Here is a 57,671-nt window from a genome sequence, read left to right as displayed (position 1 = left end):
GCGCTCGTTATCGTTCCGGATAACGGAACGCATGTTCCGTGTTTCGATTAAGCTTGGCAGCTGAGGTTGTCAGCGTCAAGGGGTGTGCCCGGTCCTGTTCTTCAGGAGACCCATTCGCTCTGGACGATCAAGGTAATTTACTTGGTTTAAGAACTCAGTTCTCGGCAGAGTCCGATGTGTGTAGTGGTGCAGAGCCGTAATCTCGGTCGGCCGTAGAAGGTTGAAGTTTCGTGGATTCGGCGGCAATCGACCCAGTCGATCTTCCCGCCGGTTTACGAGTTCGGGCTGTTCACAGGCCAAAACGGCCTCTATGTCTGACGGGTTCGGGCGTGCTGCACTCACCGCATATCTTCACGAAGGCGTTGTCCTATCTGGCGATATCGCGCCGGTGCGGACACGATCAGGCCTCGGTAATTCGCGTCGCCCCTGGAGCTGCGGTGCTCAGTGGCGGCCTTGTGAAAGCTACAGATGTGAGCTGGGATCCGCAGTCGTTTCGGCGAATAGGTGCCGACAGATTGGCAATGCCTCCGGGTTTCAACGCTCAGATGACTAGATCGAATTAAGCGCCACTCGGTTTTGTCATCGCTCACAGCATGCGCCGTCGGCTACCCGGGGAGTGAATATTTCGACCATCGGTAGCCGTGCACATGCCCTTCGGTCATTGGAGTTACCACCAACACGACCGTACGGTCCTATTTGACTAAAATCGGCTGTCTGCAATGGATTTGGTACCCAGGCGCATCTGCCTGTCTCGAGCAGCCAGAGCCTTCGGGGCTACAAGACCGCGCCGTCAAGTGTCGACCCGCTAAAGCCGATTCCTGCAGCGATTCTTGTGGCGGGGGGAACGAATACGGAAGTCAGCCGAGATCAGCATGTTTCGGCGGAATCTGACATTCGGTCAACTCGTAGGTACAGTCCCGCCCATACTGACAGTGAGGATCTCGGCCGAGTGGACGACGAGTCCGGCAAGGACAGGTTCGTCTGTTTCGTTGAACCGACTCTCGGGGATCGTGACGCCGACATCGCCGAAAACCTCACCGGAGGGCCCGAACACGGGTGCGGCCACCGCCACGGCACCAACGATCCGTTCGGCTCGGGAACTGGCGTAGCCCTGGCGCTTAATCTCTGTAAGGCGTTCGGTGAGGCGCAACGTATCGTCGCTGATATCAGGCGATGTGCCGAGTTGTTTTTCCACGATCTCGCGGCGATCCTCATCGGGTAGGAACGCGAGGATCGCGAGTCCACTCGCGCCGGTGTGGACCGAGAGCCATTTGTTCAGTTGGAGCACGTAGCGGAGCGGATGAGCGGACTCGATGGACAAAGTGAACATCATCTGTTGACGTTGACTACTGTAAACACTGAGAAACGAGGTTTCTTCGCTGCGTCGAGTGAGCTCGCAGAGAACGTCGTTCGCCTTGTCGTGTAGTGGGAACTGGGCTATCGAGGTTCGGGCGATTCGCAGGAATTCCAGTCCGACTCGGTAGGTGCCGCTGGGTGTCCGATCTACCATTCCGAGTTGTTCAAGTTCGCCGAGTAGACGGTGGGCTGTGCTCGCGCTCGCGCCCAGTCGCGTACCTAATTCTCGGACACCGTAGGCCTCTTCACCGCTGTCGACCATGTGGACCAAAAGTTGTATTGCTCGCCCCAGTGGATCACGGCGCCGCCTGATTTCGTTCTGCTCCAACAGTTCCTGTGGACTTTCTACGACCAAGTTCATCTCCTCGGGATCTGCTCTTTGCGTCATTCGTCTTCTGTGTGGCACTTGACTCTTCACAGCGAAACGAGTGTCCCGTTCAATCGAACGTTAGCATCAACGTGGTCTCGCTGCGTGAAGTCGGGAGTCCAGCGCGACCCTTGCTCGGGTGTACTCCGGAAACCGCGTCGACATCAAGCAATGCATGTGACCGCACCATTTGTCGATGCTCGTGTCAGGTGATTGACACAATCCAAGCTACTATGCTTAATTGCTAGGATTCGATGTGGTCGGACCTGGATCGGTCCAACTCTGACCTGATCCAGGCATGGAGGCTGGCGCACTGCTGTGCGGCAGTCGGTCCGAGGTGAGTGCGAGGGACTGCCGGATCAGGGAGCGAGATGATCGCGAAGTGGTTGTGAACGACTGCAAGGGCTTTTTGCCATTTCCGGTAGGCATCGCGCTCGAACCGACACCCGCGAGGTAGTCGGCACCGTTCCGGATGTGTGCCGGTGTAGAGATCCCGGTACCGATACACAAACGCACCGGTGCACAACGATACCGGTGCGCAGAGGGAAATCGATCGATTGCATTGTCATGACACGAGAGGGTGACCATGTCTGAAAACACAAGAAGCATTATAAATGCTCAAGCTCGTGAGCGTGACTTTCGCGTCAAGATGATCTACCACCCTGTGCTTCACGTTGTTGATCTCGACGAAGCCGAAGATTTTTACCGGAGGGTTTTCGGCCGGTCGAGCACCCCCCTCGCGTCGGTAAGGAAAGCACCGCCGAAGCCGAATCATTCCATCGACCATTCGATATTTACTTCTGTTGGCGACGTTCTGATCGACAGTCTTGATCCGAAGCGGTACATCACTGGGGGAGTCCAGCGACCTGCAGTCGAGCAGGGACATTTGCAGACCTTCGGTTGGTACATCGAGGGAATGCCCGAGCTTTACCGCGAACTCAAGCATCAAGGCATCCGAGTTACCAACAGCCAGGACGAAATTGCCGAAGGCGACGAGCTGCCGATGGCCGGCCCGATTCCGCACTTCCATACGCTTCCGGTGGATGCCGGAATTCGTTACTACTTCTTTCCGCTGTTTCCCTTCAAGCCTGACCTCCGACTGACGCCTGACTGGTCTATTCCCGTTGTGTCAGAAGATGACCCGCTGGGCATCGAATACTGTTCGCACCACACGGTATTGACTGATAACCCGAACCGGGCACACAAGTTTGTCGTCGATGTCTTGGGTGGAACAGTCATCCATGAGGGTCACGACGATGTCCGGTGTGTCACCGGTTCGTACGTTCATCTTGCCGATGCGATCCTCCAGTACGCAGCACCGGATGCAGATTCGGCCGCGCAAGCAGACCTTGCTGCGAATGGTGCGGACGACGTGTATCACGCAATAACATGGAAAGTTGTCGACATCGATCGGGTCGAACGTCATGTCGAAGCCCAGGGCTTGCGCATCTTGACCCGCACTGACGACACGATCATTACCGACCCCTCTACGAGTCTCGGTGTCCCGTGGGGCTTTACAACCAAGAGGGTCCCAGGTGATCCGCGTTGAACATGTACGCCTGCGCGCACCGGGACGCCCAACCGCTGGGTTTCGAGAAGATTGCCGGAAAATATGCTTCCCATTTCTTAACAAACTGTGCTTAACTATCTGTGTTGGCAGTCACATCTCGAACCAAAATTGTGGGCATCCGCCGCCCATCCCACCCGCACCCTTCGATGCCCATTCCGTCTGTGTATCGATGTGCTGACCCAGGAGGTCGTATGAGTACGGAAACTCTGACCTACGCAGACGTTGTCGCAGGTGTCCAGGCCAGCCTCGCTGCATACACCCAGGCGATGGATTCTGGCCGTTTCGACGACGTCCTAGCCACATTCAGCAGCGACGCCGTATTCGAGATTCCCAATTTCGGTGTGGTTGCCGAGGGGCACGATGCGATCCGTGAGTACTACGCGACCACGACAGGTGGGGCGCCCTTACGGCATGTGGTCGTCAATACGCTTGTCTCCGATCAGAAGGAAGGCGAGGTAGAGGTGAGCAGTGACCTCCTCGTCCTTCAAAAGGGCGACGCCGGTTGGGGGCTCATCATGGTCGGTAAGTATCAGGACATCCTGCGGTCCGTCAGCGGCGCGTGGCTGTTCCAGCGCCGGACACTGTCCTTTGCAATCTGAGTTCCAAGGTCTTCGATCGGCCGGCTGGTCAATTCGGAGTGCTCCGGGAACCAGCCGAAAGTCCGAGAATCAATCCGGTGCCTCCGGAAGATAATGCCGCGTTTGAAAGGTCCATGGTTATGGCCGTTAGGGATTGGTCGAAGTTCGTGAGTCTTTTTGAGGGATTGGGTCGGTGCTTGTGATGAAGCGTGTGGCGGTGGTGACCGGCGGCGGTTCAGGTATCGGCAGCGCAATTTGTCAGCGCCTGGGTGCCGACGGTTACGCGGTCGCTGTTCTCGACCTCAATGGTGACGGTGCCGAGTTGACAGCGAAAGAGATCGTAGCTGCCGGTGGCCAGGCTGTCGGGTATCAGCTTGACGTCAGTGATCGAACTGACGTCGATCGCGTCCTCGGAGAGGTCCGGGCAGAGCTGGGTTCAGTGAGTGTGCTGGTTACCAGTGCCGCGGTTGCCATTCAGGAGCCGTTCGCGGAAATCAGTGTGGAGTCCTGGAATCGGATCATGGCGATCAACCTCACCGGCACATTCAACTGTGCGCAATCGGTTTTGCCGGAAATGGTCGAATCTGGTTGGGGCCGCGTAGTTTTCATTTCCTCGTCGAGTGCACAGCGTGGCGGTCCGAAGATGGCCCATTACGCCGCGTCGAAGGGGGGTGTGATCGCGTTGACGAAGACGCTTGCTCTCGAATACTCGCCGTTGGGCGTGACGATCAACAACATTTCCCCGTCTTCGATCGACACCCCCAGTGTTCGCCGTAAGCAGGAAGCCGGTCTGGTCCCGTCGAATGAAGTGATGGGCCGACATATTCCAGTGGGCCGCATGGGCACCGGCGCAGATATCGCAGGGGCGTGTGCGTACCTGTGTTCTGACGACGCGTCCTTTGTTACCGGGCAGACCGTCAGCGTCAACGGCGGTTCCTACCTCGCCTGAACCTCGCCGTAGCCGCGCCGGCTACGGCGACAGGTCTATTCCGGACAGGAATCCTTTTCTCCAAGGAGACAACGTTTCATGAGTACCTTGACCATCAACACACTGACGGCGTCCATGGGCGCAGAGATCAGCGGCATCGGCCTCGACCAACTGCTTCACGACGACACTGTCCCGGAACTGATCTGGAACGCACTACGCGAGCACGGCGTCCTTCTTTTCCATGACCTCGGGTTCACTCCGGACACCCAACTCCAATTCAGTGAACGACTCGGCACCCTGGACCGCACCAACGGGGAGCAGTACAACGAACCCGGAATTCAGCGGGTCTCGATGGACCCGAAGAAGAACGGTGGCCAGGAGACCGTGCGCGGCACGTTCAACTGGCACATGGACGGCTGCACTCTGCCCGCCGAGAAGAACCCCTCACCGGCAACAATCCTCACCTGCGCGGTCACATCCGAGACCGGCGGCCAAACCGAATTCGCCAGCACCCGTGCATTCTTCGACTCGCTCAGCGATGAAGAGAAGGACCGGTTGTCGACGATGCGGGTTGTGCACTCCGTCGCCGGTTCCCGGCGACGAGTGATCCCGAACCCTACTCCGGAGCAGGAACAGGCCTGGGCGGCGATGCAGAGCCGTGAACACCCGATGGTCTGGCGGCACCGTGAGGGCCGCCCTTCGGTGATCATCGGCGGCACGTCGGACTACATCGTGGGTATGGGTAAGGACGAAAGTCGGTTGTTCCTCGACGATCTCGTTGCTCGGGCCACAACGCCGGATCGGGTGTACAGCCACGAATGGTCGGTCGGTGACACCGTGATCTGGGACAATCCGGGGATGCTGCACCGTGTGCAACCCTACGAAGACGGTTCCGCGCGCGAAATGATCCGCTGCACACTTGTCGGTGAGGAACCCACTGAGTAACACCCAGCTTGGGTTTGTAGGGTCTGCTGCACAGCCGGCAGAAAACGTAAGGCAATATGTCAACGCGTAGACCGTGTGGGGGAGGTCGACAAAGGTGAGCGACCCCAGTCCGACTGGATCGTCAGTCCCGTCTACCAGAGCACAATGGAGTGACGCAGTGAGTGAACCCCGGATTGTTCCTCGCCCCCTGGAAGATTGGGACGAAGAAGTTCGAGACGCGTTGTCTGTCCTGAGCACGGGCAAGAGCAACTCGACTGTCGGCGCGCAGCCACCGGTCGTGACTCCTCCCCAGCCCCGATCAGTGCCCAACATCATCGCTATCTACGCGTGGCACCCTGAGTTGAGTCGCAGTTGGCTGACGTTTTCCAATCATCTGCGCGATTCGACGTTGAATGAACGGGACCGGGAGCTACTCACGCTCGGGACTTCATGGTTACGACGAGGTGAGTACGAGTGGGCGCAACATACAGGAATGGGTCGAGCTGCGGGGCTCTCCGATGACGAGATCGAGGCCGTCAAAATTGGCTCATCGGCGACTATCTGGAGTCCGATGGATGCGGCTTTGCTCCGCGCCGTAGAAGAAATCTGCCAGGACCGTTACGTTTCCGACGCCACCTGGGCTGAGCTTGCAACATACTTCGATCGCAAGCAGATGATGGACGTGGTTTTCCTGATCGGCGCCTACGACATGCATTGCATGGTGTTTAACACCTTCGGGCTGCAACTGGAACCTGGAATGCAAGGTTTCTAGTCGCCCTGGACTCCCCACGATGAAAGTCCTTGTGGAGCAGTCGGTCAATTCGCAGGGGGACGTACCCACTGGTGCGGCCCGCCCCGACGGCCTGTGGGGGACGGTTGTCGATGCCGCGAATCGGAGTCGCCGGGTCCAACACCTGTGATGCACTGCGCTGTTCGGGGCAGTCGACCGGTTAGGCGCTCGAGCGTCCACTACCGCTGAAAGGATCGGATCCGATTCCGCCTGATGGTATGAGCGGTGGACTCGATGCCTTCCGAGCGGCGACAGTCAATGTGTTGTGGGCTCGGTGATCTGCACACGCTCGTGGCGAGCGCCCACTCATATCTACAAGGCTGAAGGTGAGGTTTCGGATGAAATCATTGAGTGATCTGCTACGTAACTGTATGCAACTCGGATATGTGGCAGACGATATCGATGCCGCCGCAGAATTTCTCGAGAAAACGCTGGGGACAGTCCAGTGCGTGAAACACTATCGATCGTCATTGGGTCGTCGGCCTGATGAGATTGCGGCCGAAGAGTCCTCACGTGCGAATGGGAATGAACCCCAGGGATCGTTCGTAGTTGTCGGAGGAACAATAGCCGAAGAATGGGTGATCGATGTCGCGTTGGTCAACGCCGGCGCAACCAACATCGAGATCATTCGGCCGGTCAGTGGCGCGGTCGATCTTTACCGGGGCGCACTGCGCGGCGGTGCTCCAGCGACACTCCATCACATGGGTTTTCGCGTGGACGATTTCGACGAGGCATCCGCAATCGTTGCCGAAAGTGGGCGTACGTGGGCGCAATACGGAAGAAGCGGCGGTATCCGGTTCGGTTATCTGGATCTGACGGCGGAACTCGGTCACTTCGTCGAGGTGATGGAACTCGACGAAGCCGGTGCGAGCGGATTCGCGAAGCTGGAAGCGGCCTCGAACGCGGTCAATTGATTTCCGCTACATCGCGTGTCGCGCATTTCCGGTAATACACGAGAGGAATGAAAGTGGAAAGCAATAAGATTGATGACATCTACGATGTCATCGTCGTCGGTTCAGGTGCCGGGTTGGTCGGTGCACTCGCTGCGGCTTCGCGCGGTCTGCAGACTCTTGTCATCGAGAAGACCGAGTTCATCGGTGGTACAACCGCATACTCGGGGTCTGGCCTGTGGCTGCCAGGCAATGTCGCGGAGCGTCGCGCCGGGGTCGACTCCGGTCCGGATCAAGCCCGGCCTTATCTGGATGCGATCGTCGGTGACGATGCTCCCTCTGCGCTGAGAGAAGCCTTCCTGCAGGTGGGGGCGCCGATGATCGACGAACTGGAGAGCCATGAATGGCTTGGACAGTTTTACTGGCAGGGCGTTCCTGACTACTTCGAGAAGGCTCCGGGCAGCTTGTCGACCGGGCGCACGATTTTTCCTGAGCCGCTTGATCGTTCGGCTTTGGGTGACCTCGAGCCGCTGGTTCGGCGACCGCAGTGGGCTGAGCGTTCGGGTGCAGAGCCGGGGCCCGTCATGACTGGCGGGCAGGCGCTGATCGCTCGACTGTTGCTTGCCTTCGTAGCCACTGGTAACGGAACGATCCGCACAAACACCGGTCTGGAGCGGCTCGTTCTGGAGGGCGACCGCGTAGTTGGGGTCGACGCGACCACGGATGGTGGATCGATAACTATCCGTGCGCGTCAAGGCGTGCTCCTTGCAGCCGGTGGCTACGAGAGGAACGCTGAACTGCGTCAGAAGTATCAACCGGAAGTGACGGATGAATGGTCCCAGGGAGCGCCCGGCAATACTGGTGATGCTCTAGTTGCCGGGATGGAAATCGGTGCTGCGACTGATCTACTCGAGGAAGCCTGGTTTGCTCCGGGACTGGTGGTTCCCAATGAGCGTCCGGTGTTCTATACCTCTGTGTGGAGTGGCATTTGGGTGAACGATGCCGGTGAGCGTTTCATGAATGAACGACTTCCGTACGACAGGTCGGGTCATGAGATACTTCGTGCGCACCGAGCGTCGGAGGTGTCGCATCTGCCGACGCATTGGGTGTTCGATCAACGCCAGTTCGACAACGAACGGGCATTTGCATCGCCTCCGGTCGCACCGCAGTCCACGAATTGGTTCGATGTGGACAAGTTCCTCGCTGCCGGTGTTCTCCGAAAGGCTGACACACTCGAGGAGTTGGCAGAGCTTATCGGTATTCCGGCAGGCGCCCTGACGAAGAGCGTCGAGCAGTTCAACGAGTACGCGCGCAGCGGCAAGGATGAAGCGTTCGGCCGAGGCGACGCACCGTGGGATCGAATCATCGTCGGTATGTGTGGCAGTCACGAGGACGGCCCGAATCCGTGCCTGGGTGTAATCGACAAGGGGCCGTTCTACGCGGCGCAGATCGTACTGTCGGATCTCGGGACGAAGGGCGGACTGAAGACGGACGAGAACTCCAGAGTTCTGCGGGAGGATGGGTCTGTGATTTCAGGTCTCTATGCCTCGGGCAACACGATGGCACCGATGACTGGTCGGATTTACCCCGGTGCGGGTGGTCCGGTGGGATCGTCGATGGTCTTCTCGTACCTGGCTGCTTTGGACATGGCTGGTCCGAACGGCTGATTCGCGAAGTGTCAGATGAAAGTCGATGGCCCCGAAGGATTTCCTTCGGGGCCATCGACTTTCTGATCTGGTGTTTATGCAGCGTCGGTTGAGTGACCAGGAAAGAGCGAGAGTGCAGGATCCAAGGCGACGGCTGCGTTGTTGACAGCTGTGGCAACCTCGCCGAACCCGACCGACATGAGCCGAACCTTGCCTGTGTACGACGTGATATCGCCGGCCGCATAGACATGTGCGGCGGTGGTCTGCATACGAGTGTCGACGACGATCGTGCGGCGGTCCAAGTCCATGCCCCATTCAGTCAGCGGTCCGAGATTGCTGATGAATCCCAAGGCGGCGACTACCGCGTCCGCCGGGAGGATTCGAGGCTCACTCTGACCGTCGATTCGAATGTGGGCTTGCTGCAGTGTGCCGTTTCCGTGGAGCGCCTCTACCTGTGCGTCGGTAATGATCTCGACGCCGCTGTCCATCAATTCCTGAACACTCGCCGCGTGGGCTCGGAACGCGCTGCGGCGGTGTACCAAAGTGACGGATCGAGCGATCTTCCGCAGGGCAAGGGCCCAATCTACGGCGCTGTCGCCGCCGCCCACGACGAGTACGTCGCGGTCAGTGTGTTCCTGCGGGTCGGGTACGAAATAGCTCAGGCCACGATCGAGAAACTCTTCTCCGGCCGGGAGTGTGCGGGGAGTGAAGGTCCCGATGCCGGCGGTGACGATCACTGCACCGGCATTGACAACGGTGCCATCGGAGAGTGTGACAACAGGGCGACCGTCGGTGTAACCGAGAGTGACTGCTTGGCGCCCTAGAAGGTAGATCGGTTTGAAAGCGTCGGCTTGTGCCTTCAGCGCAGCGACAACTTCCCGGCCGAGAGAGCCCGGGACGGCTGCGATATCGCGGATCTCCTTCTCGGGATACAGTGCGGTGATCTGTCCTCCGCACTGGGGAAGGGCATCGACGAGCACTGTGGACAAGCCGCGAAAACCTGCAGAGTATGCACCGAACAGTCCAACGGGACCTGCACCGATGATGAGGATGTCTGTCGTAACGGTCTCGGCCATGGGCCAACCTCCTGATGTGTGGCAACGATGAGTTTGGTCTGCTACCGATGCGTGTCGGCAGACCAACGTGTAGATGTCAGATCTTGTTGGCTTCTAGATCGGCTGCTGGCGGTGCGACGCCGTCAGCGGTATCCGATGCTGGGTTCGGGCTGTTGACCGAGAACTCCTCGAAGCTTTCTCCACGCCGCTCGCGGAGAACCGTGGCACCGACGACGAGGGCAACGACACAGATTGCGGCCGAGATCCACAGCCACATGGTGATGCCCTGGTCTTGGTAGAACACACCACCTTCCGGTGCGGCCATCATGTAGGGAGCCAGGACAGCGAACATGACGACGGGAAGAATCGAGGATGCTCCTGTCGTACACAACTGAACCGTGCCGGCGGTCGATCCTTGGTCGCCGACGGGCGTAGCACGCATAACCAGATTCGGGATCGCAGCGTTGGACACGCCGCCTGCCAGACCGAGGAGCAGACTGCCGATCATCACGGTGGCGAAAGTATCGTGTGCCAGCGCGAGCGAGATCAACGCCGTCGCAAAGAGGGCGACTCCAAGGGTCAGGAATATCCGCGGGTTCCGCCCCCGTGCAAGGAGGAAGCCGATGACGACGCCGCCGATGACCGTGGCCAGTTGTTTCGGAGTCGCGATGCCCGAGAATTCGATGGTGTTCAGTCCGAGACCGTATGTGCCGCCGTTGTCCTTCGAGGTCATGGCGAGCAGGGGGATCAGCTGGTAGATCGAGGCGGATATCGAGTATGAAATCGCTCCGGCGAACGCCACGAAGACGAGGGGCTTACGTCGGAAGAGCGAAAGATTGATGATGGGCTCGTTGGCATTACGGGTGTGTCGTACAAACAGGAATCCCAGAGCGATGCCGATGAGCAGGAGTGGTGAGGCTTCGAGCCAGCCCCAAGTCCGGCCCATACTCACGTAGAGCATCACAGGCAGGACAGCACCAGCCAGGATGAGGCCGCCGAGTAGATCCGGCTTGGCCTCACGGCGCATCTTCGATTCGGGCAGGGTCACCCAGATAGCGACGCACAGGCCGAGAGTCCATATGGCATCGAACAGGAACATTCCGCGGAAGCCGTAGTTTGCCAGTAGCCAACCGATGACTGTAGGTGCCGCGAGGGAGAAGGCGCCCATTCCTGTCACGGTGATACTGGCCGCGAATGCTGCTTGTTTGGGCGGGTAGATGTCACGGACGAAAGAGGGGATCAGCGAGAGCGTTGCGAGGATAGGACCCTGGAGTACACGACCGATCAGCAGGATCGTGAAGTTCGGAGCGACGGCACAGATGAGGGCACCAACTCCGGACACCATCATCGTGATCAGCAGCACCCGGCGTTTGCCGTAGAGGTCGGCAGTTTTACCGAGCAGCGGTGCACATACCGCGCCGACGAGGAAGTAGACGGTTGTCAGCCAACCGCCCTGCGTCGTCGGGAATGCCTTCAGAATGTCGGGCAGGCCGATTGAAACCATGCTGGTGCCCAGCGAGAGCGCTTCGAGCACCATCGCCATGAGAATTGTTCCGACTATCAGGCGGACGGTCCAACCCTGCGCGGATCCGGGGTCGCTGCCATTCTTTGTCATCGAAAGTGCCATCTGAGATCTCTTCTCATTGAGGTAAGGACGAACCTGCAGGCACGCAGCCTCGCGAGTGTTCGCTCTATGAGGGACTAGGTGTAGCTGTGGTGCAGAAGACGGTCGGCGACGTTGCATGATCCGGCAATGTGGGGTCTTCAGGGCCGCAACGACTTCCGTAACGATGCTGAGACGAATGGCCGGCGTCAGATTGCCGTCGGCACGAGGAGGGGATTGTGCGTGTTGTCGGCGCAAGTGCAGTAGCCGCGCCCTCACACGCGGGTCCGTCATTGTCCGGCAAGCATAAATCGTGTTCATGCAAGTTACATAGTCCCGGTTCCGTTTGATGGAATGGCGAATGGACATTCGGAAACGACTGGTGGAGAGTCTTTTTCAGGTCGGATATATGGGTTTCGGCGGGTGGCAGTGACTCCTCGCGAACGTGCAGATCTGGTTAGGACGTTGTTCGAGCAGTCGGTCGCGCATCGCTAGATTGCGCCTAGGCACTGCCGTCAACAGTCGCTGCGTATCGGATTGCTGTCGGGGAAGTAAACCTTCTGCGAGGCCCCGGAAAAGCTAGTGGACGAGGAAGGCATATCGCATGAGTGACGAAGTTCGAGTGTGGATCGAACACAACCTGTGTACTGGAGATGGACTGTGTGTTCAGTACGCCCCCGATGTCTTCGAGTTCGACGCGGGTGGGGTAGCGCACGTCAAGAACGACCCTGCTGGACCCTTGTTGACCGATGAGGGGGCGTCGGCGAATGTGCCAGAACACCTTCGCCTCGATGTCATAGATGCAGCAGACGAATGTCCCGGTAACTGCATCCACGTTGCCCGCCTGTCAGACGGTGTCGAAATCGCCGGTCCGAACGCCGGCTAGTCGTTGTCCCAGTTTCCCGTGCAGACACGCACGATTGAGCATCAGTTACAAGAGGAGTGATTGTCGATGTCGGTTCTGGATGAATCCAAGGTCGATCGGGTTGTTCCGTGGTTCGAGGGTGATGTTCCGGCGGAGCAGGTTCCTGAGAAGTACCGTCTGGGTAGAGCTTTCATTCCGAAGACTCGCTTCCTTGATCAAGAGTTCTTGGATCTCGAGCTCGGTAAGATGTTCACTCGGACGTGGCAGATTGCGTGTCGGGTTGAGGAGTTGCCGAGTGTCGGTTGCTTCGTGGAGTACGAGATCGGTCGTTATTCCATTCTGGTGGTGCGTGAGTCGAAGGATTCGATTCGTGCGTATCACAATGCGTGTCGGCATCGCGGTACTCGCCTTGCGCGTGGGCGTGGTCGGGTGGGTTCGTTGATCTGTCCTTTCCACGGGTGGCGGTGGAATCTGGACGGTTCGATCAAGCTGGTGCTCGACCGTGAGGAGTTCGTGCCGCGTTCGGATGACGATCTGGGTTTGGGGAAGGTGAGAGCGGAGCAGTGGGCGGGTTTCGTATTCATCAATATGGATCCTGAGGCGAAGCCGCTGCTCGAGTATCTGGACCCGATCGCGAGGATTTTCGAGCCGTTCCAGATCGAGAATTTTCGGATCCGGTGGGGCAAGGGCGTTGTGATGGAGTGCAACTGGAAGACGGCGTTGGATGCGTTTCTCGAGGCGTATCACGTTGCGGGTACGCATCCTCAGCTGTTTCGTCTTGATCGCACCAATGACAAGATTGCGTCGTTGCGCGAGCTTGATATTCGTCCGTGGGCGCCGACGACGGTGTATGAGCGGCATGCTCATTATTCGGCGCTCGGACCGAAGTCGTCGGCGTCGAAGGATGCGGGTAAGGATCCGTCGAAGCGTAGTGGCGACGGTAAGTCCGATGAGCGCTTGTCGGTAGCGAATGCAGTGCAGTACCTGCACGAGGATATGGGTGGGCTGGAGAACGAGCGTAGTTGGCGTGCTGCGGAGGCGTTGAAGACGTCGGAGGTGCCTGAGGGTATGTCGGCGGGTCAGTATTTCCTTCAGTTGTATCGGGAGCTTTCGATTGCGGAGGGCTACGACTGGCCGGTTATTACGCCCGAGCAGTGGACGGAGGCGGGTAGTGCGTGGAATGTGTTCCCTAACAGCATTATTCTTCCTGGTCAGGGGTCTGTGTTCTGGTATCGGTCGCGTCCGGTCGACAATGATCCGAACAAGTGTCTGTTCGAGGTTTTCAGTCTTGATCAGATTCCGGTTGCCGACTACGACAAGAAGCGTGAGTTTACGCCGGAGTATTTCGATGATTACCGCGATGCCGATATGGGGCAGGTTTTCAATCAGGACTTCGCGAATATGAAGGAAGTGACGGTGGGAATGCATTCGCCGAGCTTTGATGGTCATCGGCTCAGCGAGGAGCAGGAGATGACGATTTGGAATCATCATCGTGTTGCGGATCGCTATATCTGGACCGACTGACCTCGGCACGCAGCAATTCGTGTTTTGTTTTGTTCGTTTTTCTTTGCGTCATTTGACGATTGGAGTGGAAAATGGGGATTCGATCTCTCGGCTATGTCAGGCTGAATGCACCTGACATCGATGCGTGGAAGACATTCGGGGAGGACTTCCTCGGGCTGATGCGTATCGACGGAGACAATCCGGACTCGCTCTATTTCCGAATGGACCACTATCCACCGCGTCTGGTGGTATCTGCGGCGGAAGAGTCCTCGCTCGGGGCACTGGGTTTCGAGGTGCTGAACCAACGTGACCTGGCTGAAGTCGTGACTGCCGTAGAAGCAGAGGGAATCAAGGTCACCGCTGGTTCGACTGAAGAATGTGCTGAGCGACGGGTTACAGGATTCGCTCGGTTCGACGATCCGGCTGGAAATCCGGTCGAATTGTTCTACGGGCCCGTGCTCGATCACGTTCTCATCAACACGCCATTGGTGAGTCGTTTCGTCACCGGTGACATGGGAATGGGACATGCCATCGTCTCCGCCGAGGATGTGCCGTCGGCGTTCGACTTCTATTCTCGCGTACTTGGATTCGTCGAGCGGAACACAGCGGGCCCGACGTACTTCATGGGTTGCAACCCGCGACATCATTCATTCGGTCTTGCTCCCACGCCTGGCCCGGGCAAACTGCTCCACTTGATGGTCGAAATGGCTTCGATCGATGATGTCGGTCGTGCCCTCGACCGCGCCGCTGACCTGAACATTCCGATGATGAACACACTCGGCAAGCACACGAACGACCAGATGCTGTCGTTCTACGTCTATTCGCCGGAGTTGTACGCGATCGAATGTGGTTGGGAAGGCATTCGGGTTGAGACCGAGGAACCGACCTACGCGATAACCGAAGGGGCGCTCTGGGGACACAAGTTCACCCCGCCGCCGCTCCCCGCCTGATTGCAGACATGATGCCCCGGTGCTCTTTTTGAGCGCCGGGGCATCAGTCATATAGCGCGTAAGTTCCCGCACGGAAATCTAACTGGCTTGCCGGTCCGGATGAACAACGTTCGGCAATAACTCGTCCAGGCGGATCAGTTGAGGATGTCGCGGACTTGTGTGTTTTCGTTGCCGGCCAGCAGCATTGCCTGTGCGGCCTTCATGTGTTTACTCCAGTGAGTCGATGCGCCGTCGCCGTCGCGTTCGCGGAGGAGTTTGATGAGTTTTCGCAGCGATCGGATGAACAACCTGTATCGCTGCTGAGCGGCTTCGGCGTTGGACATGGCGCTTTCGCGGGCGATATTGCCGGAATGGCGTTCGAAAATTTCTTGGAGCATTCCGCCTATCAGTGCAAGTGTGGCGTTTCCCGACAACTGGACCATTCGGAGGTGAAACCGTGCTGCGGCAGGGCCGAAATCACCTACTGCGAAGGCCGCGGGTACTTCCTCGTCGATCAGCCGTTCGAGTTCGTCGAAGTCTTCAGTTGACCCGGTTTCGGCGAGGATCCGAGCTGCTGCTGGTTCGATAGCTTCGCGGGCGGCAAAGACGTCGACGACGGTGGCACCCGATAGCTCCAGTAGGAGCGAGGCAGGTCGGGCGACCACTTCGGGGCCTGGTACACACACGCGTGCACCGGATCTCGATCCGCGACGGACTTCGACGAGTCGTTCGGATTCGAGGACTCGAACCGCTTCTCTGAGTGTCGGACGGCTCACCGCGAAGTGTTCCATCAGTTCAGCCTCGTGTGGGAGGTGGTCGCCGTCCTTCAGTTCGCCGTCAACGATCATGCTGCGAAGCTTGAGTGCAACCAGCTCCGCGGTCTTCGGGGTGCGGATGGCGCGCCCGGAAGGTGATCGTTGCTCGAAGACGGGCGCTATGGCGGCGTCATCGGTCATGGGTACGTACACCTTCTCTAGTCAACGGTAACTATGCATACTCAGTAAAGCATCCTATTTAGAACATTGGCGGGAGCTGGGCGCATTGTCACTACGGTGTGGGTGGGCACGTGTGGAAGTTCTCGAACCTCGTGGTTGCCGAATACGGACAGCATGAGTGTGTTCCGTTCTCGATTCCCTGGATTTCACGGACTGATAATGTCACATAACATAGTAAACTATGTTACCTTCGTTGAAATGGACGGTGTGGTAGCTCACCGTGATACTGACTGCCGGATTTCCGGCACACGCCAAGGAGCGGCAATGTTGACGACACGGTTTACCGAGGAATTTGGCGTTGAGCACCCCATTGTGCAGGGCGGCATGATGTGGGTTGGACGAGCAGAACTTGCAGCAGCGGTGTCCGAGGCCGGGGGTCTCGGTATCATCACGGCGCTGACGCAGCCGACTCCGGCGGCGCTTGCGCTCGAAATCGAGCGGTGTAAGGCGCTGACGGACAAGCCTTTCGGCGTAAATTTGACACTCACTTTGTCGGTTAATCCACCTCCGTACGCCGAGTTCCGTCAGGTGATCATTGATTCCGGTGTAAAGATCGTGGAGACAGCCGGTTCCGATCCGACGGTGCACGTCGAGCACCTGAAAGAAAACGGTATCAAGGTCATTCACAAGTGCACCAGTGTGAGGCACGCACTCAAAGCGGAGCGGATCGGCGTCGATGCCGTGAGCATCGATGGATTCGAGTGCGCAGGACATCCGGGAGAGGACGATGTCCCGGGCCTGGTACTGATTCCCGCGGCGGCGGATGCGCTGAAGATTCCGTTCATCGCTTCTGGCGGCTTCGCCGACGGCCGCGGACTTGCTGCGGCACTCGCCCTGGGCGCGGACGGAATCAATATGGGCACTCGGTTCATGTGCACCCAGGAGAGCCCCATTCACGAGAACATCAAGCAGCAAATCGTGGGAGCCTCAGAACTCGATACCCAATTGATCTTCCGCCAGCTCCGCAACACGATGCGCGCAGCGCGAAACTCGGTCAGTGAGGAGGTTGTCGAAATCCTTGACAAGGGTGGGCGATTCAAGGATGTCAAGGATCTTGTCGTGGGTACCCGCGGCCGCAAGGTCTACGAGTACGGGGATCCGGAGGCCGGCATCTGGACCGTTGGTGTCGTTCAGGGATTGATCCATGATGTTCCTTCGGCCGGTGACCTCGTGCGCCGAATCGCTGCGGATGCGGAGACTCTGCTGGGAAACCTCGCCCGCAATGTTGTTGTCAGCCCTGTGACTGCGGGCTGAGCTTCTCATGACAGAGACTGGTTCAGCAGTCGTGAAAACTGACGAGTCGCCGCTTCTGGTCGAGCGAGACGGACACGTCACGGTCTTGACACTCAATCGTCCGGAACGTCGCAATGCGATCAACCGAGCAATGCGAAAGGCGATCAAGAAAGAACTCTGGAAGGCCGACGCCGACGACGACGTCCGCGTCGTTGTCATCACCGGTGCCGGCACCTCGTTCTCCGCAGGAGTCGATCTCCCCGAGGCGCTTTCAGGCCCGTCTCCGCGAACAGAAGGTGCTACGCCGACACAGGTATTGAGAGGAATTTCGAAACCTGTCATCGCCGCTGTGAACGGACCGTGCTATACCGGCGGTTACGAACTCGTGGTGAGTTGCTCGTTCATCATTGCCTCGGACCTCGCGGAGTTCGCCGATACTCATGCGCAGATCGGCCTGCTCAACGGATGGGGCGGCAGCGCGATGCTCCCACGAATGGTGGGGTTGCCCGCAGCCGTACAGTTCATGCTCAGCGGGGAACCGATAGACGGTGCGACCGCAGCACGGATCGGGCTCGCGAATGAGGTTGTAGTGCATGACCAACTCATGGACCGCACCCTCGAGATTGCTCACAAGATCGCGGCCGGTCACCCTGGTGCGATCCAGCGAATGTTGCGTCTTCTCAAGGAAGGCGCAGGAGCATCCACGTCGCACGCCCTCGGTCTCGAAATCGAGGCGTCGGTGGGCTTCCGCACGAACGGTGCCGATGTCGGTGCTCGTTTCGGCAAGCGTCGCGCTGAAAAAGACTGATCCAGAGAAGTTTTCGAACCAAGCAAGGGGAGGTGGCCGCGGTGGAAATGGCTTCTACGGCAGTACTCGACGCTCATATCGGCGACTGGCGTGTTCGGCTGACCGCACTACTCGACGACTATCGGGCACGTACGCGTCCGGCTACGTCCCGGGCTCGATTCGAAGAGTCGGTGTCCTGGCAGAGTGAACTCGTCGACGCGGGTTTGGCGGCCCCCGGCTGGCCCGCCGAGGTCGGCGGAATGGAACTCCCACTCGAAGACCAGCTCGACTACTACCGGATGACATCGCAGGCCGGAGTTCCGAAGCATCCATGTGCTATGTCGATGATTGTGGCACCCACGATCATCGTCCACGGGACCCAAGAGCAAAAGGACCGTTTCCTCGATCCACTCTTACGTGCGGATGAACTCTGGTGCCAAGGCTTTTCCGAACCAGGCGCCGGAAGTGACCTCGCATCACTGTCCACCCGCGCAGTCCGTGACGGAGATGTCTATCGGGTGACAGGTCAGAAGATCTGGACAACGAAGGCCGACAAGGCCGATTGGATCTTTGCGCTTGTCCGGACCGGACCGGCCGGTCGAGGAACATCGGGCATCACCTACCTGTTGATCCCGATGAACTCACCGGGAATCGAGGTGCGGCCCTTGCGCGATGCTGCCGGAGGCCACCATTTTGCCGAGGTCTTCCTCGACGACGTCGAGGTACCGGTTGCGAACCGCCTCGGGGTCGAAGGCGAGGGATGGTCCATCATGCGGACATCTCTCGGCCATGAACGCGCTACCGCCTTTCTCGCGGACGAGTTCCGTTACCGAGGGACCGTCGACAAAGTTGTCCGTCTGGCGATTGATCAGGGCTATGGAAGCGACCCACTGATTCGTCAGGAGCTTGCACAGCTCGAGACGTCGGTGCGGAGCATCGCGGCGAATAGCGCGAGGGCGCTTGATGCGGTACTGCGCGGTGAAGATCCAGGCGGTGTCGCGTCGATCAACAGGCTGGTCAAATCCGAATTCGAACAGCGTTTGCATTCGTTGGCGCTGCGGCTGACCGGGAACGCGGTCGTTCTCGGCGCGCGTTCGACCGGAGTGGTTGAAAATGGACGGTGGACTTTCGGATATCTGATGTCACGAGCAGCCACGATCGGCGCCGGAACCGCGGAGATCCAACGCAACACGATTGCGGAGGGCGTGCTCGGACTGCCGTCGCATCGAGGCGAAGGTCGGCGGATTCCCACGGTGACACCCGGCCGGCCGCTCGTCACCCCGGAAGAGGACGAAGCAGCATTGCGTGAGGTCGTGGGTTCGATGGTGTCCTCGGGTGTAGAGACCGAGCGGCTTCTTGCCCGGGAAGTGGCACCTGCCGACTACGACATCGGGCTCTGGGACAATTTGGTCAGCTTCGGGCTACCCGGTTTGGCCGCACCGAGCTCTCTCGGTGGAGGGGACGCTTCACTGCGTCTGTTGTGCGTTGCCGTCGAGGAAGCCGCATACCATCTCGCGCCCGTGCCGCTGGTCCCCACGGCAATCGCTCTGGAGTTGCTCCTTGCGGTCGGGGCGCAGGACGCGGCCGAAGCTGTCATCGGTGGAGCGACCGCGGCCTTCGTCGCCGCGGTGGACGATCGTGGATGGGTTCGCGACGTGGGATTGCCGGTTGTCGAGGACGGCCGGCTGACCGGCACCGTGGAACGTGTCGTGGGTGCGCCGGTAGCCGATGTGCTGGTGGTGCTCGCGACTGATGCGGCTACCGGCGATCCGGTGCTCGCGACCATTACATCGGAGGAGTTCACAGCTACGACACAGAACCCGGTGGATCTGACTTCGACGGTAGGCATAGTTACGTTCGATCGGGCGGCGGCGACGACCGTGGCCTCTGGAACCGATGTAGTTCGTGCACTCGAGTCCGCAGGTCGTGTAGCCCGTTTGCTGGTTGCCGCGGACTCGGTCGGTGTTGCGAATCGGGCGCTCGCACTCGCAGTCGAGTGGGCAGGCCGGCGTGAACAGTTCGGTCATGCCATCGGTTCGTTCCAGGCGATCGCTCACAAATGCGCGGACCTGCTGGTCCTCGCGGAAGGCGCTCGAGCCCAGGTGCTCGAGGCTGCGGATCGTGATGCTGCTGATCCGGATGCTGCAACAGCTGCCGATCTTGCTGCGGCAGAGGCGTTGTCGGCGGCGGTGAAGGCAACCGAGGAATGTATCCAGATTCATGGTGGTATCGGTTTCACCTGGGAGCATCCATCGCATCTGCTCCTTCGGCGAGCAATGGCGAATGAGGCTTCGATCTGTCGGCCCGAGGTGCTGAGGGATCTCGCCGCCGGCGAGTTGATCGCCCGTCTGGGGTAATCAGCGTGATCAGTGTGATCCGGACATGACGAAGGCCGTGAACCCTGGGTGACCAGGCTTCACGGCCTTTTATTGCGTATGTGGTTGACCGGTATAAAGATTGGGAAACGTTCGATGGCGCAGGGGATCGGCGTTCAGAGCGGAAAGCGGAGCAGGCCCTCCTGCGTTGTACTTGCCACCAGCGTGCCTTTCCGGTCGAAAAGGCGGCCTGTGCTGATTCCGCGTCCGCCACCCATCCAGTATCCGTGCTGTTCGTATAGATGCCATTCGTCAGATCTGAACGGTGCGTGCAACCACACCGCGTGGTTCATGCTCGCCAGCTGGAGTCCGGGTGTGTCGATATGTCGGGCATGGGGAGGGAGGGTCGCCGAAAGCAGGAACAGGTCTGAGCAATATGCGAACCCCGCGGCATGGATCAGACGTTCGTCCCCCAGGGGTTCCAGCGTGCGAATCCACGCGCGTTGCCGCGGCGGTCCGTTCTCTCCTCGTCGGCAGGCGAGTCGTGGGTACTCTTCGGGAAAGCGGAACTCGATTCCGACGCCGGCCATCAATGGCGGGAGCCAATTCGCCTCGGCGGCTTCCGAAATGGTGAGGCTGTCCTGAAAGTGAGGTAGATCCTCCGGTAGCGGTGGTACAGGAGACGGCTCTATATCTTGATGTCGCAGTCCCTCTTCATCTCGTTGGAAAGATGCCGTAGCCAGGAGTAGCGTCCGTCCACCTTGAACGGCGCGTACGTGGCGGGTGGTGAAGCTCGCGCCATCGCGCACGCGCTCGACGTGGTAGTCCACTGGGAGATCGGACCTTCCCGGGTGGACGAAATTTGCGTGCAGTGAATGGGGGTGGTGCTCGTGCTCGATGGTACGGCCTGCCGCGAGGAGCGACTGTCCCAAGGTCTGTCCCCCATAGACGCGGCGGACACCAGTGTGTGATTCACCGCGAAAGCTGTTCGAATCGAGTTGCGCGAGTTCAAGGATCGAGCTGACCGGTGGACGGGAAAGGCTGGCTAGGGCGGGCGTCGCCAATGGATGAGGCATAGCTGAAAAGTATAACTAGGTAATCTTGAATCAGTATTGCGGGCGCGCCCGCGGCCGATTCGGCACGTCGACACGAATCAGCCACGGCAGGAGGGGGATTGGCGAATCAGGTCGCTGGAACTAGCGGGGTGCGAATCGCTGTCCGGCGTCCAGGCGCAGGGCCTGTCCATTGAGCATTGGATTGTCGACGACCGCGAGTGCGAGCTTGGCGTATTCCTCCGGTCGGCCCATTCGCTTCGGGAACGCCGCGTCCTCGACGAGAGGTGCGACCTGCTCGTCGGTGAACTTCGCGGTGGCGCCGGTGGCGAACAAGCTGGGTGCAATTGCGACGACGCGGATGCCCTGCGGTCCGAGGTCTCGTGCCATGACCAGTGCCATCGCGGCGATGCCGGCCTTTGCGGCGCTGTAGGCGACCTGGCCGATCTGACCCTCGAAGGCGGCGATGGAGGAGGTGTTGACGATGACTCCGCGCTCCTCGTCCTCGGGGTCGTTGCTGGACATGTGGAAGGCCTGCAGCCGATTGAGGTTGAAGGTGGAAATCAAGTTGAGATCGATGATCTTTCGAAAGCTGTCGAGGTCGTGGGGGCCGTTGCGGCCGAGGGTCTTCTTCACGGATCCGCCACCGGCGGTGTTGACGGCGATGTGAAGTCCGCCCAGTTCGGTCACGGCGTTGCCGAGAGCTTGTTCGGCTCCCTCGAAATCAGTGATGTCGATCGGATGGAAGATGCCGCCGATGTCGGTGGCGATTTCTTTGCCGTCACTGGTCTCCCGATCGAGAATTGCGACCTTGGCTCCCGCCGCGGCGAGGGCTTCGGCCGTCGCCCGGCCCATGCCCGATGCGCCGCCTACCACTACGGCCTTCTTTCCGGTGATATTCATACGTCGTCCTTAATCGTGTAGGTGTTCGCCTGTGAAGGCTTGAGTTAACTTATAGTACTATCTAAACTATGTGACGCGCGCTACCTTTAGGGGGCATAGGTGCGTTGTCCGAAGAATTCTCAGTGGCCGTGCGCGGCCGAACTGCTTGTCCCCATGAACGGAGCAATCGTGATTCTCAAGGTCGGTCAATCGTTGGCCAGCAATGTCGACACCACCACACTGATCGTGGTTCGCTCTCCTCAGGGAGGTGACGTGACACTGACCTGCGGTGGCTCTGCGATGGAAGAGGGCAAGAAGCCCTCGGGAGACGGTTCCACGATCGATCCGGCGAACACCGGTGGCGCCCTGCTCGGCAAGCGGTACGTCGACGAGTCTTCGGGTCTGGAGGTGCTGTGCACCAAGTCCGGTCAGGGGCAGCTCGCATTGGACGGGGTCGCGCTTGTGCTCAAGACCGCAAAGCCGCTTCCGTCCTCCGACTAGCAGTCTGCTTTTCGGCCAAGTAGTGCGTACCCAGAACGAAGACGAGTGGAGTGACGGATGAATATTTCGATGCTGCTGGACATGGCGGTCGATGGTTTCGGCGACCGCGTTGTCATCGGATCGAAAGACGCGGGCATCTCCGCGACGAGGTTGAACGAACTGGCAGTGGCCGGCGCAGACATGATCCGGAAATCGGGTGCTGATGCAGTGGTGTATCTGGCAGTCAACGGTCCGGCTTTTCCGGTCGCGATGTTTGCCGCTGCGCGCGCAGGCGTGCCGCTGGTTCCGGTCAACTACCGTTTGGGGCGCGAGCAGCTCGATTCACTTCTGTCGAATCATCCCCGAGCACTGGGTATCGCTGACCCGAACCAGGCTGCCGTTCTGGCGAGTGCCGGACTGAGTGTGCATACGCCGGAAGAGTGGATGCGCTTGCTCTCGGGTTCGGACGTGACGACGGCCGATGAGGAGGAGGCTCTCGATGACGACGGCCCGGCGGTCGTCATCTATACCTCCGGCACGACCTCCGCGCCGAAAGGCGTGCTTCTTCGCCACGAGAATCTGTCGTCGTACGTGTTCGGATCGGTCGAATTTGCAAGCGCGGAGGATGCGGACGCGGCCTTGGTCAGTGTTCCGCCCTATCATATTGCGGCAGTAGCGAATGTGATCACGAATCTCTACGCCGGTCGTCGAACGATGGTCCTCGAGCAGTTCACGCCGGAGCAGTGGCTCGATACGGTTCGCAGTGAAGGCGTCACAAACGCTCTCGTGGTTCCCACGATGTTGGCCCGAATTGTGGATTCCGATGCACCAAAGGATATTCCGTCCTTGCGGGGCCTTGCATACGGCGGAGCGCCGATGCCCACTCGGGTTATCGAGCGAGCGCTGCAATTGTGGCCCGAGATCGGTTTTGTCAATGCTTATGGATTGACCGAGACCAGCTCGACCATCGCAGTTCTCGGCCCTGATGATCATCGAACAGCGATTGTCGGCGATGACGAAAAGGCCAGGGCACGACTTGGTTCGGTGGGTCGTCCGGTCCCCGGGGTCGAGATCGAGATTCGCGGAGACGATGAAACGGTCTTGGGGGCAGGAGAAGTGGGCCGAATCTGTGTGGCCGGTGACCAGGTGTCGGCAGAGTATGCAGGAGTTGGTCGGATGGTTGACGGCCGCGGCTTCTTCGATACGCGGGACAAAGGATATCTCGACGACGAGGGCTATCTTTTTGTCGGAGGTCGTGTGGACGACACCATTATTCGAGGCGCGGAGAACATCGCTCCCGCCGAGATCGAAGATGTGATTCTGCGGCACCCGGCCGTGCTGGATGTTGCCGTCGTCGGGATGCCGGACGAAGAGTGGGGGCAGCGAATCGAGGCGGCGGTTGTGCTTCGTCCGGGCGAGGGTGCCGATGTGGACGAATTGCGCGCCTTTGTGCGCGAGAAGTTGCGCAGTAGCAAGACACCTGAGCGAATCGTGTACTGGGACGAACTCCCGCGCACGGAGACGGGCAAGCTTGTCCGACGACATGTGGTCGAACGGCTCGGTACGCAGGTAGCACCTATCTGATCTGGTTACGTTCAGCTGCAGTCGATTTCGACTTCGCATCTTGGTTCGTGCCAACATCCGATCCTTGGAATCTCTTACATATATTACTAAGTTGACCTACTATTGGGTGGGGTCGAGTTGGATCATGCCGCTCGCCCAGTTGGCGTATCGGCATAGACATCATTTGCGCCCTATCGATCACGGAGGAATTCCATGAGCACATCGGAGATCACGGAAGCCGAACCCGAGGTTTACAGCTTCCTCGAGGACGACATTCAGCGGGCCCGGGACCTGGTCGGCATTTACCACGCCGTCACCCAGCGCGAGCAGTTCAGCCGGGTCACGCCGGACGTGGTGCGCAACTTCGCCCGCAGTTACGGAGACGACAATCCGTTGTTCGTCGATGAAGAATATGGACGTGACACACGCTGGGGTGGCCAGATTGCACCGCCGATGATCAACATCGGACTGCGCAAGGAACTGCTCGCAGATCGTGTCCCGCGCGAACAGCGTCGCCCGGCCTTCCGTGGTATCCACGTGTTTGTCTCCGGCAGCACAACCGACTGGTACCGACCTGTGTACGACGGTGACACCGTCTACTCGTTCCACGGCTTCGAGAAGGTTGAGCTCAAAGAGTCCGAATTCGCGGGCCGATCGCTACTCGTCACGCGTATTCACGTGCAGTTCAACCAGCGCGCAGAGGTCGTGCAGGCGCAGCGCGTGCTTACGATCCACACGGAGCGGCACGAGTCGAAGAAGCGAAAGAAGTATGACGCAATCGAGCCTGCGACATACACGCCCGAGGACATTGCGAAGATCGACGAGATCTACGCGGCCGAGAAGCCGCGAGGTGCAGAGCCTCGATACTGGGACGACGTACAGGTCGGCGAGAGCCTCGACCAGATGGCAAAGGGCCCGTTGACAGCTACCGACATGATGGTTTTCCATTCCGGTGGTTACGGTTTCGCGCCTTATACGCCGTCGGCCTCGCGCCTGACATACAAGAATCGGCAGCGCATCGCCCCGTTCTACATTCCCAACGAACAGGGCGTTCCGGATGTGGCGCAACGCATCCATTGGGATAGTGAGTACGCCCGCTCCATCGGCCTTCCGGCTGCATACGACTATGGAATGATGCGTGACTGCTGGCTGACGCACGTCCTGACCGACTGGATCGGTGACGGAGGCTGGATCGAGACGATGTCCAGTCAGATGCGTAAGTTCAACTACCTCGGTGATACCCACATCTTCACTGGAGAGGTTGTGGGGAAGAGAATAGAAGGCGACCGACACCTGATCGACATCGAACTCCGGGGAACAAGTCAGCGCGGCGAGGTGACCTGTCCGGCTACAGCGACGGTGTCGCTGCCGAGTCGGGAGTCCGACCTTGCCGTTCTCCCGACCGCGCCGGCGGAGTGGGAGCGGATTGCCGCGCAGATGCTCAAGCGCAACGGTGAGTTGCGTGCGCAGGCACGTTCTGGCTCGAAGGCTTGAGCAACCGCGCCGATCCGCTCACGTGCCGGCGAGTCGGGTAGCTCGGTGGCTGAGAAATTTCGTTACGGTGTGTCCCTAACTTCAGGAGGACCTGTGGACTTGAGCAGTTTGACGACGGTGATCGCAGAGCAGAACGATCATGTTCTGACGATTACGTTGAACCGCCCCGATCGGATGAATTCGTTCACCAATGTCATGCGGAGCGAGTTCCGTTCGCTGTGGCACTACGCGGCGGAGACGGACGACGTCCATGTTGTGGTCCTGCGGGCAAACGGGGACCGCGCATTCAGCACCGGGATGGACGTCAAGGAAGGGACGTACGTCGCCGAGAACGTATTCACCCGCCGAGACCCGGGCGCTGACCTGTCACCGAAGCAGAACGGGTGCTGGAAGCCGTTGGTCTGTGCGGTGCATGGCATGGTCGCGGGCGGTGCGCTGTACTGGATCAATGAGGCGGACATCATCATTGCAAGTGATGATGCGCAATTCTTCGACCCGCACGTTTCTTACGGCCTGGTCGCGGCGCTCGAGCCGATCGGGTTGGCGCACCGCATCCCGATCGGGGAGGTGCTGCGCATGGTTCTGCTCGGTCTCGACGAGCGGATGTCCGCGGAGCGTGCCCGCGAGATCGGACTGGTCAGTGAGATCGTGTCGCGCGGTGATCTGTGGGACCGCGCGCAGGATCTTGCCGGCCGGATCGCGGCCAAGCCGGCGGCCGCGATCCAGGGAAGTATTCGTGCGATCTGGGAGTCGAAGGACTCGACTCGTTCGCACGCACTCGCCACGGCGATGTCGTACACATCGTTGGGCAATCCGATCGGCAAGGCTCAGGTCAGCCGATCAGAGGTGCCTACGCGAAAGTACGAGGTTCGATGACCGCCGCGTTGGCGCACTGCGCCGGCACAAAGCGCAAAGGGAGCTGAGATGGACTACGGCATGACTGCCGAACTCGAGGATTTCCGCGCCGAGGTGCGGGCATTCGTGAAGGCCAACGCGCCTGCGATCGCGCCCAAGGCGGGGGTGCGCACGGCAGAGGATGCGGAAGAGCTTGCGTTACTGAAGGACTGGACACGAAAGCTCTTCGATGCTGGATACGTGGGTGAGTCGTGGCCGGAACGTTTCGGGGGGCAAGGTAATCCGGAATCGATGGAACGCGAGGTGATTGTGGGGGAAGAGTTGGCTCGCGGCCGCACCCCCGCCGCGGTTCAGGGGGCCTCCAAACTTGTCTCGAACGCACTGCTCGACTATGGAACCGAGGAACAGCGAAAGGCGTTCCTGCCCGGCATTCGTTCCGGTGAGCTGATCTTCTGTCAACTTTTCAGCGAGCCGAGTTCCGGTAGCGACCTGGCTTCACTGCGTACGAAGGCGATACGTACCGACGACGGCGGGTTCCGGATCAGCGGACAGAAGGTCTGGACGACCAACGGTCAGTGGGCTGATTACGGCTATCTGCTGGCGCGTACGGATCCGGAAGCGTCGAAGCATCGGGGGATCAGTGCTTTCATCATTGATATGCGATTGCCGGGCGTGGAGGTGCGCCCCCTCCGCGAGATGACTGGCACTTCGGACTTCAATGAGGTGTTTCTCGACAATGTCGAGGTAGGTCCCGATGCTCTGATCGGTGATCTGAACCAGGGTTGGGTGATTGCCAATTCCAGTCTTGGACATGAACGCAGCGCAGTCGCAGCCAGCGCAGCCCGGCTGCAGCAGAATGTTTCCGCTCTCGTCGATCTCGCCAAGAAGGTGACGAGGAACGGACGTCCCGCTATCGAAGACGGCGCCGTACTGGACAAGCTCGGTCAGTTGACTGCGTCGGTCGAAGCGCTCTCGGCGATGGTGTACGCCAACGTAAGTCGGTGGTCACGGAAGACAGAACGGGTCTTCGACGGCCCGATGGCAAAACTGTTCTTCAGCGAATTGGGAGTCGAGATCGCGCGATTCGCGCTCGAGCTCAGTGGTGAGGCCGGCGTTCTTGTCGAGCGCGACCCGAATGCAATCGATTGTGGGCGTTGGCAAGACGAATTCCTGTATGCCCGCGCTTATACGATCGCGGGCGGAAGTTCCGAGATCATGCGCAACATTATCGCGGAACGTGGATTGTCAATGCCGCGCTGACGCAGGGATTTACATAGCCGGCGCCGCCGATTTCAGGATGTGCATCGCTCCGGCAAGGGGAGACTCGTGATATTCGAGTCTCCCCTTTTTTTGTTCGGAGCCATCACCGAAGAAATAAAAGAATTGACCTAGTTAACTATGTGATCTATCTTATAGTTACACGCGTTCTATCGGCGCGATCGGATGCCGGGTGGCGCCTTATGGGCGGGCCGGGGGAGCAATGGCTTCCTCGTCGGCAGAACTGGAGGCAGTCAATGGCGGGAATCAGAGACGGGTTGGGTGCTCTGTGGTTGGCACCCGATGGCGCGAACATGATCCAGCAGGATGGTCGATGGGTCACATGGGGTGAGGTTCGCGTCCTCGCTGAACGTATCGACGAGCAACTCAGCCGGGTGGGATGCGACGAGGGTTCTCGTGTCGGCGTTGTTCTGGGAAACAGGATGGAGTCCGTCGCGGCCCTCGTGGCCATCCTCGGCAAAGGGCGAACAATCGTCACGCTGAACCCGATGCAGCCGGCTGCACGTCTGTCATCGGACCTGGTGAGTTCCAAACCGCAGGTCGTTCTCGGCCCCTCGAGTGCCTGGAAGGAGACTGAATTCTTTTCGGCTGCTGAGGATTCGGGAATTGTGGGCTTCGCTGTAGATGGCGTCGAGCTCCGACAATGCAGTGGCGGATCCTCGGCAACGATCGAAGCCCTGCACACCGAGGAGCATCCGGTGGCGGTGGAAATGTTCACCTCTGGAACAACAGGACCTCCGAAACGGGTCCCGCTGACATGGCGCCAGCTCGATTCCGCGATGTCAGCGGTGCACGGCCATACCGGTGCGGCCGGCCCTGAACGCGACCCGCTCACCGGACGGGTGTCATTGGTGTTCTTGGCGATGGTTCACATCGGCGGCCTGTGGGCAGTTCTGCAGGCGCTCACCGAAGCTCGACCCTTTGTCCTACTCTCGCGATTCACCGTAGACGGGTGGGTTACCGCGGTATCCGAGCATCAACTGCGGGTCGCCAGCTTGCCCCCGGCGGCAATGCGATCGGTACTCAGTGCCGATATCCCGGCAGAGAAGCTGTCGAGCTTGCGTGCGGTGACGGCAGGCACGACCTACGTCGGCCCGGATCTGGCCGAGGAGTTCACGCACCGGTACGGCGTGCCCGTATTGATCATGTACGGTGCCACCGAGTTTTCCGGTGCCATCGCCGGATGGACCAAGCCGCTGCATACCGAATGGTGGGCGCGCAAGCGTGGCAGCGTCGGGCGGCCGTTTCCGGGCGTGCATCTGCAGACTGTCGACGACAACGGAGAGGTCCTGCCGGTCAACGAGACCGGAAAGCTCGAAGTGCGGGCGGGTCAGACCGGTAAAGGTGCGAACGGTTGGCTGCGTACCAGCGATCTCGCGCACATCGACGAGGACGGATTCCTGTATATCGACGGTCGAGCTGACGACGCAATTGTCCGGGGCGGCTTCAAAGTTCACCCGGAGGTCGTTTCGAACGCCTTGCGTGCGCATCCGTCGATCCTCGACGCGAGTGTGTACGGGAAAGCTGACGATCGGCTAGGACAGGTGCCGGTCGCTGTTGTCGAGCTTGTGGACGGTGCGATTCCTTTGGTCGAGGACGAAGTGAAGACATTCCTCCGTGGCCAGTTGACCGGTTACGAGGTGCCCGTCGATATCCACACCGTCGACGAACTTCCGCGGGGAGTATCACTCAAGATCGATCGTCGCCGACTGCTGGAGTTGGTGGCAGATCTCGAAGCTGCCCGAGTTTGACGCAGGCGATCGTTAAACGCCTTTTCGAATCGCTCGTGGTACCACTCAAACGAATTCGGGCTGCTGCCCGGTAATGCAAGGAGTACAACATGACTGCAGTCATCGTAGAAGCAGTGCGCACCCCGGTCGGCCGACGCAACGGCGGATTGTCGAGCGTTCATCCGGCCGATCTGTCGGCCGTAGTTCTCAATGCGTTGGTCGAGCGCGCCGGTATCGACCCTTCAATTGTCGAGGATGTCATCTGGGGTTGCGTCCAGCAGGTCGGAGACCAGGCCAACGACGTTGCTCGCAATGCGGTGCTGGCCGCCGGCTGGCCTGAATCCGTTCCGGGGGTGACGGTCGACCGTCAGTGCGGTTCGTCGCAGCAGGCGCTCAACTTTGCCGTCGCCAGTGTTGCAGCGGGACACTACGACGTTGTCGTTGCCGGTGGTGTCGAGTCGATGTCCCGAGTGCCGATGGGGTCCGCGGGAACCTTCGAGGGGAGCCCGTACAGCCCGGCTTACATGGAGCGCTACAACGGAGTCAAGCCGAACCAGGGCGTTGGTGCAGAGGCGATCGCGGAGAAGTGGGGTCTGACGCGAAATGACCTGGACACGTTCGCAGTGCAGTCACATGAACGTGCAGCAGCTGCTCAGGATGCAGGGCTGTTCGACCACCAGATCGTTTCGGTGACGACGCCGGACGGCACCGTGGTCTCGCGAGATGAGGGAATCCGTCGCGGCTCTTCTGTCGAATCACTCGGAAAGCTCAAGACGGTCTTCAAGGAAGACGGTGTCATCCATGCGGGTAACGCGTCACAGATCTCGGACGGCGCGTCGGCGCTGCTGATCATGAGCGAAGAGGCCGCTGCGCGGTACGGGGTGACTCCGATAGCGAAGATTCACTCGGTCGCTGTTGTCGGAGACGACCCGATCATCATGCTCACAGCTCCGATCCCGGCCACGAAGAAGGTGCTCGAGAAAGCTGGTCTGACTGTCGACGATATCGGTGTCTTCGAAGTCAACGAAGCTTTCGCGAGCGTGCCACTTGCGTGGCTGGCAGAGGTCGGAGCGGACCCCGCGCGGGTCAACCCCAACGGAGGTGCAATTGCTCTCGGGCATCCCCTCGGCGGATCGGGCGGACGGATTCTGACGGACATGCTGCATCACATGCTTCGCAACAACATCCAATACGGCTTGCAGACGATGTGCGAGGGCGGCGGACAAGCCAACGCCACCATTCTCGAGCTCGTGAACGCGCGCTGAAACCCGATCCAGCACAAGGAGGAGACAACAATGAGCGAAACGAACGAACCCGCGGTTCTCGTAGAGCGAGTGGGCAATGTCATGGTGATTACGATCAACCGTCCGTCAGCACGTAACGCGGTGAACTCCGCAGTAAGTGCGGGCGTCGGCGGAGCATTGGACGAAGCTGCCGCGGACCCCGATGTGCGTGCGATTGTTCTGACAGGAGCAGGGGAGAAGTCCTTCTGTGCGGGTGCTGACCTCAAGGCTATTTCGAGAGGTGAATCGGTGTACGCGCCGAATAATCGGGAATGGGGATTTGCCGGTTTCGTCAACAAGTACACCGACAAGCCCACGATTGCCGCGGTTAACGGAACGGCACTGGGCGGTGGCACGGAGTTGGCGATGTCCGCGGATCTCATCGTTGCGGCCGAAAATGCAACCTTCGGTTTGCCCGAGGTCAAGCGTGGGCTTATTGCAGGCGCTGGTGGTGTCTTCAGGTTGCCTGAACAGATGCCGCAGCGACTGGCAATGGAAATGATCTTTACCGGCGATCCGATCAGTGCCGCCCGCGCACTCGAGGTCGGTCTGATCAACCAGGTTGTGCCCGAGGGGCAGGTTGTCAGTGCGGCTGTCGAACTGGCACAGCGGATTGCGGTCAACGCGCCGTTGTCGGTGCAAGCCAGTAAGCGCGTCGCTTACGGTGTCGTGGACTCGATCCGCGTCGAGGAGGCTGACCGGTGGGTTTTGTCGGCCGCCGAGTGGGATCAGCTCGCAACTAGTGAGGACTCCAAGGAGGGGCCTCGCGCGTTTGCGGAAAAGCGCGAGCCGGTCTGGAAAGCACGCTGAACCGAGTTCTCTGATTATTCCGAAACGACCCGGGGTTGCACTTACTCAAATGCAATCCGGGTCGTTTTGTGTTGGCCTGCTGCTTCGTAGTCTTGGTTCGGCTCAGACGTTGACGAGGCGGCGACGGTGGTAGCTCACCGAACCGTCGAGTAGCTCGTCGACTTTGATTCGGCGGATGAGTAGATGCAGGTCGTGCTCCCAGGTGAATCCGATTCCGCCGTGCACTTGCAGCGCCGTCTGAGCGGCGGAGCTGGTTCCCTCACCGGTGAACGCTGCGGCCGCCGCGACGGCCCGAGCGCGGACACCGGGGTCGTCCCCGTCGAGAGCCACAGCCGCGGCCCACAATGCCGCGCGCGATGCCTCGATTGACAGGGCCATATTTGCGCAATGGTGTTTAACGGACTGGAAGCTTCCGATCGGTTGCCCGAACTGCGTGCGTTGCCCTGCGTATTCGACCGTGAGGGCGAGGAGTGCTTCTGCGGCGCCGAGCGCGTCGACGGCTCGGAAGGTTGCCAACTGATCACGAACGAAACCCACTGTGCCGCTGGATAGCAGCGTCCACTCGCCGGCTTCGAAGGTGAGATCAATCTCGGCTACCGCCCATGACCGCGTTACATCCAGAGTTTCGAGGACACGCGTGCTGACGGCTGCGATGTCCACTACTGCGGCGACCTCGGCGCCGTCGATAGTGGATGTGACGAGAAGGAGTCGGTGGGCGTCTATCAGGCCCGTTATCGGAGCCGTAGTTCCCTGTACTCGAAGTGATGTCCCTTCGACTGTGGCATGCAGCGCGGAGTTTTCGGGTGAGCTGAGCGCCGGCACGACCAAGGACGCCCCGTCAGTGGTCTCGTCGAGGGCCTGGTGGCCGATTTGTTCGAGTAAGCGGGCCGCCGCAGCCAACTCGGCCACGGGTACGGGGCTTCCTGCGCGGCCGTGCTCCTCTGCCAGCACCAGCAGATCGACGTGCGTGCCACCCATCTCTGTGGTGAGAAGACCGATCAGACCCGACTCGGCAAGACGGCGAAGGCGTGCCGGCGAAACTCGCGCCGGAGCATCGTCTATCAACGGGCGGCGTTCCATGAGGGGTGAGTTCTTCACCAACCAGGCCCGTTCGGCCTCCGCTAGGGCTACCTGCTCGTCACTCAGCGCGAAGTCCATGGCTCTCCTCTATAAGTCGTATTTCTTGACATAGTTAACCATGTCATCTACCTTTTCGGTAGTGACGCCAAGGAGTGCGTCTGCATCGAGAGTCCACCTCCCTCCTTCCTTGTCTGGTCTGGCGTCGAGTGGTCGTCGCTGCATCCGTGTGGCTCGCTCAGGATAGTGTGCACCACTTATTCGGCGGTCGCGCTAAGCGGCCTGAAACCTCCTCGGAAAATCAAACGTCACACTTTGGCGTAGTTGTCTCTGCGTCTTCACGTTATCCAGATAACTTAGTTATGTAAGAAGAGATGGGAGTGCGACGGTGGAATTCCTGCGTGTCGAACGTCGCGACGGTGTCGTAACGGTTGTGATGTCGCGTCCGGAGAAGAAGAACGCGGCGAATTTGGAGATGTGGCGCGAACTGGCCGAGACGTTCACCAGTGTCGAGCATTCACATACCGACCGCGTGTTGGTGCTGACGGGAGACGGCGGCGACTTTTGTTCCGGCGCCGATCTGGCAAGTGTGAACGGTGATCCTCTCGACTTCATGTCCGATGCGAGTGATGCGGCACGCGCGTTGCACGCGTTGACAATTCCGACGATCGCCAAGGTGGACGGTGTTGCCGTCGGCGCGGGGTGGAACCTCGCGCTGGGCTGTGATCTGGTGGTTGCCAGCGATCGAGCTCGGTTCTCGCAGATCTTCGTTCGTCGTGCGCTCTCCGTTGACATGGGCGGTTCCTGGTTACTCCCAAGGTTGGTCGGAATTCAGAAGGCGAAGGAAATCGCTTTTTTCGGTGACATGTATTCCGCGGCGGAGGCAGCAGAAATGGGTTTGGTCACGCGGCTGGTGCCGGTAGCCGACCTCGACGCAACTGTGGACGAGATGGCCGAGCGGCTCGCTGCGGGACCCGCGCGTGCGCTCTCCCTGACAAAACAGCTTCTCGATGCGTCTGCAGACGGGGGGAGTCTGGAGTCTGCACTGAGGTTGGAAGCACAGGCTCAGGGCAACAACATCACGGGTGGCGATGCGGCTGAAGCGAAGGCGGCGTTCCTCGGGAAGCGGGCGCCGGTATTCCGCTGAGACTGTTCGAGGGTTATCCGATGCCGCCCCAACATCTTTCATGAAGCAGGTCAACTAGCGTGACCGTGCGTCGCGCAGATCGTCACGACAGCGAGGCGTGTTCTAGTACGGGCGGTCGCCGGAGATAGTGACTCGATGCATTTCGCGAACGCCTTCGCCGGTGTCGTGGCACGCGTAGTGCTGAGTGGTGCGGTTGTCCCAGAACGCGACTGATCCCTCTCTCCAACTGAACCGGCACTGGTACTCAGGCTTTGTCGCCTGCCGGTACAGGAATTGGAGGAGAGAGTCGCTCTCGCGAAGGTCCATGCCGACGATTCGGGTCGTGAAAATTTCGTTGACGTAGAGCAAAGGTGCTCCGGTGTCCGGATTGGTTCGCACAACCGGATGCTCGACGGGCGGAAAGCGTTTGGCCATAGCTGCGCGATCTTCTGGCGCCAGTCCTGGTCCGAAGGCTCGGTCGAAGTCGTGGATTGCGCGTAGTGGCCGCAGTGCTCCCTGCATCTGGGGGCTCAGACCCGCGAATGCTGCTTCCATGTCTGCCCATAGGGTGTCACCGCCGACGGGGGGAATTTCGACGGCGCGCAAGATCGAGCCGAATGACGGATGCTCACGCCAACTGACGTCGGAGTGCCAATAGTCCTCGCCGTACGGGAAATTCGCGCGTGCAGTAGCGACATCCGGTGCCCTCCGGAGCGTCATCAACTCGGATCGATCGGCAGTGGCCACGGGATGTGCTTCGAGCGTGCCGAACAGGCGACCGAAGTCGAGGTGCTTGTCAGGGGTCATGCGTGTCTGATCGCGAAAAAAGAGAACCTTGAATTCGACCAGCGCTTTCCTTAGTTCGGCGACTATTTCTGGACGGAGGGTTCCGTCGAGTTCGACGCCGTGAACTTCTGCGCCGATGCGGCTGCTGAGAGGGCGAACATGGATCATGAGGCCTCGTTTCCGGGTTGAGTGGAGACGGCGCATGCATTCGATTTGTCGAATACGAACGTAGGATTGCGTTGCAATCAAACAACTGTTTTAAACTAAATCACATGCCTCACTGCAGGGTCAATGGTTGAGAGGGGGAGCGTGAGAGAATCAGAACTATGCGCGAGGCGTCACAGTTGTCGGTCCGTGAACGAAACCCCGTCGAGTTATTGCAGGTAGCGGAGCAGCTCTTTGCTGTCCACGGGATCGACGGTGTATCCCTACGGCAAATCGGCAGTGCGGCGGGCCATCGCAATCCCGCAGTTGTGCAATACCACTTCGGGTCGAAAACGGCTCTGCTGCAGGCGATCCTCGAGTATCGACTGCCCCCGATCAACGCCGCACGACTCGAGTTTCTCGACCGGATGCGCAGCGAGGGACGTCAGGATGAATTACGTGCCCTCGTCGAGTCCATGGTGCGACCTCTGGTTGACCTCGATCCGCACACCAACCACTACGTGGCATTTCTTGCTCGACTGATGTCCGACCCGGAGAAACGCGCCGGTGCATATGCCACCACGATCGACCATGTGGTGAGCGCGCAAATTGCGGCTGAGGGGATCAAGGCAGCGCTCACTGAACTGTCCGAACCGCTGCGCCGGCATCGGCACTCGATGGCTGTCGAGCTGATGATGCACACGATTGCGAATCGTCAATCTCGGATGGTTGCGGGCGAAGACCAGGAACTGACCCGCGAAGAGTTCGAGACCGACCTCGTCGATGCGATGGTCGGATTGCTCACGGCGCCGCCCACATTTGTCGAGGGCCGCTAGGAAGCTGACTACTCGAGTCACGATTGAGGAGTGCGTTACGAACTGCTCGTATTGGGTGGCGATGCGGCCGACGTCACGCGATCGCTTCCACTTCCCGAGTATTCCGCGAGGGCCATTTCACGTTCGGCGCCAAGCTTCTCCGAGTGTCGTGGAACATTGACGGTATCCAAGTCGTTTGATGCTGTGTCCAACACGATGTCGGAGAGTTGCTGGATACCTGTTTTGGTTCCGAGGACGGCATTGGGCATGAAAATGGTACAGATCAGGGCGATGACGGCGAACGGAACGGAATAGAGAAATACCTCTCCGACGCCTTGGCCGTATGCAGACTCGACAGTGTTGCGCACCTGATCGGACAAGGCCGGGAGGTTCGGGAGATTACCGTCCGTTAGTCCGCTTGCCGATCGCGCGATGCCTGCTTGCTGTAGGCCCTGCTCGATCTCGGTATCGACTCGAGTGGAGAGGACAGCACCGAACACTGTCACGGCCAGGACACCGCCCAGGCTACGGAAGAACGTGGTGGCGGAGCTGGCAGCGCCGATCTCGAGTACGCTTGCGGAATTTTGTACGACGAGAGTCAGGTTCTGCATCAGCATGCCGAGGCCGAGACCGACCAGTGGTGTGGCCAGGAAAATCACGGTAAAAGGAGTGTCGACTCGCAGGGTCGAGAGCAGGAAAACGCCGACGGTGAGGAGGGAAGCGCCTGTGATCAACCATCGCTTCCACTTACCTGTCCTGCTGATGAGAGCGCCGACGACGGTGGAGGCGATGAGGTTGCAAGCAACTTGCGGCAAGGTGATCAGACCCGCTCCTGTGGCTGTGGCACCACGACTGAGCTGCATGTACTGGCTGAGGAAGATCGAGACGCTGTAAATGACGATGCCGACGGACACGCTGGCCACGACCGCCAACGTGAAGGTCCGTTGCCGGAACATGTGCAGGGGGAGGACGGGGTTCTTCACTTTGCTCTCGACGATCAGGGTTACGACGATCAGCACTACTGCACCGACACCCAGACACCACGACAGCAAGGATTCCCACGCGAATTGCTTGCCGCCCAGCGAGAGCCAGATGAGAAGCGTCGAGATCGCGGCAATGAGCAGAATCGACCCGGCATAGTCGATATTGGTGGCGCCCCTACGTGTCGGCACAATGAGCTTCAACTGGATGACGATCATCGCGATCACTGCAACGGGAATAACGAGGTAGAAGTTCCAGCGCCAGCCGACTGTGTCGGTGACAAAGCCGCCGAGGAGTGGGCCGCCGGCTGTGCCGGTTACGACGACAGCACCGAGGACGCCCATGTACTTTCCACGCTCGCGAGGGCTGATGATGTCAGCGATCGCGACTTGGGAGAGTGCCATCAGTCCGCCGGTTCCGACTCCCTGTATCAACCGCGCTCCGATCATCAGCGTGGGCTCGTGTGCAAATCCGGCGGCGAGTGAACCGGCGATGAAGATAGCGAGTGCGATTTGCAACAGACGTCTGCGATTGAAGAGGTCGGCCAGTTTGCCCCAGATCGGGGTGCTCACCGTGGTCGTGAGCAGGGCTCCGGTGACAATCCAGGTGAGCGTCGATTGATCACCGTGAAGATCGGACACGATACGCGGGAGAGAAGTGTTGACCACCGAGGTCGACAAGATGCCAACCAGCATTCCAATGAGGATGCCGGCGAATGCTTCGTTCACTTGGCGTCGGGACATCGTCGGCGATGAGCCGTTCTCGGCCGTCGTTTCGGTCATGGGATTCCTCGAGAGCTGTGCGATCCGAAAAGTATGTGACGAAAGTCAAACATATATAGTTGATTTAAGCAACTAAAATCGACGGAAGATGTGCAGTGTGTGTCGTGGCAAGATCTATGCTGATCCTGTGAGTTCGACACAACGTGAAGCCGATATCCGCTCGATTCAAGCGGGGATCAGTCAGCTCGTGCGGGGTTCGAGGAAGGCGTTGATCACAAATGTGGCTCTGATAGCGCCCGAGATGGCGCCGGCCGCTTTTGTCATCATGACGCAAATTGCGGACACGTTTCCGGCATCGCCGGCAGCACTGATTGCCGCCACAGGATTGGACAGAAGTGTGGTGAGTCGACATCTCACGGCTCTCACCAGGGACGGCTATCTGGTCTCTGAGCCTGATCCCCATGACGGCCGCGTGGCTTTGTTCTCCCCGACGCCCGATGCCGCGGAGAAGTTCAGTGCGGTCAGTAAGGCGAGGCACGGCTGGACAGCAGACGTGGTATCGGATTGGACGCAGCAGGATGTGTCGGTGTTCGTCTTGTTGCTGGATAGGTTCAATCAATCTGCCTACGGAAATTGAGGACTGTAGCGACCAATGAAAGCAACTGGGCAAGACGAGTATTCGTGGTGTTCGTAATCCGCGGAATCGAAATCGGTGCGCTGTTTCCTCGCATGCCGATTTCGATTCCGTTCTGATCTCGGACTAGACCGGGCCCATACGAATCGCGCCGTCGATTCGGATGGTCTCGCCGTTGATCATGGCGTTGTCGACGATCGCCAGCGCGAGCTTGGCGTACTCCGTCGGAGCGCCCAAACGGGACGGATGGGGGACCTGGGAGGCGAGCGACTCCCTCACTTTGTCGGACAGGCCGCCGAGGATCGGCGTCTCGAAGGTACCGGGCGCGATCGTAACGACGCGTACGAACTTGCGTGCCAGATCGCGAGCCGCGACGATGGTCAGCCCCGCAACGCCGGCCTTGGAAGACGAGTAGGCGGCCTGGCCGATCTGTCCTTCGAAGGCAGCCACGGATGCGGTCATGATGATGATGCCGCGCTCTCCGTCGACCACGTCGTTCTTGACCATGCGGGCAGCGGCCAGTCGCAATACATTGAACGTTCCGACGAGATTTGTACTGATGACATCTTGATAGAGCTCCAGGCTCCCTGGTGTGCCGTCTTTTTCGACCACGCGCAGTTTTCCGCCGCGTCCAGCGCAGTGCACGACTGCCCGCAACGGGGCTTCGCTCTCCGCCTCGGCGAGGGCGGCGTCGACAGCCTCGGGATCACGGACGTCGGCCGGCATGAATGTAGCCAGGTCGCCTAGTTCCTTGGCTACTACTTCGCCGTTCGAGGATGGCAGATCGATGATTACCGTCGGGACGCCGCGGGCTAGGAAAGCCTCTGCGGTCGCCCGCCCGAGGCCGGAAGCGCCGCCGGTAACTGCAGCAGACGCGTTGGTGAGGTCCATGAGGTGTGCCTTTCGATGAGGTGAGTGCGGAATTGGTCGTTTCGAACGAGCCGGGAGGTCCACCCTTGTTTATAACTTAGTTATAGAGGTAATATTTGTCTATTAAACCGGCAGTTCGAGGAGTGATGTGCTGTCGATCAGACGGATGGAGTGGTAGTGAATTCGATCGACACGGGACTGCTGATCCTGCGGGTCTGCTTGGGCCTGACCATGGCCGCGCACGGATACGGGAAACTCTTCCGAGGTGGCCGAATCCCAGGCACTGCACGATGGTTCGAGAGCATCGGCATGCGACCGGGACTGGTGCACGCGTGGTTGGCTGCTGCCACCGAAGTTGCTGCGGGCATCTCTCTTGCGTTGGGCCTGCTCACTCCGTTCGCTGCTGCGGGCTTTGTCGCCCTGATGTTTGTCGCGGCGTGGACTGTGCACCGCGACAAGGGATTCTTCATCGCCGGAGACGGGTGGGAGTACAACATGGTGCTCGCAGTGGGTGCTGTCGTCGTCGCGATCACCGGACCCGGAACGGCAAGCCTCAATAGCCAGTTCTTCGGTGGCGAGTTGTTCGCCGGCTGGGCAGGCGGTCTCACGGCGGCGGTCGGCGGCCTAGTGGCGGCGGGAATTCTGCTCGGAAGTGCCTATCGCCCCGAAGTTGTTGCCGCGGAACCTGCTCGAGGTTGACCGTGAAAACTGTTGAAGGTCAACATGTTAACTGGATCAGTAGTGTCCGGAGTCGCGTGTGACCGGCCGGGGGTTGGTCAATCTCCGGGACGTCGGCGGTTTGCCGCTCCTAGGCAAGGGCGCGACCGCGCACGGCATCCTGTATCGCGGAGACGCTCCTTACCCCGGCGATTCCGTGATTCCCGAAATTGCATTGTGGCCACCCAAGAGCGTCATTGATCTGCGAGGTGCAAGGGAACGTGCTCGGTTCGCCTATGAATGGCCGGTAGGAACCAGCGTGCATCACGTACCGCTTTCTGCCGCTGCGGCCCCCGACGCTCAGCCGAGCGATCTGCCAGTCGTCTACGCGCGCATGATCGACCGCGGCAGTTCCTGGGTGGGTGAACTTCTTGATCTGGTTACCCAGCCAGAGGGCCCAGTTTTGTTGCACTGCACGGCCGGTAAGGACCGTACCGGTGTTGCGGTAGCGGTATTGCTTCTTGCTGCAGGCGTGCGGCCCGAGGCCGTCGTCGATGACTACGCGCGTACCGAGCGGACTCTGCCTGACCTCATGGCTCGATGGTTCGACGTCGGTGTGCGCACCGCGAAGTCGCCGCCGCTTCCGGAGCAGTACATGCACGCGCCGTCCTCGGCGATCGAACCGATCGTCGAACGAATCACCGCAACGCGTGGGGGACCGGCGCAGTGGATGCTCGATCACGGTGCGGATCCTGTCCTGCTCGACATGTGGCGAACTCGACTGCACGGAGTCCCGGTGCCGGCGCTCATCCAACGGGCGGATGGAGCGTGAAGGGTTTGTCGGGTTCGATGTGCACGGCTGAGGTCATCAGTGATCTTAGCGAATTGTGGTACCGAGAGGGTTTTCACACACACCGAAGTTGGGTCGACGTTCTACCCGAGAAATGTGCGGAGAATGCGCTTACCCGAATCGTGTACGTCGGGGCCGACGGCGCGCAGAGCGAGACCACGGTTGGTGAGATCTACTCTGCTGCAGAAGATGTTGCTTCGGCCCTGCGAGGGTACGGCATCGGTTCGGGTGACTCGGTGGCAGTTCAGCTGCCCAGTTGTTTCGAGGCATCGGTAGCCTACGTCGCCGTACTTCTGGCAGGCGCGGTACTGGTTCCGATTGTGCATGTGTACGGCCCGAACGAGGTGCAGTTCATTCTCGAGCAATCAGAGGCGAAGCTGTTCATCCAGCCGAACCAATGGCGCTCGATCAACTACGGTGATCGGGTCGGGGATTATCGGGATATCGTCACCCTCGAACGAATTGTCGTGGTTGGTGACGACGGCCCGGATGGTTGTCTCGCATGGTCGGATTTGAGCACGCATGCGACATACACAGCTCCCGCAGTAGATGCGGACGACATTGCGCTGCTTATCTATACCTCCGGGACCACAGCGGCCCCGAAGGGTGTTCAGCACAGCCATAATTCGCTGCTTTCGGAGGTCAGGTCTGCTTCCCGCTATCTCCGCGGCCGCGACGATTCGGTGCAACTCGTATCCTTTCCGCCCGGACACATTGCCGGCGTCTCCAGTGTGCTGCGCCCTCTTGTACACGGATGGAACGCGGTGTACATGCAGATGTGGGATCCGGAACTTGCTGTCGAACTGATCTCGTCCCATCGGGTGACTGCGACAGGTGGGACCCCATTTCACCTTGCCGGGATCCTCGACGTAGACGGTGTTGCCGACAAGCTGACGACGTTGTCCGACTTCCTCATTGGTGCATCCACGGTGCCGGAGGATCTCGTGCGTCGGGCGCAGAGAGTCGGTATTGCAACTTTTCGTTGCTACGGATCCACTGAGCATCCGACGGCCACATCAGGGTGCGCCGACGATCCCGAGGATGCGCGTTTGGGAACAGACGGCGCACCGATGGACGGGGTACGTGTGCGTGTCGTCGATGAACTCGGCATCGATGTTCCGGTCGGGGGCGACGGCGAGATCATACTTCGAGGTCCGGACCAATTTGTCGGCTATCGCGACAGTAGCCTCAATGCCGAGGCATTCACAGAGGACGGGTGGATGCGGACCGGCGATCTCGGGCACCTGGATGTCGATGGTCGGCTGACGATCACCGATCGTATGAAGGATGTCGTCATCAGGGCTGGTGAGACGATGTCTTCCGGCCAGATCGAAGACGTGCTCGTCACGCACCCGGCGATCCGGGAGGGCGCGATCGTTGCAGCTGCGGACGAACGTTACGGCGAAGTGGTCGCGGCCGTTGTCGTACTTTCTCCGGGCATGAAACTTGAACTCGCCGGACTTCGTGAGCATTTCGCGGCGTCCGGGCTCGCCAGAGTGAAGACACCCGAGCGGCTTGTTGTCGTTGACGAGCTCCCTCGAACAGCGCTCGGCAAGATTCGTAAGGCGGAGCTCCGCTCCGCGCATTTCACCTGAGAATGGTCCGCGGAAGATGCTCTCGGAGTTCAGTCTTCAGATTCCGGGTATATTCCGGGCCCGGTTCTGCTGAGTGGAATGCGTCTATTGACATCGTGCCGAAACCTCAGAATCATGTTCCCAGAATGACAATCTCACTTTTGGATTGTCCGAAATCCGAAGGATCTTCCATGACAACGGAATCCGAACATACCGAACTCCTCGCCGATCTGAGCGTCCGAGCTGGCGATGCCAGTCACAGTTGGCAAACAAATCTCGAGGTTTCCAACGTGCGGCCACTGACCGGCGGAACATCGAGCCTGACCTTCATCGCCGACGTTTCGGGTGGGACAATCGACGAATCTGTCGTCCTCAAGGTTGCGCCTCCAGGACTGGCACCCGTTCGAAATCGAGACGTGCTACGTCAGGGACGTGTCATGCAGGCGTTGCAGGGTGCTGCCGGGGTGTCGACACCGGCAGTCTATTTCGAGGACGCGGGTGATCCTCCTTTCGTGGCAATGCAAATGGTCGCTGGAGAATGTGTGGAACCACTGCTCGATGCTCAACGTCCTCGAGACGGGGCGGCGCGTGCGCAAACACGCGAGAGGTACCTCTCCGCTACGCGGATGCTTGCTCATCTGCATTCGGTCAAGCCTTCCGATATTGGTCTGGGTGACGAGCCGGTGGTGTCGCTGGGCGATGAAATCGACAGGTGGACCAGAGCATTCGAGACAGTTTCGGATGATCTGAGCGGTGACTATCTGCGATGTGCAAAGGCATTGCATGCGACGATGCCAGTCCCGGCGGAACCCGTCGTCAACCACGGTGACTATCGATTGGGTAACACGCTCTGTGAGGGAGACCGTGTCACAGCGTTGATCGACTGGGAAATCTGGTCGGTCGGTGACCCGCGAATCGATCTCACCTGGCTCACCTACTTCACCGATGAGGCCGCCCACCCCGCGGCCTACTCAGAAAAGCCTTGCGGTACACCAACTGTCGACGAGGTTGTCCGGATCTACGAGCAGACCCTGGGTCGGCCAGTCGAGGACATCGAATGGTTTCACGCACTCACGCGGTACAAGGAAGCCGCCGCGACAGCACTATTGATCAAACGTGGACGCAAACGCGGAGCATTGAGCCCGGCATTCCAGAAGATGGAACCCGCACTGCCTGGCCTGCTGACAGAAGCACTCGCGCTGATCGGATATTGATCGCGGCAATCGAAGAACGAGAGCATACGTGATGTCCGAACCACTTCGCGATGTAGATAACGCACCGCCGGTGATCGCGGGTGGGAGTCAACTCCGTCGAGTGCCTAAGCCTGGTCGGCAGGCCTCGTACGACGGCGAGGTGAAGTTACTGATCCGGGCTACCCAGACTGTGATGTTGAGTAAGGGGTGTACCGATCAGCCCAAAATTGCCGAAATCGTCCGCGAGGCGGGAATGTCGAATCAGGCCTTCTACCGGCACTTCCGGAGTCGAGACGACATCATCGTCGCGCTCTACGAGCAGGGGCTCCTGAACATCCATGCCTACCTGAAGTATCGAGTATTCAAGCAATCCGGATTTCAAGGGCGTCTCGCCGCCTGGATCGACGGAGTCTTGGCGCAGATCGAAGATCCTGATCTCTCCGATGTCAGCCGGGTAATCATCTGGAACATGGGCCAGATCGCCAGAACTAAAAGCGAGATCAAGCCAGTCGGACTCAGCCGTATCCGGGATCTACTCTGCGACATCCTTATCGAGGGCAACGTCCCGGACCCCGAACGCACCGCCATGTTCATTCAGACCTTGGTAATGGGCCTGACGACAACATATCTCGAAGCCGATCACACCCCCATACAAGAAGAACGCGAGCATCTGCTGCAGTTTTGTCTCAAAGCCGTAACCGAACACTGAAGTTCGCCCGACCGTGCGTGTCGCTCGAGTGTGAACCCCGTACTAACAAAGGACTCATACGATGTGGAATTTCCAGACCGATCCTGAATTTCAGGCAAAGCTCGACTGGGCGGCGACATTCGTTCGCGAGGAGTGCGAGCCGCTGGACCTGCTCTTCCCTCACCTCGGTCAGCCGTACAACATGGAAAACAAGGCCGCACGGGCCATACTCGGCCCGTTACGAGACCGGGTCAAAGAACAGGGTCTGTGGGCGTGCCATCTCGGTCCGGAGCTCGGCGGGCAGGGTTACGGTCAGCTCAAGCTTGCGTTGCTGAATGAAGTTCTAGGTCGGTCCATGTGGGCTCCAACGGTTTTCGGTACCGCGGCACCGGACACCGGAAACGCCGAAATTCTCGCGATGTACGGAACCGATGCACAAAAGGCGAAGTATCTGCAGCCGCTGCTGGATGGCGACATCGTTTCATGCTTCTCGATGACCGAGCCGCAGGCAGGGTCTGATCCCAAGGAGTTCGTCTGCGCGGCACGCAAGGACGGTGACGAGTGGGTTATCAGCGGCGAGAAGTGGTTCTCGTCGAATGCGCGCTACGCGTCGTTCCTCATCGTCATGGCGGTGACGGACACCGAAGCGTCGCCGTATCGCCGGATGTCGATGTTCGTCGTGCCCGCGGAAACTCCGGGAATCGAGATCGTCCGCAACGTCTCCGTCATGGGTGATCGAGACGAACTCGACGAGGGAACGCACGCCTACATCCGTTACAACGACGTGCGCCTGCCGGCCGACGCGATCCTCGGTGGTCCCGGACAGGGCTTCGAAGTGGCTCAGTCTCGACTCGGCGGCGGCCGCGTCCATCACGCCATGCGCACCGTCGGCAAATGCCAGCGTGCCCTGGACATGATGGGCGAGCGAGTGCTCTCGCGTCGTACGCAAGGCGAGACCCTTGCGAAGAAGCAGATGGTGCAGCAGTTCATCGCCGATTCGGCGATCGAACTCGAGCAGTACCGACTGCTGGTGATCAAGACCGCATGGGTCATCGACAACGAACCACACGGTGCGGCACGCACTTACATCGCCATGTGCAAGGTCGCGATGGCGAAGATCTATCACGACATCATTCACCGCGCGATCCAGATTCACGGTTCACTGGGAGCCACGACTGAAACCCCGCTGCATATCTGGTGGAGCGGCGTCATCTCGATGGGCTTGGCGGACGGACCGACCGAAGTGCACAAGGTTGCCGTCGCACGCGGTGTACTCGCGAACTACGAGCCCACTGAAAACTTGTTCCCCAGCGAGCACATTCCCACCCGATTGGCCGAGGCAAAAATCAAGCATGCCGCTATTCTCGAGGAGCACGGAATCGCATGAGCAATCACTTTTCTCTCGAAGGTAAGGTCGCCCTCGTCACCGGTGGCAGTCGAGGACTGGGACGTCAAATGGTGTTGGCCTTCGCTGAAGCTGGCGCCGACGTCGTGATCACCAGCCGCAAAGCGGAAGCGTGCGCCGACGTCGCCAAAGAGGTAGAAGCCCTGGGCCGCAAGGCTCTTCCGGTGAGCTGTCACGTCGGTAAGTGGAACGAAATCGATGCACTGGTCAAGAAGGCCTACGAGGTGTTCGGGCGGATCGACGTCTTGGTCAACAACGCCGGTATGTCTCCACTCGCGCCGTCGTCGGCTGAAACCAGCGAGGAGCTTTTCGACAAGGTCATCGGCGTCAACTTCAAAGGCCCGTTCCATCTGTCATCGTTGGTCGGTGAGCGCATGGCAGCAGGCGACGGCGGATCGATTATCAACATCTCGTCTTCGGGAGCGCTCTTCCCGCAGCCGCGATTCGGCCCTTACGCCGGCGCGAAGGCGGCTCTGAACACGCTGACGGGAGTATTTGCACGCGAGTACGGACCCAAAGTGCGAGTCAATACGATCTCCGCGGGTCCGTTCTTGACCGACATCTCCAAGTCGTGGGCTGAAGAGAAGCGGCACACTACGCAGAGTGCGATCGGAAGGCCTGGAAACCCCGAAGAGATCATCACTACTGCCCTGTACCTTGCGAGTCCCGCATCCAGCTACACCACCTCGTCATTGATCCGCGTCGACGGCGGCTTGTACTGAACGGCAAAGGCGCGCGTTTACTGAACTCCGGTTCCAGTGAACGCGCGCCTTTCCAGTAGGTGCGCCGCTCAAATTCGTTTCGAATCAACAGATATGGAGTACGTAATGGGAAATCGAAATTTGACTGATCGACGTGTCATCATCACCGGGGGCGCTAGTGGAATGGGCGCCGCGTTAGTCAAAGCGTTCGGTGAATCGGGCGCAAAGGTAGTCTCCTTCGACGTCACAGCGGACGAGGGAGCGCGGATTGCCGCTGAGGCAGGCGCGGAGTTCATTCGGTGCGACGTCACCGACAAGGAATCGGTTGACCAGGCCTTCGCGCGGGGTGTGAAATCCTTGAAGGGCCTCGACGTATTGATCCACGCCGCTGGAATCGCTCCTGGCGCGCCGGCAGAATCCACGCCGCTGTCGATGTGGGAGTCCACTATGGCGGTCAACGCCACGGGGACGTTCCTTACTAACCAAGCGGCATTCGAGTACCTGAAAGATGGAGGCGGGCGCATCATCAACTTTGCCTCCGCAGCAGGTGCAAAAGGCTTGATGGGTAAGGCCGCGTACGCAGCGAGTAAGGGCGCCGTGCTGGGCTGGAGTCGGACCGTAGCGGCCGAATGGGCGCAGTACGGGATTACCGTCAACTCAATCGCTCCGGCAATTCGTACGCCGATGTACGAGACGACGCGGGCGTCGATGACACCTGAGCAACTGGTCGAGCACGACCGGAAAATGACAAACCTGATTCCGCTCGGTGGCAAACTCGGAAACGTCGAGGATCTGGTTCCAGTACTCGAATTTGTTGCAGGCGAAGGCTCACGATTCATGACGGGGCAGATCTTCGCAGTCGACGGCGGGTCGCTCATGGTCAGGTAGCGGGCGGGCGGCAGCGCGACAACACCAAAAGCGGAAAACCCAAGCAAACCCCACTCGGCAGGAAGGCCATAGCATGCGAGCAGCGCGGTGTGAGATCCACGGAGATCCGGACAAGATTGTGATCCGTGAAATACCCGATCCGGTAGCCGGACCGTCGGAGGTGCTTGTGGGAATCGAGGCTGCCGCCGTGAATTATCCGGACGTCCTCATCGCTGCGGATCGCTATCAGGTGACGGTGCCGACTCCGTTCACTACGGGAAGCGAATTCGCTGGGCGGGTGCTGGCAGTCGGAGCCGAGGTCACGAACTTCGTACCTGGGGATGCCGTGATGGGCACGGCATTCGGCGGTGCATTTGCGGAGCAGATCACCGTTCCGCACACCGCACTGTCGCCGGCCCCTGCAGGGTTGGACATGATCCATGCCGCAGCATTCAACGTCACTTACCGAACCGCATACCACTCTCTGACGACATTCGGAGATATGAAACCTGGGAACTGGGTGGTGGTTCTCGGCGCCGCTGGTGGTGTGGGCACTGCCTGTATCGACATCGCGACTCGTCTCGGAGCTAAGGTGATCGCCGCAGTGTCCACCGCGGAACGCGCTGAAGCCTGTCGTGCGCTCGGCGCCGTGGAAACGATCGCCTACGACGACGAGGATCTCAAACTGCGGATCAAGGAAATCACCGGCACGGGTGCTGATGTGGTGATCGATCCGGTGGGTGGTGCGTACTCGGAGCAAGCGATTCGAGCGATCGGGTGGGGCGGGCGCTATGTCTGCCTAGGTTTTGCGCAAGGTGATATTCCGCGGATCCCGATGAATCTAGTTCTCCTGAAAGGCGCGATCCTGCGAGGGTTCGAGATTCGTACGCTCGCCGCTCATCTACCGCAAGCTGTCGAGGAGGGTCGCAAGGAGATCGAACGTCTTGTCGGACAAGGAATGAAGCCCTACGTCTCCGAAATCTACACACTCGATGAAGTGCCGCTCGCCTTGACTCGTATGTCGGAACGGCTCACTACAGGCAAACTGGTCATCGACATGACCCGGCGTTGATACCAGCCGATGCCTACGACTGCTTTCGAGTGGCCGTAGGCATCGGCCATTTTTATTACCGGCCTTGCCAGTTCGGCGTTCGACGCTCCGAAAATGCAGCCGCGCCTTCGCGCGCATCAGCGGAAGCGAAGACCGGATCCGTGTATGTGTTCTGGCGCTCGAAGGCTTCCGAATCGGTCCAGGTCCGTGATTGAAGCGCCAGAGCCTTGCTGGCGCGCACCGCCAGCGGAGCGTTTGCACTGATCGCTGTTGCCAAAGCGCGTGCGCCTTCCGCCGCGGAACCGTCGTCAACCACTCGATTGACCAGGCCATGCGTGAGCGCAGTCTGCGCGTCGATCGGTTCGCCGGTGAGCAGCATCTCGAGCGCGACAGCGCGGGGCAGGGTTCGGGGAGCACGGAAGATTCCGCCGGCGCGCGCGGCAAGGCCGCGCTTTACCTCGGGAAGTCCGAACTTGGCACCACTGCCCGCGACGACCAGGTCACAGGCCAGAACCATTTCGAATCCTCCGCCCAGCGCCCATCCTTCGACCGCGGCGATCAGGGGCTTGGCCGGTGGCGCTTCGACGAGGCCGCCGAAACCGCGGCCCTGAACCACTGGCCGCTCACCGAGCTGAAATCTCTTCAAGTCCATTCCCGCGCAGAATGTTCCGCCACTGCCAGTGAGAATTGCAACCGACAGATCCGGGTCCTCGTCGAGACGAGTCAACGCCGCGGCGATCTCGGTCGCAGCGGCCAGCGTCATCGCATTGCGTTGTGCAGGACGGTTGATGGTGATCGTGAGAATCCCGGCATCAGCTTCCACGAGCACGTCGGCCGTTGTCAGTGCGTTCATCGAGGCGCCATCCGGATCGCGCCGTCCAGTCGAATAGTCTCACCGTTCGCGTACGAATTCGTCAGGAGTGCAGTGGCCATTGCCGCATAGTCCTGCGGGCGACCCAGTCGCTTCGGGAAGGGCACGCCTGCGGCAAGGCCCTCACGGATGTCCGAGCGAAGTCGCGCGAGCATGGGAGTGTCGAACAATCCCGGAGCGATCGTGTTGACTCGGATCCCGAAGCTTGCGAGATCGCGTGCCGCGACGAGTGTCATGCCGTGAACGGCGGCTTTCGATGCGGTGTAGGAGGTTTGGCCGATCTGACCGTCGAATGCAGCCACCGATGCAGTGAGCACGATGCTGCCTCGCTCACCGTCGAGGGGCTCGTTGCGTGCCATCCTGGCTGCGGTGCAGCGGAGGACATTGTAGGTGCCGATGAGGTTGATCTCGAGGACGTTGCGGAAGCTTTCCAAGTCGTTCGGATTGCCTTCCTTGTCCAGAATGCGTAGACGATCGCCGCCGCGTCCGGCACAGTGCACGACTCCGCGCAGGGGGCCGATCGCCTCGGCAGCGTCGAGTGCGGGACCGAATGACGCCTCATCGGTGATATCGATCGGCGCAAAGACGGCCGCGTCGCCCAGGCGTGCTGCGGTCGCTTTTCCGTCGGACTCGGCAAGATCGGCGATCACCACGCGCGCACCGGCCTCGACGAGAACGGTGGCCGTTGCTTCACCGAGGCCGGAGGCTGCTCCGGTAACCAGGAATGTGTTGTCTCGCAATTGCATGTGTCAGGCTTTCTTCGGAAGGGGAGGGGAGGATCGAGGGGTGTGTGTCATGAGGAGAATCGGGCGGCTACGTCGCGGCCGATGATTTCTTTCATGATTTCTGTTGTGCCGCCGACGATGGTTTGCACTCTGGCGTCGGCGTAGGCACGTGAGATCGGGTACTCGTCCATGTACCCGTATCCGCCGTGCAACTGCAGGCATCCGTTGACGACGCGATTCTGCAACTCGGTGGACCACCACTTGGCCTTCGCTCCGAGGGTAGCGTCGAATGTGCCGTCGTTGTACGCGAGAATGGACTGCTCCAGGAACGTTCGTGTGATGTCTACTTCGGTCGTCATCTCCGCAAGCCGGAATCGCGTGTTCTGGAGGTCGATGATGCGTTGGCCGAATGCCTTTCGCTCGCTGGTGTAGCGGCCCGTCCACTCCAGTGCCGCCTCGGCCGCGCACAGGGCGCGCCATGCAATCGACAGGCGTTCGAGTGGAAGCTGCGCCGTCAGGTGGTGGAACCCACGTCCTTCCTCACCGACGAGATTAGACGTAGGGACACGCAGGTTATCGAAGGCGATCTCGGCCGTGTCCTGGGCGTGCAAGCCCAGTTTGCGCAGCTTGCGACCCCGTACGAATCCGTCGGTGGTGGTGGGTACGAGGATGAGCGACAGTCGGGGGCGTCCATCGACCTCGCCGGTACGTGCGGCGACGAGAACTAGGTCGGAAGAGAATCCACTTGTGATAAATGTCTTGGAGCCGTTGATGACCCAATCGTCGCCGTCTCGCACCGCCGACGTCTTCATCGCACGGAGGTCGCTGCCGGCCGAGGGCTCCGACATGGCAATGGACGTGACGATGGAGCCCTCGGCCATCCCGGGGAGCCACTCTTTTTGCTGTTCGGCCGTCCCGAATGTCGTCAGGTACGACGCGACGATATCCTCGTTGATCGAGAACCCGGAAGCGAGGGATGCCGCTCCGACTGCGGCAAGTTCCTCCTGGATCACACAGCGGAAGCGATAGTCCTTCATTCCGCCTCCGCCGAGGTCTTCGGCGATTCGGATACCGAGAATTCCGTGTGCGCCTGCGGATTTCCATACGTCGCGGCCAGTGCTTGCGTCCTCCTCCCATCGGTCGAGGTTCGGGGTGACTTCACGCTTCACGAATTCGCGCACCAGTGCGCGGAACTGGTTGTGGTCATCGTCGTAAAATGGTTGAGGCACTTGGCTTCTCCTAAGTTGATCGGTAATACTCGTGCTCGGCGTCCAGTTTGTCGACATGGGCGAGCCTGCGGTTCAATCTACCGACAGACTAATTTGAAACCAAGGGATGGATGACATGAAATCTAGTGCGCCGCTTAGTGGTCTGCGAGTTGTCGAGTTTCTCGGATTGGGACCGTCTCCGTTCGGTTGCATGCTGCTGGCCGATTTGGGAGCTGAGATCCTGACCTTGCGCCGCCCCGGATCGGAGATACCGGCGTTGGTGCGTAACCGGTCGACGATGGAAGTCGACCTCAAAGATCCAGACTCGATTCGGTTCGTACACAATGCCATCGGATCTGCTGATGTCTTGGTGGAAGGGTTTCGTCCCGGTGTCATGGAGCGTCTCGGATTGGGTCCGGATGATCTCGCCGCTGTCAACAATCGTCTGATCTATGCCCGGATGACCGGATGGGGCCAGACGGGTCCGCTTGCGTTCACCGCCGGGCACGATATCAATTACATCGCACTGACAGGTGCGCTGCACTCCGCCACCAGAGCGGGTTCGGTGCCCATGCCGCCGGCTAACCTTCTCGGTGATTTCGGTGGCGGCGCAATGTATCTCGTCACAGCGATTCTGGCAGCTGTCTTCGAGCGCGACCGGACCGGCACGGGGTCGGTTCTCGATATCGGGATTCTCGACGGCACCAACTATCTGACCTCGATGCTTCACGAATACCGCGCGACTGGACGGTGGTCCGACGAACCCGGTACGAATCGGCTGGACACAGGCGCTCCTTACTACGATGTTTATCCCTGCGCTGACGGTAAGTTCGTGGCTGTAGGAGCTCTGGAAGATCCGTTCTTCGATGTGCTCCTCGAGGTCCTCGGGCTCGAACCCGAATTGGCCCAGGGTAGGCACGATCCCCAGGCGTGGCCTGCTCTTCGAGATCGAATTGCGGCGGCCGTCGCGACGAGAACCCGTGACGAATGGGCTGACCTCGCCGGCCACACCGACGCATGCTTGACGCCGGTTCTCAGCCTGGCGGAGGCGCCGCACCATCCGCACGTTGCCGCACGGGGCATCCTCGTCGCCGAGGACGGTGATGCATGGACTCCGCGACTGCCGATCGGATACTCCGACGCCGCTAAGCCAGTAGACGACATCCTCCGGTTGTGGGGTCAAGGGACGGCGGGCCCGTAAATCTCTGTGCCGTATTGGTTTCACCGTCCCGATGACTGACAACCGTCATCGGGACGGTTCGTAAGTGCGCAAGATCAAACGGCGACCACGGTCCGCGTCACTCGACGAGTTCGTAGATCGTTGCGTTGGCAGTTCCGCCGCCCTCGCAGATGGTCTGCAACCCGTATTTGAGTCCGCGATCGCGCATGTGGTGAACGAGCCGGGTTGTCAGGATCGCCCCCGACGCGCCGAGGGGGTGTCCCACCGCGATTGCGCCACCGAGTGGATTGATGCGTTCGAGATCCGCACCGAGTTCGATCTGCCATGCCAGCGGAACCGGCGCAAACGCTTCGTTGATCTCGATTGCGCCGATGTCGTTGATTCCGAGACCGGCACGGGCGAGAACTTTCTGCGTGGCGGGAATGGGAGCAGTGAGCATCATGACGGGATCTGCACCGACAACCGAGCCGGCGAGCAGACGAACGATGGGGACCAGCCCCAACTCTGCGGCCTTTTCCGGCGTCGTGATCATTACTGCCGATGCGCCGTCGGAGATTTGTGACGCGTTTCCGGCGTGGATCACACCGTCGTCGCGGAATGACGGCTTCAGCTTGGCAAGCGTCTCCGGCGACGTTCCGCGCCGCAGACCTTCGTCGACAGCGAGCTGTGCTTCGCCGATGTCTACCGTTACAAGTTGTGAGTCGAACGCTCCGCCGTCGATTGCCTTGGCTGCGAGTTCATGAGATCTGGAGGCGAACTCGTCAAGCATCTGACGCGAGAGATTCCACTTCTGGGAAATCAGTTCCGCGCCGATTCCTTGGTCGAGCTTGTCGACGTCGTATCGGTCGAGAACGGTTTGACCATAAGGGAAGCCGGAAGCTCGGGCTGCGCCGAGTGGAATTCGAGACATCATCTCGACCCCTCCCGCGACAGCAATATCGTAGGCGCCCGACATCACCGCGTGGGCCGCTGATTCGATGGCCTGTTGACCTGATCCGCACGCACGGTTGACGGTGACAGCCGGTACGCTTTCCGGCCAGCCCGCCGCCAAGGTTGCGAATCGCGCGACATTGCTGGACTGGTCACCGAGTTGAGTGACGCAGCCCCACATGACGTCGTCGATCAACGACGGGTCGACTCCGGTCCGTCGGATCAGCTCATTGAGCACCAAAGCGGATAGATCAACTGGGTGGACGCTGCTCAACGACCCGTTCCGCTTGCCGATCGGCGTGCGTACCGCCTCGACGATGACGGCTTCTCTGATTCGCATGCTGTTTTGACTCCTGTCGTTCAAGCGGATGGATTGTGTTGGGCGCCAGCTAGGTAACGGCTCCGGCGATCTTGAGTTCGATGAGTCGTTCATCGTCGAAGCCGAGCTCGCGCAGAATGTCGTCGGTGTGCTCGGCGAACTGTGGGGCGCGGGTCATCTGCACTGGGGAATTATCAAATTTGACTGGATTTGCGACGAGTTTCTGCGGCACGCCGTCAGCATCTGTGACCTCGACGATGCGGCCGTTGGCGACGAGCGATTCGTCGTGACCCAACTCCCAGCTGTTCTGCACGGGAGCCCACGGTCCGCTGAGATTCGTGAGGACTGCGGTCCACTCGTCGTAGGGGCGCGAGGCGATCGCGTCGGCGAACCAGCCGGTGATTTCTTCACTGTGCTCGGTGATGGACTCCATGGTCTGGAATCGGCTGTCCCCGGCGAGATGCTCGAGGCCCAGAGCGGTCACGAACTCGTTCCAGAACTTTGTGGGCTGGAGCATGGAGAATTGCAGCCAGCGGTTATCCGAAGTGCGATAGGAGCCGGTCAGAGGATTTCCTGCCGCGGCGGACTTCTTGCGTACCTTGGGTAGTGGTCCGCCGGTGAACAGCGCCAGGTTGACCGTGAACTGTGTAGCCCAGGCACCTACTCCGAGTAGGGAGACGTCGACAACCGATGGCTCGCCGGTGCGTTCACGGCCGGCGATCGCGGCTGCGATACCACCCGCGATGGTCATACCACCGATGTTGTCGCCGTAAGCGCCTGCCGGCATGAACGCCATGTGTTCGGTATCCGGCGGCATCAGGCCGTCGGCACTGCCACCGCGAGCCCAGAATCCGGTCGCGTCGAATGAACCACTGTTGGCGTCGGGACCTTCGCTGCCGAAACCGCTCCCGGTGACGTAGATGATGTCGGGATTGATTGCCCGGATTTCTTCGAGCGTCAAACCTAGCTTGGTGCGCAGGCCGGGCAGGTAGTTGGTGAGGAACACGTCGCTTCGGCGTACGAGTTCGGTGAGAACCGTGCGTGATTCAGGATTCGCGAGGTCGATGCCGATGCTGCGTTTGCTGCGGTTCGGTCCTTCCATAATCGGTGCGAACGACGACCCAGGGCGGTTGGCGTCGTAGCCGAGAACGCGGACGAGTCCTCGCTGCGCGTCTCCGTTCACGGCGTGTTCGACTTTGGTGATGTCGGCACCCCAGTCCGCGAGCACAGCCGCGGCAGCGGGCACAAATGTGTATTGGGCTACTTCGAGGATGCGGATACCTTCGAGTGGTCGTTGCATGTCAGCTCCTGATGATGGGAGGTTCGGGGTGAGTGGAATCAGTCGGCGCGCAGCAAAATTGCTCCAGATGGCACTCCGCCACCCGAGGTAACTACTGCGACGCGTGGATCTGTGACTTGACGGCCAGGTGCTTGCCGGCGAAGTTGCAGCACGGCCTCTCGGAAGAATCCGTAACCATGGGTCCGACCGGCAGAAAGCTGGCCTCCGTGCGGATTGAGCGGTAGACGCCCGTCGATCGCGATACCGCGGCCACCGTCGATGAAGTCCCCCGCGCCGCCGAATTCGCAGAACCCGAGGGCTTCCAGCCAGGACAACGCATTGAAAGTGAACCCGTCGTAGAGCAAGGCGACGTCGACGTCATCCGGCCGCAGGTCGGTGCGACTCCACAAATGCGCGCTGGGTCCGAGAGATTGCGGTAAATGGGTAAGAGTGCCTTGATCCCAGGAGAGATTTTCCATCATCTGAGTACCGACAGCCTCGACGAACACGGGCTTGTGGCGCAGGTCCTGCACGGTGTCGACGGCCGAGACGATGACCGCTACCGCGCCGTCGACGGGAACGTCGCAGTCGTACAGGCAGAACGGTGTGGAGACCGGGCGGGCGGTGAGGTAATCCTCCATGGTGATGGGGGTGCGGTATACGGCCTCCGGATTAGCGGAGGCGTTGTCGCGGGTATTTACGGCGATTGCCCCGAGAGCGTCCTTCGCATCGCCGTAGCGGTGGAAGTAGTGCGACGCTTGGCAGGCAATCCAGTTAGCCGCAGACATCGCGCCGAAAGGATGACGGAATTCGAACATGTCCGTGGCTCGGCCGGCGCCGGACGCCCAAGCGCCGGAGCGGACGAGTTCCGAGTGCGAGGATTCCCACACCGTTCTGAAACACAGCACGTGCCGGCATAGTCCTGAGGCCACCGCAAGCATCGCGGCCACGATCGATCCGTTCTGCCCGGGTAGTTCACCGCCTGCGTTGACCCAGGTCGGACGTATCCGCAGTGCTTGCTCGACGGGCATGATTCCGCCTTCGGACATGCCGCCGACGGATCTGCCTGGGTAGGTGGACAATCCGTCGATGTCATCGAGCGTCAGACCGGCATCGGTGACGGCGGCCAAGCATGCATCGACAGTGAGTGAGAGCGGGTCGGCCATGAGTCGGCGGCCGATTTTCGACTGTCCGACCCCGCTGATCGCGACCCGATCCTCGAACCGGTTGGTGCTCACCGGTTGGCGCAGCCGGGATTTGTAGTTTTCGGGTTCGGGGAGCGGGCCGGGCTCGTCGGCATCGGGATCGATCTCGAAGAGCGGCAACCAGATTGATTCCTCGACCTGCTCGAATACGACACGGACTCGAGTACCGACCTGGACATCAGTTGGCTCACACCCGACGATATTCGTCGTCAGGCGCACCTGCGGATCTTCCGCCAACGCGACAATCGCAATGACGTACGGCGGCGGGAAGTTCGGAAGCCACTGTTGGACATTGATCGTCACGCCGACGACAACAGCCTTTCCCGATACTGGATGCAGGGGGAGCTTGCGACCATGACAGTCCGGGCACAGCACCGACTGTGGATGTGTGCGTTTACCGCAATCCGAGCATTGGGCGATCCGCAGGATGCCATCGGCGCCCGAGGCCCAGAACTCGGCGCTTGCCAGTGTCGGCTGGGGCAGTGGCCGGCCGGTATCCACGATGGGACTCACGTGTTCTCCGCTCGAAGTTGCGATTTCGTTGCTCGTCGTTGGCACGGGACACCGCTGACCTGTTGGTGCCGGCGCCGCTGCAGGGTGTCGGATTTCACAGCGTTACAGGGTATTCGGTGCACGATGGCGATCCCGGATGGCAACCATGGCAGCGATTCTGCGCCGCCGGTCGGAGTGGCTGAACAGGCCGGCGTCGGCGTCATCCGGAGATTCGAGGCGTTCTTTCTCGGCTTTGATCTCCGCGTCCAGTAATTCGCCTGCCAGGTCTCGCGTGAGCAGGTCCTGGTCGACCCAATCATCTTCTGGGAACTGCTCGATCAGTTCTTCCATGGCATTCCTCCCGGTTTCTCGGTCGCGGCAGTGGTTTAGGTGCGGGGAAAGTGCAGCAGGGCACGGGCATTGGTTTCGACCATCTTCTCGACTTCGTCATCGGGAACATCGATCATCGCGTCGTGTACTTTCTTGCGACTGTTCGGCCAGTTCGAATCCGAGTGCGGGTAGTCACCCTCCCAGGTGATGTTGTCGATACCGACGTCGTGACGGTTCTTGATACCGAAGTTGTCTTCGATGAAACAACCGAAGAGATGCTTGGAGAACAACTCCGACGGACGCACTGTTTGGTTGATGTTCTGGTAGAACCGGTGCTTCTCCCACGTCTGATCCATCCGTTCGAGCATGTACGGAACCCAGCCGATCCCGCCCTCGGAGAGCAGGAACTTCAACTTCGGATGGCGATGGAAAACCGGGGAGAACAACAGATCGGCGGTCGCGTACATCGAGTTGCACCCGAAGAGCGCCGTCATCACGGCCATCGGGGCTTCGGGGGCGGTGATCGGGGCCTTACCCGAGGTGCCGAAGTGCACGGTCAACGGGATGTCGACATCCTCACACGCCGAGAACAGCGGATCCCAGTGATCGGTATGGAACGACGGAAGTCCCAGCGGTACAGGATTTTCGGGGAAGGAAATCGCTTTCGCGCCCTTGGCGGCGGTGCGGTAGACCTCTTTGACGCATTCCTCCACCGACCACAGCGGCAGGATCACCAGCGGGATCAACCGGTCCGGGGCGCTCGCGCACCATTCGTCGATGTGGTAATCGTTCCAGGCCTTGACCGAGAGCAACGCCAACTCCCGGTCCTTGCCTTCGAGGAAGACCGTTCCGGCGAATCGGGGGAATGAAGGGAAGGACAGTCCGGCTTGGACGCCGTCGATATCCATGTCCAGCACACGGGCTTTCGGGTCGAAGCAGCCGGCGATCATGTCCTCGTACCGGGTGGGTTCGGCGCCGTATTCCTCGGGTTTCTTCCCTGCCACCGCGTTGAGTCCGATGTACGGGTAGACACGGTCTTCGTAGATCCACACTTCGGCGAGTTTGGTGCCGGCATCACCGCGGGCGCCGTCACCGGCGTGCACCGATCGCGGCATCACCTTCTCGATGATCCGGGGTCCGGCGTCGAGGAACTTCTTCGGCAGACGATCCGACCAGAGCTTCGGATGCTCGATCAGGTGATCGTCGGTGGAAATCAGATGCATGTGGTTC

General features: G+C 60.0%; 52 protein-coding genes (1 of these 52 only partly in view). 34 read left to right on the top strand and 18 right to left on the bottom strand.

Annotation, left to right across the window (positions count from 1 at the left end):
• Nucleotides 1–898 precede the first annotated feature (898 nt).
• Nucleotides 899–1,744, bottom strand: coding sequence for an IclR family transcriptional regulator (locus CJ178_RS16445; RefSeq protein ID WP_080711852.1), 846 nt, complete (start codon nucleotides 1,742–1,744; stop codon nucleotides 899–901).
• A 565-nt stretch (nucleotides 1,745–2,309) separates the two neighbouring features.
• Here CJ178_RS16445 and CJ178_RS16435 point away from each other — a divergent pair.
• The 7 genes from CJ178_RS16435 to CJ178_RS16405 all read left to right on the top strand — a co-directional run bounded on the left by CJ178_RS16435 (nucleotide 2,310) and on the right by CJ178_RS16405 (nucleotide 9,070).
• Entirely contained in the window at nucleotides 2,310–3,272 is a 963-nt protein-coding gene (locus tag CJ178_RS16435) for a VOC family protein (protein WP_218833732.1), read from the top strand.
• Nucleotides 3,273–3,484: 212 nt separating this feature from the next.
• Nucleotides 3,485–3,892, top strand: a complete 408-nt coding sequence (locus CJ178_RS16430) for a nuclear transport factor 2 family protein (RefSeq protein WP_033236762.1) — start codon at nucleotides 3,485–3,487, stop codon at nucleotides 3,890–3,892.
• Nucleotides 3,893–4,073: 181 nt separating this feature from the next.
• Nucleotides 4,074–4,820, top strand: a complete 747-nt coding sequence (locus CJ178_RS16425; RefSeq protein WP_033236804.1) for an SDR family NAD(P)-dependent oxidoreductase — start codon at nucleotides 4,074–4,076, stop codon at nucleotides 4,818–4,820.
• Nucleotides 4,821–4,898: 78 nt separating this feature from the next.
• Entirely contained in the window at nucleotides 4,899–5,744 is an 846-nt protein-coding gene (locus CJ178_RS16420; protein WP_033236763.1) for a TauD/TfdA dioxygenase family protein, read from the top strand.
• A 301-nt stretch (nucleotides 5,745–6,045) separates the two neighbouring features.
• Nucleotides 6,046–6,495: a carboxymuconolactone decarboxylase family protein gene (locus CJ178_RS16415; RefSeq protein WP_179300762.1), complete on the top strand. Its 450-nt coding sequence runs from the start codon at nucleotides 6,046–6,048 to the stop codon at nucleotides 6,493–6,495.
• A gap of 356 nt (nucleotides 6,496–6,851) precedes the next feature.
• The gene (locus CJ178_RS16410) at nucleotides 6,852–7,427 is read left to right on the top strand and encodes a VOC family protein (protein WP_257013220.1); all 576 of its coding nucleotides are present in this window, start codon (nucleotides 6,852–6,854) and stop codon (nucleotides 7,425–7,427) included.
• A 53-nt stretch (nucleotides 7,428–7,480) separates the two neighbouring features.
• Nucleotides 7,481–9,070 carry an FAD-dependent oxidoreductase gene (locus CJ178_RS16405; protein ID WP_257013218.1) on the top strand — a complete coding sequence of 530 codons (1,590 nt, stop codon included), beginning with the start codon at nucleotides 7,481–7,483 and terminating at the stop codon, nucleotides 9,068–9,070.
• A 74-nt stretch (nucleotides 9,071–9,144) separates the two neighbouring features.
• On the opposite strand, the gene CJ178_RS16400 is transcribed toward CJ178_RS16405, so the two are convergent.
• Together CJ178_RS16400 and CJ178_RS16395 are read right to left on the bottom strand one after the other, a co-directional pair.
• Nucleotides 9,145–10,125, bottom strand: a complete 981-nt coding sequence (locus tag CJ178_RS16400) for an NAD(P)/FAD-dependent oxidoreductase (protein ID WP_033236766.1) — start codon at nucleotides 10,123–10,125, stop codon at nucleotides 9,145–9,147.
• Nucleotides 10,126–10,201: 76 nt separating this feature from the next.
• On the bottom strand, nucleotides 10,202–11,719 hold the full coding sequence (locus CJ178_RS16395) for an MFS transporter (RefSeq protein WP_179300761.1): 1,518 nt from the start codon (nucleotides 11,717–11,719) through the stop codon (nucleotides 10,202–10,204).
• Between the two features lie 592 nt (nucleotides 11,720–12,311).
• Here CJ178_RS16395 and CJ178_RS16390 point away from each other — a divergent pair.
• From CJ178_RS16390 to CJ178_RS16380, 3 genes are all read left to right on the top strand, one after another.
• Nucleotides 12,312–12,593: a ferredoxin gene (locus CJ178_RS16390; RefSeq protein ID WP_033236768.1), complete on the top strand. Its 282-nt coding sequence runs from the start codon at nucleotides 12,312–12,314 to the stop codon at nucleotides 12,591–12,593.
• A 66-nt stretch (nucleotides 12,594–12,659) separates the two neighbouring features.
• The gene (locus tag CJ178_RS16385; protein WP_033236769.1) at nucleotides 12,660–14,096 is read left to right on the top strand and encodes an aromatic ring-hydroxylating oxygenase subunit alpha; all 1,437 of its coding nucleotides are present in this window, start codon (nucleotides 12,660–12,662) and stop codon (nucleotides 14,094–14,096) included.
• Between the two features lie 71 nt (nucleotides 14,097–14,167).
• A complete protein-coding gene (locus CJ178_RS16380; RefSeq protein ID WP_033236770.1) occupies nucleotides 14,168–15,025 on the top strand; it encodes a VOC family protein in 858 nt (285 codons plus the stop codon).
• Nucleotides 15,026–15,159: 134 nt separating this feature from the next.
• Here CJ178_RS16380 and CJ178_RS16375 read toward each other — a convergent pair whose 3' ends face one another.
• On the bottom strand, nucleotides 15,160–15,960 hold the full coding sequence (locus tag CJ178_RS16375) for a FadR/GntR family transcriptional regulator (protein WP_033236771.1): 801 nt from the start codon (nucleotides 15,958–15,960) through the stop codon (nucleotides 15,160–15,162).
• A 303-nt stretch (nucleotides 15,961–16,263) separates the two neighbouring features.
• Between CJ178_RS16375 and CJ178_RS16370 the strand changes: the two genes are divergently transcribed.
• From CJ178_RS16370 to CJ178_RS16360, 3 genes are read left to right on the top strand one after another with little or no spacing between them, the layout of a single operon-like run.
• Complete coding sequence (locus CJ178_RS16370) at nucleotides 16,264–17,253, top strand: NAD(P)H-dependent flavin oxidoreductase (RefSeq protein WP_033236772.1); 990 nt, start codon at nucleotides 16,264–16,266, stop codon at nucleotides 17,251–17,253.
• Between the two features lie 7 nt (nucleotides 17,254–17,260).
• Entirely contained in the window at nucleotides 17,261–18,040 is a 780-nt protein-coding gene (locus CJ178_RS16365; protein ID WP_051730737.1) for an enoyl-CoA hydratase-related protein, read from the top strand.
• A gap of 47 nt (nucleotides 18,041–18,087) precedes the next feature.
• Complete coding sequence (locus CJ178_RS16360; RefSeq protein WP_095888009.1) at nucleotides 18,088–20,376, top strand: acyl-CoA dehydrogenase family protein; 2,289 nt, start codon at nucleotides 18,088–18,090, stop codon at nucleotides 20,374–20,376.
• Between the two features lie 134 nt (nucleotides 20,377–20,510).
• Here CJ178_RS16360 and CJ178_RS16355 read toward each other — a convergent pair whose 3' ends face one another.
• Entirely contained in the window at nucleotides 20,511–21,410 is a 900-nt protein-coding gene (locus tag CJ178_RS16355) for an acyl-CoA thioesterase (RefSeq protein WP_092803950.1), read from the bottom strand.
• A gap of 120 nt (nucleotides 21,411–21,530) precedes the next feature.
• Nucleotides 21,531–22,289 carry an SDR family NAD(P)-dependent oxidoreductase gene (locus CJ178_RS16350; RefSeq protein WP_033236774.1) on the bottom strand — a complete coding sequence of 253 codons (759 nt, stop codon included), beginning with the start codon at nucleotides 22,287–22,289 and terminating at the stop codon, nucleotides 21,531–21,533.
• Between the two features lie 168 nt (nucleotides 22,290–22,457).
• Between CJ178_RS16350 and CJ178_RS16345 the strand changes: the two genes are divergently transcribed.
• From CJ178_RS16345 to CJ178_RS16310, 8 genes are all read left to right on the top strand, one after another.
• Nucleotides 22,458–22,769 (top strand): hypothetical protein, encoded by a 312-nt coding sequence (locus tag CJ178_RS16345; protein ID WP_095888008.1) that lies wholly within the window; start codon nucleotides 22,458–22,460, stop codon nucleotides 22,767–22,769.
• Between the two features lie 57 nt (nucleotides 22,770–22,826).
• Entirely contained in the window at nucleotides 22,827–24,332 is a 1,506-nt protein-coding gene (locus CJ178_RS16340; RefSeq protein WP_095887134.1) for a class I adenylate-forming enzyme family protein, read from the top strand.
• 192 nt (nucleotides 24,333–24,524) lie between these two features.
• Entirely contained in the window at nucleotides 24,525–25,805 is a 1,281-nt protein-coding gene (locus CJ178_RS16335; protein ID WP_033236777.1) for an FAS1-like dehydratase domain-containing protein, read from the top strand.
• A gap of 93 nt (nucleotides 25,806–25,898) precedes the next feature.
• Nucleotides 25,899–26,681, top strand: a complete 783-nt coding sequence (locus tag CJ178_RS16330) for an enoyl-CoA hydratase/isomerase family protein (protein WP_092803944.1) — start codon at nucleotides 25,899–25,901, stop codon at nucleotides 26,679–26,681.
• Between the two features lie 48 nt (nucleotides 26,682–26,729).
• Nucleotides 26,730–27,920 carry an acyl-CoA dehydrogenase family protein gene (locus CJ178_RS16325; RefSeq protein WP_033236778.1) on the top strand — a complete coding sequence of 397 codons (1,191 nt, stop codon included), beginning with the start codon at nucleotides 26,730–26,732 and terminating at the stop codon, nucleotides 27,918–27,920.
• Between the two features lie 254 nt (nucleotides 27,921–28,174).
• On the top strand, nucleotides 28,175–29,689 hold the full coding sequence (locus CJ178_RS16320) for a class I adenylate-forming enzyme family protein (protein ID WP_092803937.1): 1,515 nt from the start codon (nucleotides 28,175–28,177) through the stop codon (nucleotides 29,687–29,689).
• An 89-nt stretch (nucleotides 29,690–29,778) separates the two neighbouring features.
• Nucleotides 29,779–30,933 carry a thiolase family protein gene (locus tag CJ178_RS16315; RefSeq protein ID WP_033236780.1) on the top strand — a complete coding sequence of 385 codons (1,155 nt, stop codon included), beginning with the start codon at nucleotides 29,779–29,781 and terminating at the stop codon, nucleotides 30,931–30,933.
• A 30-nt stretch (nucleotides 30,934–30,963) separates the two neighbouring features.
• Nucleotides 30,964–31,761: a crotonase/enoyl-CoA hydratase family protein gene (locus CJ178_RS16310; protein WP_033236781.1), complete on the top strand. Its 798-nt coding sequence runs from the start codon at nucleotides 30,964–30,966 to the stop codon at nucleotides 31,759–31,761.
• Nucleotides 31,762–31,863: 102 nt separating this feature from the next.
• Here CJ178_RS16310 and CJ178_RS16305 read toward each other — a convergent pair whose 3' ends face one another.
• Nucleotides 31,864–32,919, bottom strand: a complete 1,056-nt coding sequence (locus CJ178_RS16305) for an acyl-CoA dehydrogenase family protein (protein ID WP_033236782.1) — start codon at nucleotides 32,917–32,919, stop codon at nucleotides 31,864–31,866.
• 307 nt (nucleotides 32,920–33,226) lie between these two features.
• Here CJ178_RS16305 and CJ178_RS16300 point away from each other — a divergent pair, with 307 nt between their 5' ends.
• The gene (locus tag CJ178_RS16300) at nucleotides 33,227–33,985 is read left to right on the top strand and encodes an enoyl-CoA hydratase/isomerase family protein (RefSeq protein WP_233364777.1); all 759 of its coding nucleotides are present in this window, start codon (nucleotides 33,227–33,229) and stop codon (nucleotides 33,983–33,985) included.
• A 102-nt stretch (nucleotides 33,986–34,087) separates the two neighbouring features.
• Here CJ178_RS16300 and CJ178_RS16295 read toward each other — a convergent pair whose 3' ends face one another.
• Nucleotides 34,088–34,918, bottom strand: a complete 831-nt coding sequence (locus tag CJ178_RS16295; RefSeq protein ID WP_033236784.1) for a TauD/TfdA dioxygenase family protein — start codon at nucleotides 34,916–34,918, stop codon at nucleotides 34,088–34,090.
• A gap of 158 nt (nucleotides 34,919–35,076) precedes the next feature.
• On the opposite strand from CJ178_RS16295, the gene CJ178_RS33655 reads away from it, so the two are divergent.
• Nucleotides 35,077–35,730 (top strand): TetR family transcriptional regulator, encoded by a 654-nt coding sequence (locus CJ178_RS33655; RefSeq protein WP_095887133.1) that lies wholly within the window; start codon nucleotides 35,077–35,079, stop codon nucleotides 35,728–35,730.
• A gap of 35 nt (nucleotides 35,731–35,765) precedes the next feature.
• On the opposite strand, the gene CJ178_RS16285 is transcribed toward CJ178_RS33655, so the two are convergent.
• Nucleotides 35,766–37,472: an MFS transporter gene (locus CJ178_RS16285; RefSeq protein WP_095887132.1), complete on the bottom strand. Its 1,707-nt coding sequence runs from the start codon at nucleotides 37,470–37,472 to the stop codon at nucleotides 35,766–35,768.
• Between the two features lie 127 nt (nucleotides 37,473–37,599).
• Between CJ178_RS16285 and CJ178_RS16280 the strand changes: the two genes are divergently transcribed.
• On the top strand, nucleotides 37,600–38,049 hold the full coding sequence (locus tag CJ178_RS16280; protein WP_165826234.1) for a MarR family winged helix-turn-helix transcriptional regulator: 450 nt from the start codon (nucleotides 37,600–37,602) through the stop codon (nucleotides 38,047–38,049).
• A gap of 123 nt (nucleotides 38,050–38,172) precedes the next feature.
• On the opposite strand, the gene CJ178_RS16275 is transcribed toward CJ178_RS16280, so the two are convergent.
• On the bottom strand, nucleotides 38,173–38,937 hold the full coding sequence (locus CJ178_RS16275; protein ID WP_095887131.1) for an SDR family NAD(P)-dependent oxidoreductase: 765 nt from the start codon (nucleotides 38,935–38,937) through the stop codon (nucleotides 38,173–38,175).
• A gap of 156 nt (nucleotides 38,938–39,093) precedes the next feature.
• On the opposite strand from CJ178_RS16275, the gene CJ178_RS16270 reads away from it, so the two are divergent.
• The 9 genes from CJ178_RS16270 (at nucleotide 39,094) to CJ178_RS16230 (ending at nucleotide 47,923) form a co-directional block, all read left to right on the top strand.
• Nucleotides 39,094–39,615, top strand: a complete 522-nt coding sequence (locus CJ178_RS16270; RefSeq protein ID WP_095888007.1) for a DoxX family protein — start codon at nucleotides 39,094–39,096, stop codon at nucleotides 39,613–39,615.
• A 58-nt stretch (nucleotides 39,616–39,673) separates the two neighbouring features.
• A complete protein-coding gene (locus tag CJ178_RS16265; protein WP_095887130.1) occupies nucleotides 39,674–40,405 on the top strand; it encodes a tyrosine-protein phosphatase in 732 nt (243 codons plus the stop codon).
• Nucleotides 40,402–42,018, top strand: a complete 1,617-nt coding sequence (locus tag CJ178_RS16260; RefSeq protein WP_233364776.1) for an AMP-binding protein — start codon at nucleotides 40,402–40,404, stop codon at nucleotides 42,016–42,018. The genes CJ178_RS16265 and CJ178_RS16260 overlap by 4 nt, the downstream gene beginning before the upstream one ends.
• A gap of 170 nt (nucleotides 42,019–42,188) precedes the next feature.
• A complete protein-coding gene (locus tag CJ178_RS16255) occupies nucleotides 42,189–43,211 on the top strand; it encodes a phosphotransferase family protein (protein WP_095887129.1) in 1,023 nt (340 codons plus the stop codon).
• A gap of 31 nt (nucleotides 43,212–43,242) precedes the next feature.
• Nucleotides 43,243–43,899: a TetR/AcrR family transcriptional regulator gene (locus CJ178_RS16250; RefSeq protein WP_095887128.1), complete on the top strand. Its 657-nt coding sequence runs from the start codon at nucleotides 43,243–43,245 to the stop codon at nucleotides 43,897–43,899.
• 61 nt (nucleotides 43,900–43,960) lie between these two features.
• Complete coding sequence (locus CJ178_RS16245; protein WP_095887127.1) at nucleotides 43,961–45,265, top strand: acyl-CoA dehydrogenase family protein; 1,305 nt, start codon at nucleotides 43,961–43,963, stop codon at nucleotides 45,263–45,265.
• Nucleotides 45,262–46,005 carry an SDR family NAD(P)-dependent oxidoreductase gene (locus CJ178_RS16240; protein WP_095887126.1) on the top strand — a complete coding sequence of 248 codons (744 nt, stop codon included), beginning with the start codon at nucleotides 45,262–45,264 and terminating at the stop codon, nucleotides 46,003–46,005. Before CJ178_RS16245 ends, CJ178_RS16240 begins: the two co-directional genes overlap by 4 nt.
• A 105-nt stretch (nucleotides 46,006–46,110) precedes the next feature.
• Nucleotides 46,111–46,872, top strand: coding sequence for an SDR family NAD(P)-dependent oxidoreductase (locus tag CJ178_RS16235; protein WP_095887125.1), 762 nt, complete (start codon nucleotides 46,111–46,113; stop codon nucleotides 46,870–46,872).
• Between the two features lie 73 nt (nucleotides 46,873–46,945).
• A complete protein-coding gene (locus CJ178_RS16230) occupies nucleotides 46,946–47,923 on the top strand; it encodes an NADPH:quinone oxidoreductase family protein (RefSeq protein WP_033236793.1) in 978 nt (325 codons plus the stop codon).
• A 55-nt stretch (nucleotides 47,924–47,978) separates the two neighbouring features.
• On the opposite strand, the gene CJ178_RS16225 is transcribed toward CJ178_RS16230, so the two are convergent.
• From CJ178_RS16225 to CJ178_RS16215, 3 genes are read right to left on the bottom strand one after another with little or no spacing between them, the layout of a single operon-like run.
• Nucleotides 47,979–48,755 carry a crotonase/enoyl-CoA hydratase family protein gene (locus tag CJ178_RS16225; RefSeq protein WP_095887124.1) on the bottom strand — a complete coding sequence of 259 codons (777 nt, stop codon included), beginning with the start codon at nucleotides 48,753–48,755 and terminating at the stop codon, nucleotides 47,979–47,981.
• Nucleotides 48,752–49,519, bottom strand: a complete 768-nt coding sequence (locus CJ178_RS16220) for an SDR family NAD(P)-dependent oxidoreductase (protein ID WP_033236795.1) — start codon at nucleotides 49,517–49,519, stop codon at nucleotides 48,752–48,754. The genes CJ178_RS16225 and CJ178_RS16220 overlap by 4 nt, the downstream gene beginning before the upstream one ends.
• Before the next feature lie 47 nt (nucleotides 49,520–49,566).
• Complete coding sequence (locus tag CJ178_RS16215) at nucleotides 49,567–50,727, bottom strand: acyl-CoA dehydrogenase family protein (RefSeq protein WP_095887123.1); 1,161 nt, start codon at nucleotides 50,725–50,727, stop codon at nucleotides 49,567–49,569.
• Nucleotides 50,728–50,842: 115 nt separating this feature from the next.
• Between CJ178_RS16215 and CJ178_RS16210 the strand changes: the two genes are divergently transcribed.
• Nucleotides 50,843–51,907, top strand: a complete 1,065-nt coding sequence (locus CJ178_RS16210) for a CaiB/BaiF CoA transferase family protein (RefSeq protein ID WP_033236813.1) — start codon at nucleotides 50,843–50,845, stop codon at nucleotides 51,905–51,907.
• A 97-nt stretch (nucleotides 51,908–52,004) separates the two neighbouring features.
• Here the strand turns inward: CJ178_RS16210 and CJ178_RS16205 are convergent, their stop codons facing one another.
• From CJ178_RS16205 to CJ178_RS16185, 5 genes are all read right to left on the bottom strand, one after another.
• The gene (locus tag CJ178_RS16205) at nucleotides 52,005–53,156 is read right to left on the bottom strand and encodes a thiolase family protein (protein WP_116104650.1); all 1,152 of its coding nucleotides are present in this window, start codon (nucleotides 53,154–53,156) and stop codon (nucleotides 52,005–52,007) included.
• 49 nt (nucleotides 53,157–53,205) lie between these two features.
• Complete coding sequence (locus CJ178_RS16200; RefSeq protein WP_033236797.1) at nucleotides 53,206–54,435, bottom strand: CaiB/BaiF CoA transferase family protein; 1,230 nt, start codon at nucleotides 54,433–54,435, stop codon at nucleotides 53,206–53,208.
• 38 nt (nucleotides 54,436–54,473) lie between these two features.
• Nucleotides 54,474–56,132, bottom strand: coding sequence for a thiolase C-terminal domain-containing protein (locus tag CJ178_RS16195; protein ID WP_095887122.1), 1,659 nt, complete (start codon nucleotides 56,130–56,132; stop codon nucleotides 54,474–54,476).
• Between the two features lie 102 nt (nucleotides 56,133–56,234).
• Nucleotides 56,235–56,462 (bottom strand): hypothetical protein, encoded by a 228-nt coding sequence (locus tag CJ178_RS16190; protein WP_033236798.1) that lies wholly within the window; start codon nucleotides 56,460–56,462, stop codon nucleotides 56,235–56,237.
• A gap of 35 nt (nucleotides 56,463–56,497) precedes the next feature.
• On the bottom strand, nucleotides 56,498–57,671 hold the 3' portion of the coding sequence (locus CJ178_RS16185; RefSeq protein WP_095887121.1) for an amidohydrolase family protein. Its footprint extends 11 nt past the window's final position; only the last 1,174 of its 1,185 coding nucleotides appear in the window; its start codon lies off the right edge, out of view — the gene reads right to left on this strand; it ends in the stop codon at nucleotides 56,498–56,500.

This window comes from Rhodococcus sp. ACPA4 (genome assembly GCF_002300185.1).
GTDB classification, from domain to species: Bacteria; Actinomycetota; Actinomycetes; order Mycobacteriales; family Mycobacteriaceae; genus Rhodococcus_F; species Rhodococcus_F globerula.
This window is presented reverse-complemented; position numbering and strand designations above follow the sequence as displayed.

Coding starts and splice junctions, on each gene's coding strand:
- CJ178_RS16445 (WP_080711852.1), bottom strand. CDS start 1,744: ATGACGCAAAGAGCAGATCCCGAGGAGATGAACTTGGTCGTAGAAAGT.
- CJ178_RS16435 (WP_218833732.1), top strand. CDS start 2,310: ATGTCTGAAAACACAAGAAGCATTATAAATGCTCAAGCTCGTGAGCGT.
- CJ178_RS16430 (WP_033236762.1), top strand. CDS start 3,485: ATGAGTACGGAAACTCTGACCTACGCAGACGTTGTCGCAGGTGTCCAG.
- CJ178_RS16425 (WP_033236804.1), top strand. CDS start 4,074: ATGAAGCGTGTGGCGGTGGTGACCGGCGGCGGTTCAGGTATCGGCAGC.
- CJ178_RS16420 (WP_033236763.1), top strand. CDS start 4,899: ATGAGTACCTTGACCATCAACACACTGACGGCGTCCATGGGCGCAGAG.
- CJ178_RS16410 (WP_257013220.1), top strand. CDS start 6,852: ATGAAATCATTGAGTGATCTGCTACGTAACTGTATGCAACTCGGATAT.
- CJ178_RS16400 (WP_033236766.1), bottom strand. CDS start 10,125: ATGGCCGAGACCGTTACGACAGACATCCTCATCATCGGTGCAGGTCCC.
- CJ178_RS16395 (WP_179300761.1), bottom strand. CDS start 11,719: ATGACAAAGAATGGCAGCGACCCCGGATCCGCGCAGGGTTGGACCGTC.
- CJ178_RS16390 (WP_033236768.1), top strand. CDS start 12,312: ATGAGTGACGAAGTTCGAGTGTGGATCGAACACAACCTGTGTACTGGA.
- CJ178_RS16385 (WP_033236769.1), top strand. CDS start 12,660: ATGTCGGTTCTGGATGAATCCAAGGTCGATCGGGTTGTTCCGTGGTTC.
- CJ178_RS16380 (WP_033236770.1), top strand. CDS start 14,168: ATGGGGATTCGATCTCTCGGCTATGTCAGGCTGAATGCACCTGACATC.
- CJ178_RS16375 (WP_033236771.1), bottom strand. CDS start 15,960: ATGACCGATGACGCCGCCATAGCGCCCGTCTTCGAGCAACGATCACCT.
- CJ178_RS16370 (WP_033236772.1), top strand. CDS start 16,264: ATGTTGACGACACGGTTTACCGAGGAATTTGGCGTTGAGCACCCCATT.
- CJ178_RS16365 (WP_051730737.1), top strand. CDS start 17,261: ATGACAGAGACTGGTTCAGCAGTCGTGAAAACTGACGAGTCGCCGCTT.
- CJ178_RS16360 (WP_095888009.1), top strand. CDS start 18,088: ATGGCTTCTACGGCAGTACTCGACGCTCATATCGGCGACTGGCGTGTT.
- CJ178_RS16355 (WP_092803950.1), bottom strand. CDS start 21,410: ATGCCTCATCCATTGGCGACGCCCGCCCTAGCCAGCCTTTCCCGTCCA.
- CJ178_RS16350 (WP_033236774.1), bottom strand. CDS start 22,289: ATGAATATCACCGGAAAGAAGGCCGTAGTGGTAGGCGGCGCATCGGGC.
- CJ178_RS16340 (WP_095887134.1), top strand. CDS start 22,827: ATGAATATTTCGATGCTGCTGGACATGGCGGTCGATGGTTTCGGCGAC.
- CJ178_RS16335 (WP_033236777.1), top strand. CDS start 24,525: ATGAGCACATCGGAGATCACGGAAGCCGAACCCGAGGTTTACAGCTTC.
- CJ178_RS16325 (WP_033236778.1), top strand. CDS start 26,730: ATGGACTACGGCATGACTGCCGAACTCGAGGATTTCCGCGCCGAGGTG.
- CJ178_RS16320 (WP_092803937.1), top strand. CDS start 28,175: ATGGCGGGAATCAGAGACGGGTTGGGTGCTCTGTGGTTGGCACCCGAT.
- CJ178_RS16315 (WP_033236780.1), top strand. CDS start 29,779: ATGACTGCAGTCATCGTAGAAGCAGTGCGCACCCCGGTCGGCCGACGC.
- CJ178_RS16310 (WP_033236781.1), top strand. CDS start 30,964: ATGAGCGAAACGAACGAACCCGCGGTTCTCGTAGAGCGAGTGGGCAAT.
- CJ178_RS16305 (WP_033236782.1), bottom strand. CDS start 32,919: ATGGACTTCGCGCTGAGTGACGAGCAGGTAGCCCTAGCGGAGGCCGAA.
- CJ178_RS16295 (WP_033236784.1), bottom strand. CDS start 34,918: ATGATCCATGTTCGCCCTCTCAGCAGCCGCATCGGCGCAGAAGTTCAC.
- CJ178_RS33655 (WP_095887133.1), top strand. CDS start 35,077: ATGCGCGAGGCGTCACAGTTGTCGGTCCGTGAACGAAACCCCGTCGAG.
- CJ178_RS16285 (WP_095887132.1), bottom strand. CDS start 37,472: ATGACCGAAACGACGGCCGAGAACGGCTCATCGCCGACGATGTCCCGA.
- CJ178_RS16275 (WP_095887131.1), bottom strand. CDS start 38,937: ATGGACCTCACCAACGCGTCTGCTGCAGTTACCGGCGGCGCTTCCGGC.
- CJ178_RS16255 (WP_095887129.1), top strand. CDS start 42,189: ATGACAACGGAATCCGAACATACCGAACTCCTCGCCGATCTGAGCGTC.
- CJ178_RS16250 (WP_095887128.1), top strand. CDS start 43,243: ATGTCCGAACCACTTCGCGATGTAGATAACGCACCGCCGGTGATCGCG.
- CJ178_RS16245 (WP_095887127.1), top strand. CDS start 43,961: ATGTGGAATTTCCAGACCGATCCTGAATTTCAGGCAAAGCTCGACTGG.
- CJ178_RS16240 (WP_095887126.1), top strand. CDS start 45,262: ATGAGCAATCACTTTTCTCTCGAAGGTAAGGTCGCCCTCGTCACCGGT.
- CJ178_RS16235 (WP_095887125.1), top strand. CDS start 46,111: ATGGGAAATCGAAATTTGACTGATCGACGTGTCATCATCACCGGGGGC.
- CJ178_RS16230 (WP_033236793.1), top strand. CDS start 46,946: ATGCGAGCAGCGCGGTGTGAGATCCACGGAGATCCGGACAAGATTGTG.
- CJ178_RS16225 (WP_095887124.1), bottom strand. CDS start 48,755: ATGAACGCACTGACAACGGCCGACGTGCTCGTGGAAGCTGATGCCGGG.
- CJ178_RS16220 (WP_033236795.1), bottom strand. CDS start 49,519: ATGCAATTGCGAGACAACACATTCCTGGTTACCGGAGCAGCCTCCGGC.
- CJ178_RS16210 (WP_033236813.1), top strand. CDS start 50,843: ATGAAATCTAGTGCGCCGCTTAGTGGTCTGCGAGTTGTCGAGTTTCTC.
- CJ178_RS16205 (WP_116104650.1), bottom strand. CDS start 53,156: ATGCGAATCAGAGAAGCCGTCATCGTCGAGGCGGTACGCACGCCGATC.
- CJ178_RS16200 (WP_033236797.1), bottom strand. CDS start 54,435: ATGCAACGACCACTCGAAGGTATCCGCATCCTCGAAGTAGCCCAATAC.
- CJ178_RS16190 (WP_033236798.1), bottom strand. CDS start 56,462: ATGGAAGAACTGATCGAGCAGTTCCCAGAAGATGATTGGGTCGACCAG.